Genomic DNA, 56877 nt, shown 5'->3' with positions numbered 1-56877 from the left:
GGGGCCGTGCCGCCGTGCCCCGGCGGGCCCGCGTACTGCGTCGGCACATACGCCTGGGCCGCGTCCGGACGCCGTCCCTCCGCCGCCTCCGCGAGCATCTGCTCGGCCTCGGTGACGTCGGGCCGGGTGGCCGGATCCTTGCGCAGCAGGGCGCTGATGACGGGCCCGAGCGGTCCGGCGTACCGGGGCTCGGAGGCCTCCTCCTCCACGACCGCCTGCATGGTGGTGAGCGGCGACGTACGGCGGAACGGCGATCTGCCCTCCACCGCCGTGTACAGCGTCGCGCCGAGCGCCCACAGGTCGGAGGCGGGGCCCGGGTCGTGGCCGCGGACGCGTTCGGGTGCCAGGTAGTCGACGGAGCCGACGACCTCCCCGGTCCGCGTGATGGTGGAGTCGCCCTCGATCTGCGCGATGCCGAAGTCGGTGAGCAGCACCCGGCCGTCGTCGGCGAGCAGTACGTTGCCGGGCTTGACGTCGCGGTGCAGGACACCGGCGGTGTGCGCGGCGCGCAGGGCGCGCAGCACCCACAGGCCGATCCGGGCGGCCTCCCGCGGCTCGACCCGTTCCTCCTCCTTGACCGCGTCGGCCAGTGAGCGGCCCTCGACCAGCTCCATCACGATCCAGGGCCGGCCGTCGTGTTCGAGTACGTCGTGCACGGTGACGACGGCCGAGTGGTTGATCCGCGCCGCCGCGCGCGCCTCCCCCCGGGTGCGTGCCAGCAGGATCGCCTGGTCGCTCTCGGAGACGTAGAGCGCGGCGGTCAACTCCTTGATGGCGACGGTCCGGTGCAGCACTTCGTCGTGTGCGCGCCACACCCGGCCCATGCCGCCGCTGCCGATGGCGTCCTCGAGCCGGTAACGGCCCGCGACGAGCCGGCCCTGCATCTGATTCACGTTGCCCCGCAATGGTCTTGTCCAGGGCCAGACTAGGGACCGGCCCGCGTCCGGGGAACGGGTGGGGTGGCGCGGAACCGCCTTTGTGACGGTTGTCGCTTTCCGCGGCAGACGACAACCACTCCGGACGAACAGCCGTCGCACCGACCGTTGCTGGCCGGCAGTCAGCCCGTGTACCGGTAGCTCGCCGCCGCCTGTTCGTACAGCCGCGTCACCTCGTCGCGTTCCGCCGCCGGGCCGCGGACCTGCACCACGTGGTAGCGCCCGTCGATCAGCATCGCGGCGTTGCGCACGTACAGCTCGCCGCTGTCGGCTCCGGTCCAGGTGAACTGGCCCTCGGCCATGGTCCGTCCGCCGACCTCGATGGTCTTCAGCCCGCTGGAGGTGGCCCAGCTGGAGGCGCGGTACGACTCCAGCTCGGGTTCGCTGTCGCGCTGGTAGACCATCGGGTCGTCACCGAACTCGGCCGCGCGGTCCCGGCCGGGTACGACGATGAGCTCGAAGTCGCCCTTGCCGTAGACGACCTGGCCGCTGCCGTTGCGGGGCGTGCGGGTCCAGCCCTCGGCGACCGCGACGCGGAAGCCCTCGGCGTCCTCGCGGAGGGTGAAGCCGTCGGCGACGTCGGGGCGGTTGGTCTGCGTCTCGGTGGAGCCGCTCCCCGTCCGGGAGGCACTGGGCCCGGACTCGGGGGACGTCTGCTCCGGCCGGGGCTCGCTGCTGACGTCCGGGGACCGCTCGGGCGGCGCCGGGCTCGCCTCTCCGGCGGCGCCCGTCCGGTCGGTGGGGCCGGTGCCGCCCGTGTCGCTCTTCGGCATGAAGAACAGGGCGTAGGCGACCGCTCCGGCCAGGGCGAGCAGTATCAGCAGGAGCAGTGTCCGGCCGAGGCTGCGCGGTGAACGGGCCGTCTCCTGTCTGCCCCGCTTGTGCCGCCCGTGGTGCGCGGGCAGCCCGGCACGCCGCCTGCGCACCAGCTCGCCCCGGCGGCGCACGATGGGCAGCCGGCCGGTCTCGGCGGGCGGGGCCGCGACGACGTGCAGGCCTGCCTCCGGTTCCGGTGCCGACCTGACCAGTGAGCGCAGCCAGCCGCTCAGTTCCTCGAAGTCGATGCGTTCGGTGGGGTCCTGACGCAGCAGCGACTCCACGACGGGCCGCAGCGGGCCGCACTCCTCGGCGAACGCCGGCGGCTCCGCGCACACGATCTGCACCAGCTCGGCCGTCGAGTCCTCCGGGTAGGGCGCGTGGCCCTGTACGGCGCGGAAGAGCAGCGCGCCCAGCGCCCAGAGGTCGGTGGCGGGTCCGATGGGCGCGGCCAGCTGCCAGTTCTCGTGCACGGGCCCGGCCTGTTCCGGCGCCCAGCGCTCGGTCACCGGCCCGACCACGGCCATCCGCGTGTGCCGCGCCCGTTCGGCGGCGAGTGCGGTGGCCGGGCCGCGCGGCGCGGGGGTGCGGGCGGCCGGGTCGTCCCAGTTCCCGGTGGTGGTCGCGGGGCCGGGGTCCTGCCGCGGGGCGGCGGGCAGGTCCCGTCCCGCCGCGGGGGCGGGAGGCGCGGAGGAGAGGGCCGCGGGGGCGTCGGGGGCGGAGGTGGCACGGTCGTCGGTGGTGCGGGGGGTGGCACCGTGCCAGGAGGCCGTCCGTACGCCGTAGGGGTCGGTGATCTGCCCGGGCGGGGCGGTGTCGTGACCGGTCGCTTCGGCGGCCCGTGCGTCGGCGGGGGGCGTACCGGGGCCGACGGCGTGCGGGGACTGGTCCTGACCGGGCGCGTAGGGGGGCCGCGCCCCGCCGGACCCGGCCCCGGTGCCGGTGCCCGTGCCACGGGGCGGCTGGACGGCGTCGGTGTCGTCGTCGGGGGCGGGACGGGCGCCGGGCAGGGCCGCGCGGCCGTTCTGCGCCTCCTGGACGCGGGCTGCGGCCCGCGCACCGGCACGGTAGGCGGCGATCGCCCCGGCACGCGCGGCGCGCACGTCCCCGGCGGCGGTGAGCGGCGTGGGGGCGAGCCCGGCGGCAGCGCCGCCCGGCCCCTGGGCGCCGGGTACCGGCAGCCCGCCGGCGGTCCGCGCCTCGATGGCGGACCGCCGGGCAGCCTCGGGATCGGCACCGCCGGGTCCGAGCATCCCGGTCCGCACACCCCCGGGGGCGGCGCGCCCGGCCCCGGGGCCACCGGGACCGCCAGGACCACCAGGAAGACCAAGACCGCCAGGATCGCCAGGACCACCAGAACCGCCGCGACCACCAGGACCGGAGATCCCGGTGCCCACACCCCCAGGACCCGGACCAGGAAGCCCGTCCTCCGCCCCAGATCCGCCGGGGCCGAGCGCCCTGGTCTTCGTGCCCGCGCCCCGGCCGAAGGTTCCGTCAGGGGCGACCGCCGCGCCCGGGCCGTCCTCGCCCTCGGGGGCGGGAACCGGGTCGTACCCGCACAGCGCCTCCTCCGCCGCCCCGACCGCCAGGCCGGTCAGCATCACGCGCCCGTCGTCGCAGACGAGCACCGTGCGCGCGGTGATGTTGCGGTGCACCCAGCCGTACGTGTGCAGCACCCGCAGCGCCAGGAGGACGTCGGAGGCCACCTCGGCCGCCCGGTACGGGGTGAGCGGCTGCTCGGCGAGCAGGGCGGCCAGCGGCCTGGCGGCCACCAGCTCGCTGACGATCCACAGCGAGCCGCCCTCGGCGAACACGTCGAAGACCTGGTCCAGTCGCGGATGGTCGGGGACGGCGGCCGCGGCCTGCGCGGCCTCGACGGCGCGCCGTACCACCGGGTCGGCCGGCCGCCGGGGGCCGCCGCCCGCGTCCGGCGACCGCCTGCCGGGGTGCCGGACACCGCTGTCCCGGGCCGTGAAGCCGTCGGGCAGGCCGTCCGCGTCGAGCACCTCGGCCTCGACGACCTCCGGCAACGGCACCTGCCGGACCAGGACTTCCTGGCCGCTGTACGTGTCGAAGGCCCGGGTCTCGGTGAGTTCGTACTCGTCGGACGGCGGAAGGGGCAGGCGGTAGCGGTCGGCGAGCACCCGTCCCGCATAGTCGTCCACGTCGCCACCCCCGGCAGCCCGTCGGTCAATTCCGTTCGCCCGGCGGGCCGTTCCGCCTGCGTACGGTCCGCAGGCACTCACGATACGTGCCGGAGGCAACCCCCAAAGAGTGGATGCCAGATATCGGGCCGCTCAAACCCGGGGCCCGACGGTTCAGGACTTGGGCCGGAAGGTCTCCGTCAGGGTCTGCCAGGTGTCCCGGCGCAGGTCACTGCCCCAGTCGGCGGCCTTCGCGGTGTACATGAGCGCGTAACCCTGGTGGTCGTTGACGACGAACCCCCGGTCCACGGTCCGGTACTTGGTGCCGCCGTCCGTGTAGGTGAACTCCCAGTCCGCCGCGTTCCAGCCGCGGTAGCCCACCTTCTCTATGCGGATCTTCTGGTACTGGGAGCGGACCATGTACCGCTCCTGGTTCTTCCAGTCCGCGACCGGGTCGCCCTTGGGCGTGGACGTCCAGGCGACGAGCAGCTTCTGTCCCTGGGGGCCGCCGAACCGGTCGCCCGCGGAGCCCGTGGACTGGTACTTCCAGCCCTCGGGCAGTCCGATGCCGTAGCCCTGTTCGCCCTGGTGGGTGGTGGCCGCGCCGTCGTCGTCACCGGACTTTCCGGCACCGCCCGACCCGGCCCCGGCGTCACCGGACGCACTCGCTCCGGAGCCGGGCGCGCTGCCCGGGTTCCCGTCCGCCGCCGTGTCCGACGCGGCTCCGTCGGTACCGGTACCGCTCTCCTCGTCCCGCTCGGTGCCGCCGCTCGCGGTGGCGGTGGCGGTGGCCTTGTCACCGCTTCCGCCCGCGGCCGCGTTCTCGTCGTCGCCGCCGAGCGTGAGGGCCAGCACGGTGCCGAGCACGGCGAGGGCCACGACGACGGCGATGATCACCAGCGTCCGGCGCGGCACCACGTCGGTGAGCGGAGCCCGGGGCACGGACCGGGGCGGCAGGTCCGGCGGCGGCACGACGGGCCAGCCGGAACTCCGGGCGCCCGCAGGCGTGTTCACCGCACCGGGCTGCTCGGAGCCCACTCCGGCACCGGCGGCACCGGCACCCCGTCCCGTCGCCGCCGACGGAGCGGCGGCCCCCGGACCACGCGAAGCGGTGGCGGCAGCCGCCCCGGCAGACCCGGCCACGGCGCTTCCCGAGGCGGCCGAGGGCCCGGCGGACCCGGTGGTCCCGGCGGCGTCCGTCGCGGCCCGGCCGGTGCCGGACGGCTTGGCGCGGGAGGCGGCCGCGGCGCCGGCCGCACCGGCCCCGACCGCGGCCTTGCGCACGGAGCGCAGCGCCCCGCGCAGCCGCTCCCCGGCTTCCTCGCCCCGCTTGCCCCCGGAGCCCGCCGAACCGCCCCGGCGGGTCCGCTCGTCCGGCTGGGCCGGCAGCGGTACGACCTTGGTGGCGTCGGCCGGTTCGGTCTCGTCCGCCCGGTCCGGAGCGTGGATGACCTTGTTGAGCATCGCGCGGGCACCCGCGTCGTCGAGCCGCTGGGCGGGGTCCTTGTTGAGCAGCCCGAAGATGACGTCCCGCAGCGGGCCGGCGTTCTTCGGCTCCTCCAGGTTCTCCGTCATCACCGCGGTCAGCGTCGCGATCGCGGAGCCCTTGTCGTAGGGCGGCGAGCCCTCCACCGCCGCGTACAGCAGTCCGCCGAGCGACCACAGGTCGGCGGCGGGTCCCGGCTTGTGGCCGCGGGCGCGCTCCGGGGAGATGTAGGAGGGGGCGCCGACGAGCATGCCGGTGGAGGTGATGGACGGGTCGCCCTCCACCTGGGCGATGCCGAAGTCGGTGAGGACGACCCGGCCGTCCTCGGCGATCAGGACGTTGGACGGCTTCACGTCGCGGTGCAGGATGCCCTCGCGGTGCGCGGAGCGCAGGACGTCGAGGACGGCGAGGCCGACCTCCGCCGCGCGCTTCGGCTTCAGCAGGCCGTCCTCACGGATGGCCTCGGCGAGCGACTTGCCCTCGACGAGTTCCATCACGATCCACGGCCGGTCGTCCTCCTCGACCACGTCGTAGACCGTCACGGCGCTGTTGTTGCGGATCCGCGCGATCGCCTTCGCCTCGCGCAGCGTGCGCGTGATCAGGCGCCGCTTCTCCTCCTCGTCGATGTTCCCCGGGAACCGCAGCTCCTTGACGGCGACCGTGCGTCCGAGGGTCTCGTCCTCGGCCCGCCACACCGTCCCCATGCCGCCGCGGCCGAGCACGTCTCCCAGCCGGTACCGCCCGGCGAGGAGACGTGCGCTCTTGTCCGTACGGGATGTCCCCGCCCGCTCCGCCTCCGACATGCGTCCCCTCATGCAACCCGCCCTGACAGAGCCTTCATTGTCCCTCACCCGACAAGTGCTCGACGCCCAGGGTGCCTCTGGAGCCGGCCGGGCGAGGGGGCGGGTGGAACGGTGGGGTGACCCTGAGTCACACCCGCCCCGGCAGCCCCTGCCACCTGCCCTAACGCGGCACGATGTCCGGTGCCCCCAGCCGGGCCGCGTCGGCCGTCAGGTCGTCCGGCTGGCGCTGCGACTCCCGCTCGGCCTCGACCCGCTTCTCGTAGTGCTGGATCTCCCGTTCGATCTGGTCCTTGTCCCAGCCGAGCACCGGCGCCATCAGTTCGGCGGCCTCGCGGGCGCTGCGGGTGCCCCGGTCGAAGGTCTCGATGGATATGCGGGTGCGCCGGGTGAGTACGTCGTCCAGGTGCCGCGCGCCCTCGTGCGAGGCGGCGTAGACGACCTCGGCGCGCAGGTAGTCGTCGGCGGCGTGCAGGGGTTCGCCGAGGGAGGGGTCGGCGGCGATGAGCTCCAGCACCTCCTCCGCCATGGCGCCGTACCGGTTCAGCAGGTGCTCCACGCGTACGACGTGCAGGCCGGTGCGCGCGGCGACCCGCGCCCGCGCGTTCCACAGGGCCCGGTACCCCTCGGCGCCGAGCAGCGGCGTCTCCTCGGTGACGCAGTCGGCGACCCGCAGGTCGAGTCCGTGCACCGCCTCGTCCACGGCGTCCTTGGCCATCACCCGGTACGTCGTGTACTTGCCGCCCGCGACGACGACGAGGCCCGGCACCGGGTGCGCGACGGTGTGCTCGCGGGACAGCTTGCTGGTGGCGTCGGACTCGCCGGCCAGCAGCGGGCGCAGACCGGCGTAGACGCCCTCGACGTCGTCGCGGGTGAGGGGCACGGACAGCACGGAGTTGACGTGTTCCAGCAGGTAGTCGATGTCCGCGCTGGAGGCGGCCGGGTGGGCCTTGTCCAGGTCCCAGTCGGTGTCCGTGGTGCCGATGATCCAGTGCCGGCCCCAGGGGATGACGAACAGCACGGACTTCTCGGTGCGCAGGATCAGACCGGTGCTGGAGTGGATGCGGTCCTTGGGCACGACCAGGTGGATGCCCTTGGAGGCGCGGACGTGGAACTGGCCGCGCTCGCCGACCATCGACTGGGTGTCGTCGGTCCACACCCCGGTCGCGTTCACGATCTGCTTGGCGCGGATCTCGTACTCCCCGCCCGCCTCGACGTCCCGGACGCGTGCGCCGACCACGCGCTCGCCCTCGCGCAGGAAGGCGGTCACCCGCGCGTGGTTGGCGACGGGGGCGCCGTAGGCCGCCGCCGTGCGCACCAGGGTGGCCACGAAGCGGGCGTCGTCCATCTGGGCGTCGTAGTACTGGAGCGCGCCGACCAGCGCGTCCTTCTTCAACGCGGGTGCCACCCGCAGGGCGTGACCGCGGCTCAGGTGGCGGTGCATCGGCAGGCCCCGGCCGTGGCCGCGGGCCATCGACATGGCGTCGTAGAGCGCGACGCCCGAGCCGGCGTACAGCCGTTCCCACCCCTTGTGCTGCAAGGGGTACAGGAAGGGCACCGGCTTCACCAGGTGCGGCGCGAGCCGTTCCAGCAGCAGGCCGCGCTCCTTCAGCGCCTCCCGTACGAGCGCGAAGTCGAGCATCTCCAGGTAGCGCAGGCCGCCGTGTATCAGCTTGCTGGACCGGCTGGAGGTGCCGGACGCCCAGTCGCGTGCCTCGACCAGGCCGGTGGACAGGCCGCGTGTCACCGCGTCGAGCGCGGTGCCCGCGCCGACCACACCCGCCCCCACCACCAGTACGTCAAGCTCGCGCTCGGCCATGGCCGCGAGCGACTCGGCGCGCTGCGCCGGCCCCAGGGTCGCTGTCCTCACTGCTGCCTCCCGCTGTCGGTCGCGTCGGCCGCACCCGTCGGGGCGAAGCCCGGTTCCTGGTACCCACCATGCCCAGATTCTGACCGACTCGCCCGACATCGACCGCCGCACGGCCCCCAGCCTGTGGACAACTTCCCCGCAGCTCGCCGCCGGGTCTCGACACTCACCGAAACTCGGCGGATCAATCCCGTAAATCGGTCATATTTACTCCTAGTCTGACGTTGTGCTCGCCCATTCTGTCCACCGGGCTTGCGCACCTGTCCCGCTTCGGTTACTGGGAAGGACGGCCCACGCCATGCCCGCAGATCTCGCCGTCATCGGACTCGGCCCGTACGGCCTGCCCCTGGCCCAGGCCGCCGTCGCCGCGGGCATCCCCACCCTCGGCTACCGCACCGGCCCCGAGGCCGACCCGCTCACCCCCGCCGAGGTGCGCCGGATGCTCGCCACCGGTTTCCGGGCCCCCACCGGACCGGCCGAGCTGGGCCGTGTCCGCACCGCCGTCATCTGCGCCCCGACCCGGCCCGGCGCGGACGGCCGCCTGGACCTCACCCAGGTCGAGGCGGCGGCCCGCACCCTCGCCGCCCACATGCGCCCGCACACCACGGTCATCCTGGAGTCGCCCGTGCAGCCCGGGACGACCGAGGGGTTCCTGCGCCCGGTCCTGGAGCAGGGCTCCGGGCTGCGGGCCGGCCGCGACTTCCACCTCGCCTACTCGCCCAGCCGCGTCGACCCCGGCAACCGCGACTTCACCCCGGCCAACACCCCGAAGGTCATCGGCGGTCTCACCCCCGCCTGCACCGAGTCCGCCGCCACCTTCTACGGCCGCCTCACCGACAAGGTGGTCCGCGCGCGCGGACCCCGTGAGGCGGAGACGGTCCAGCTCCTGGAGACCAACTTCCGGCACGTCAACATCGCCCTCGCCAACGAGATGGCCGTCCTCTGCGACGACCTCGGCGTCGACCTGTGGGACGTGCTGCGCTGCGCGGAGACCAAGCCGTTCGGCTTCCAGGCCTTCCGCCCCGGACCCGGCGTCGGCGGCCACTCCGTCCCCCAGGACCTGACCGGCCAGGCCCCCCACAGCCTGCGCATGGTGGAACTTGCCCAGCAGGTCAACTCCCAGATGCCCCGCTACGTCGTCCAGCGCGCCGCCGCCCTCCTCAACGAGCACGGCAAGTCCGCGCGCGGCGCCCGGGTCCTCCTCCTCGGCGTCACCTACAAGGCCGACCTCGCCGACCAGCAGGCCAGCCCGGCCGAGGAGATCGCCACCCGGCTGATGTCGATGGGCGCCGCGATCAGCTACCACGACCCGCACGTCCCGTCCTGGAACGTCGCCGGCCGCCCCGTCCCCCGCGCCGACTCCCTCTACGAGACCGCCGCCGACGCCGACCTGACGATCCTCCTCCAGCAGCACCGCACGTACGACCTCCAGGGCCTGTCGGTCAAGGCCCAGCTGCTCCTGGACACCCGCGGGGCCACGCCCACGGGGGCGGCGCACCGGTTGTGAGGAGGGGGCGCGCGGGGGCCTGGTCGCCGTGGAGGAGGGGGGGGGGGGGGGGGGGGGGGGGGGGGGGGGGGGGGGGGGGGGGGGGGGGGGGGGGGGGGGGGTGGGGGGGGGGTGGTTTGGTTTCCCCCCCCCCCCCCAGCCCCCCCCCCCCCCCCCCCCCCCCCCCCCCCCCCCCCCTGGACCGCCGTAAAGGGACGTGACCGACCCGGCATGGCCCCCTCACCCGCTCATCCGCCCCGTAGGCACCGCGCGCCCCCGCACCGCGCCACGCGCCCCCTCGTAAGCCCTGAGCACGCGAAAGAGGCCGGTCGCCCCGTCAAGGGCGACCGGCCTCCTCGGAGCCGTCGTACGACTGCCGCTACCGCCGGTGCTGCGAGTCCCCCACCGTCACCTCGACGCGCTGGAACTCCTTCAGCTCGCTGTAACCGGTCGTCGACATCGCCCGGCGCAGCGCACCGAAGAAGTTCATCGAGCCGTCGGGGTTGCGGGACGGACCGGTGAGGATCTCCTCGATGGTGCCGACCGTGCCGAGGTCGACCTTCTTGCCGCGGGGCAGCTCCTCGTTGACGGCCTCCATGCCCCAGTGGTTGCCCTTGCCCGGCGCGTCGGTCGCGCGGGCCAGCGGCGAGCCCATCATCACGGAGTCGGCGCCGCAGGCGATCGCCTTGGGCAGGTCGCCGGACCAGCCGACACCGCCGTCGGCGATGACGTGCACGTACCGGCCGCCGGACTCGTCCATGTAGTCGCGGCGGGCCGCCGCGACGTCCGCCACGGCCGTCGCCATGGGCACCTGGATGCCGAGCACGTTGCGCGTGGTGTGGGCGGCGCCGCCGCCGAAGCCGACGAGGACGCCCGCCGCGCCGGTGCGCATGAGGTGCAGGGCCGCGGTGTAGGTGGCGCAGCCGCCGACGATGACCGGGACGTCCAGCTCGTAGATGAACTGCTTCAGGTTCAGCGGCTCGTGCGAGCCGGAGACGTGCTCCGCCGAGACCGTGGTGCCGCGGATGACGAAGATGTCCACGCCGGCGTCCACGACGGCCTTGGAGAACTGGGCGGTGCGCTGCGGGGAGAGCGCGGCGGCGGTGACGACACCCGAGTCGCGCACCTCCTTGATGCGCTGCCCGATCAGCTCCTCCTTGATGGGAGCCGCGTAGATCTCCTGGAGGCGGCGGGTCGCGTTGTCCGTGTCCAGCTCGGCGATCTCGTCGAGCAGCGGCTGCGGGTCCTCGTACCGGGTCCACAGGCCCTCGAGGTTCAGCACGCCGAGGCCGCCGAGCTCGCCGATGCGGATGGCGGTGGCCGGGGAGACGACCGAGTCCATGGGAGCGGCCAGGAACGGCAGCTCGAAGCGGTAGGCGTCGATCTGCCAGGCGATCGAGACCTCCTTCGGGTCCCGCGTACGGCGGCTGGGGACGACGGCGATGTCGTCGAAGGCGTACGCCCGGCGGCCGCGCTTGCCGCGCCCGATCTCGATCTCAGTCACGTCTGTGGCCTTTCCCTGATGCGTTGCAGCGCCTTCCAGTATCCCCGACGGGCACGGCGAGGGCGGCCCCGGATGCTCCCGGGGCCGCCCTGGAAGGCCTTCTGCCTACTTGCTGCGGCTGTAGTTCGGTGCCTCGACCGTCATCTGGATGTCGTGCGGGTGGCTCTCCTTGAGACCCGCCGAGGTGATCCGCACGAAGCGGCCCTTCGACTCCATCTCCTCGATCGTCGCGGCCCCCACGTACCCCATGGTCTGGCGCAGGCCGCCGACGAGCTGGTGCAGCACGTTGGCCAGCGGGCCGCGGTAGGGCACCTGGCCCTCGATGCCCTCGGGCACGAGCTTGTCGTCGGACGCCACCTCGGCCTGGAAGTAGCGGTCCTTCGAGTACGACCTGCCCTGGCCGCGGGACTGCATGGCACCGAGCGAGCCCATGCCGCGGTAGGACTTGAACTGCTTGCCGTTGATGAACTGCAGCTCGCCGGGCGACTCCTCGCAGCCGGCGAGAAGGCTGCCCAGCATCACGGTGTCGGCACCGGCGGCCAGCGCCTTGCCGATGTCGCCGGAGTACTGGAGCCCGCCGTCGCCGATCAGGGGGACACCGGCGGCCCGGGCGGCCAGGGACGCCTCGTAGATCGCGGTGACCTGCGGGACGCCGATGCCGGCGACCACGCGGGTGGTGCAGATGGAGCCGGGGCCGACGCCCACCTTGATGCCGTCGACACCGGCGTCGATCAGGGCCTGGGCGCCGTCGCGGGTGGCGACGTTGCCGCCGACGACGTCGACGCCGACGCTCGACTTGATCTTCGACATCCAGCTGAGCGCGTTGCTGTTGTGGCCGTGCGAGGTGTCGACGACCAGGAAGTCCACTCCGGCCTCGGCGAGGGCCTGGGCGCGGTCGAGCGCCTCGGGGCTGGCGCCCACGGCGGCACCGACGAGCAGACGGCCCTCGGCGTCCTTCGCGGCATGGGGGTACTGCTCGGCCTTCACGAAGTCCTTGACCGTGATCAGGCCCTTGAGGACGCCGTCACCGTCGACCAGCGGAAGCTTCTCGATCTTGTGGCGGCGCAGCAGCTCCATGGCGTCCACGCCGGAGATGCCGACCTGGCCGGTGACCAGCGGCATCGGCGTCATGACCTCGCGCACCTGCCGGGAGCGGTCGGTCTCGAAGGCCATGTCGCGGTTGGTGACGATGCCCAGCAGCTTGCCCGCGCCGTCGGTGACCGGCACGCCGCTGATGCGGAACTTGGCGCACAGCGCGTCGGCCTCGGCGAGGGTGGCGTCCGGGTGGATGGTGATGGGGTTGGCCACCATGCCCGACTCGGAGCGCTTCACCAGGTCGACCTGGTTGGCCTGGTCCTCGATGGACAGGTTGCGGTGCAGGACACCGACGCCGCCCTGGCGGGCCATGGAGATGGCCATCCGGGACTCGGTCACCTTGTCCATCGCCGCGGAGAGCAGCGGGATGTTGACCCGCACGTTGCGGGAGATGCGGGACGAGGTGTCGACCGCGTTCGGGAGCACCGCGGATGCCCCCGGCAGCAGCAGCACGTCGTCGTAGGTCAGCCCGAGCGTCGCGAATTTCTCGGGCACTCCGTCGACGTTGGCAGTCATGACACCTTCCCCAAATGGCCTTGATCGGTGCGGATGTCCATGCTAACGGGAAGTGGACGTGGCTCATTCCACGATCATGGGCACCTGTGGTGTTCGTAGCTTCGTACGGAACCGTCACCCCGCCCGTTCACCGGCGCGAAACCGGGGCCACGGCCGGGTCTCCGCTACTGCTCCGCCAGTGCCCGCAGCCGGCTCAGCGCCCGGTGCTGCGCGACCCGGACGGCGCCGGGTGACATTCCCAACATCTGACCCGTCTCCTCTGCCGTGAGCCCCACCGCGATGCGCAGCAGGAGCAGCTCCCGCTGGTTCTCGGGCAGGTTGGCCAGCAGTTTCTTGGCCCAGGCGGCGTCGCTGTTGAGCAGCGCGCGCTCCTCCGGGCCCAGTGAGTCGTCCGGCCGCTCGGGCATCTCGTCGGAGGGGACGACCGTCGAGCCGGGGTGCCGCATCGCCGCGCGCTGGAGGTCGGCGACCTTGTGGGCGGCGATGGCGAAGACGAACGCCTCGAACGGGCGCCCGGTGTCCTTGTAGCGCGGCAGCGCGAGCAGCACCGCGACGCAGACCTCCTGGGCGAGGTCCTCGACGAAGTGCCGGGCGTCGCCGGGCAGCCGGGACAGACGCGTGCGGCAGTAGCGCAGCGCCAAGGGGTGAACATGGGCGAGCAGGTCGTGCGTGGCCTGCTCGTCCCCGTCGACGGCGCGGTGGACGAGCCCACCGACCGTCCCTTGATCAGGGGCCGCCTCGTCGTCACGCATCGGTCCATGGTGCCTTGCGGCCGTCCGATCCGTGGCTCCGCGCCCGTTGTTGTGCACCGAAGCGTTATGAGCAGGTGCGCCGGAACTCATCCCCTGCGCCCTCCCATCCCGCTCGACCGACTCGTCCCCGAGGAACTCCACACCTCAAGGATGCGTCATCGGCGGCGAAACGAGCAGCGGGCGCCCGGCGGGTCACCTTGTCACCCCCGCTCACCTCGCGATAAGCGGGAACCGCGGCATCCCCGACGGGCCCTTTCGGCCTCCACCGCACGGGGTGCCCTAGCGAACCAGGCCCCACCGGAAGCCGAGCGCCACCGCGTGTGCCCGGTCCGAGGCGCCGAGCTTCTTGAAGAGCCGCCGGGCGTGTGTCTTGACGGTGTCCTCGGAGAGGAAGAGCTCGCGGCCGATCTCCGCGTTGGACCGGCCGTGACTCATGCCCTCCAGAACCTGGATCTCACGCGCGGTGAGCGTGGGCGCTGCGCCCATCTCCGCCGAGCGCAGCCGGCGCGGGGCGAGCCGCCAGGTCGGGTCGGCGAGGGCCTGCGTGACCGTGGCGCGCAGCTCGGCGCGCGAGGCGTCCTTGTGCAGGTAGCCGCGGGCACCGGCGGCGACCGCGAGGGCCACGCCGTCCAGGTCCTCGGCGACGGTGAGCATGATGATGCGTGCGCCCGGGTCGGCGGACAGCAGCCGCCGGACGGTCTCGACGCCGCCCAGGCCGGGCATGCGCACGTCCATCAGGATCAGGTCCGAGCGGTCGGCACCCCAGCGGCGGAGGACTTCCTCGCCGTTGGCCGCCGTCGTCACGCGCTCGACGCCGGGCACGGTCGCGACCGCGCGGCGGAGCGCCTCTCGGGCAAGCGGGGAGTCGTCGCAGACGAGGACGGAAGTCATGGCCGTCCTCCGCAGCTGATGCGCGTCACGTTGAGCCTCCAGGCTGGTACGAAATCGTCACCTGTGCGGTCGACCGTCCCGGACGCCCGCCCGAGCACTTGTTCCTTCAACCGCCTCCGCACTCTCAACGACGGTCACTCGAAAGAGTTACGGGGCTGTGTGTCGTCTTCGGCACTCTACGTGAGGGGGCGACCACGCAGCAGACATGCGCGTGGGACCCGCCCCGTTTCATCACAACCCGTGCCCCATTTAGCCGCTTTTCTTCCACTTCGTTGGTGTCTGGGGCTAGATTCGCAATGAGTCATATTTTCATCTCCTTAGATCGTAGTTGTACGGTCGTGGACGCTGTATCCCCGGCATCTACCCATATCGGCTACAAGGGGTCACGCAATGGCAGATTTCTCCCGCCTTCCCGGACCGAACGCGGACCTGTGGGACTGGCAGCTTCTGGCTGCGTGCCGCGGGGTGGACAGCTCGCTCTTCTTCCATCCGGAGGGCGAGCGCGGCGCGGCACGGAGTGCTCGCGAGAACTCGGCCAAGGAGGTCTGCATGAGGTGCCCGGTGCGCGCCGAGTGCGCGGCGCACGCGCTGGCGGTACGTGAGCCGTACGGCGTGTGGGGCGGACTGACCGAGGACGAGCGCGAGGAACTCATGGGACGGGCCCGCCACCGTCTGATGGCGACGACGACGGCGTCGGTCGGCGGGGAGGCAGCCGCACATCACTGAAGGAACGTTTCTCTATTACGCCCCTCCGATACGGGCCCGCACGCGACACCCCGGCCGACACGGAAGCCGTACACGTAAGCCGTACACGTACTCCGGGCCGCCGCTCAGCGCGCCGCCGGCTGGCCCGACGCCGCCCGGGCGAGCTCGTCCAGCGTCGCCGTCACCGCCGGCACCTGGGCCAGGTCGGGCAGGGTGAGGGCGACGATCTCCCGCCGCACCGCCGGTTCCAGCGTCACCGTGCGTACGCCCCGGGGCCGTACGGACTCGACGGCGAGCTGGGGCAGGACGGCCACGCCCAGGCCGGCTCCGACCAGGCCGACGACCGCCGGGTAGTCGTCGGTCGCGAAGTCGATGCGGGGGGTGAAGCCGGCCGCCTCGCAGACCTCGACCAACTGCCCGCGGCACCGCGGACAGCCCGCGATCCACGGGTCCCTGGCCAGTTCCCCGATGGCCACGGAACCGTCGGACCCCGTCCGCGCGAGCCGGTGCCGTTCCGGCACCAGGGCCACGAGGCGGTCGGTCAGCAGCGGCCGTACGACGAGGTCGTCCCATTCCTCCGCGCCGGCCGCGCCCTCGTAGCGGAAGGCGAGCGCCACGTCGCAGTCGCCCTCGCGCAGCAGCTCGACCGACTTCGGCGGCTCGGCCTCCTCCAGGAAGACCCGGGTGCCGGGGTGCGCGGCGCGCAGCGCGGCCAGGGCGGTCGGTACGAGGGTGGAGCTGCCGCTGGGGAAGGAGACCAGCCGGACCCGCCCGGCGCGCAGCCCGGCGATCGCGGCGACCTCCTCCTCGGCCGCCGTGAGTCCGGCGAGGATCCCGGCGGCGTGCCGCACCAGCGCCTCACCGGCCTGGGTCAGCCGCATCTCGCGTCCGGTGCGTACGAGCAGGGGCGTGCCGACGGAGGCCTCCAGGGCCTTCATCTGCTGGCTGACGGCGGGCTGGGTGCAGCCCAGCTCACGCCCCGCGGCGGAGAAGGAACCGGTCGATGCCACGGCGCGCAGCACACGGAGATGACGAGCCTCGATCACACCTCCGAGGATAGGCGACGATAAGCGACCCTTTGATCGGGCGTCGAAAAACGCGTCGACGCTTTCATGACGCGTGTCCTACCGTTCCGCCATGAGCCGTTCCGCCGTGAAACTGCTGTCCGTCAACCTGGGCCGTGCGAAGACCGTGCCGTACACGGACCACCCCGAGGGCGTCACCGGCATCGACAAGCAGCCGGCCGACGGGGCCGTTCGGGTGGCGGCACCCGGGCCGAAGGGCGTCGGGGCGAGCGGGCTGGCCGGGGACACGGTGTGCGACACGCGTCATCACGGGGGCGACGACCAGGCGGTGTACGCCATGGCACGCGAGGACCTGGACGACTGGGAACGCGAGCTGGGCCGGCCGCTGCCGAACGGCGCGTTCGGCGAGAACCTCACCCTCGCGGGCATGGACGTGTCCGGAGCCCGGATCGGCGAGCGCTGGCGGCTCGGCCCCGACCTGGTGCTGGAGGTGACCTGCGGCCGTATCCCCTGCCGCACCTTCCAGGGGCATCTGGGTGAGGAGCGGTGGGTGAAGCGGTTCACGGAGAGGGGTGCGCCGGGCGCGTACCTGCGGGTGATCGAGCCCGGTTCGATACGGGCGGGCGACCCGGTGGAGATCGTGCACCGGCCCGGCCACGAGGTGACGGTGGCGTTGCAGTTCCGGGCGGTGACGACGGAGCGGGAGCTGCTGCCCCGGCTGCTCGCGGCGGGCGGGGCGCTGCACCCGGAGTCGCTGACGGCGGCGCGGAAGTACGCGGAGGCGCACGGCGCCTGACCGGACCTCCCCGGGCCCGCGCCGGGGCCGTCTTCACCAGCTCTTCACCGGTCGCGGGCCGTCTGGTGAACGAAGCGGACGTGTTCGGCCGGGCCCATAGCCTTGCGCCATGACAACGGCATTGATTACGGGATCGACGGCGGGCATCGGCGCCGCGTTCGCGCGACGGCTGGCGGCCGACGGACACGACCTGGTGCTGGTGGCCCGCGACACCGAGCGGCTGCGCGACCAGGCGACCGAACTGCACGACCGGCACGGCATCGAGGCGGAGGTCCTGACGGCCGACCTGGCGACGGACACCGGCATCGACGCGGTGGCCGCCCGGCTGGGCGAGCGCCGGCACCCCGTCGACCTGCTGATCAACAACGCCGGCTTCGGCAACAAGGGCCGGTTCCTCGAGGTCTCCATGGCCGACGAGCTGACCATGCTCAAGGTGCACTGCGAGGCGGTGCTGCGACTGACCTCGGCGGCGACGGAGGCGATGCGGGGGCGGGGCCGCGGCGGCGTGGTCAACGTGGCCTCGGTCGCGGCCTTCGTCCCGCGCGGCACGTACGGCGCCTCCAAGGCGTGGGTCGTGCAGTTCACCCAGGGCGTGGCGAAGGACCTGGCCGGCAGCGGGGTACGCCTGATGGCCCTGTGCCCCGGCTTCGTGCGCACGGAGTTCCACCAGCGGGCCGGCATGGGTACGGACAGCATCCCGAACTGGATGTGGCTGGACGCGGACAAGGTCGTCGCGGCGGCCCTGGCCGACCTGTCCCGCGGCAGGTCCCTGTCGATTCCCGACCCGCGCTACAAGGCCCTGATGGGGGCGGCGAAGCTGGTGCCGCGGGGGATGCTGGGCGGGATCAGCTCGCGGACGGGGCGGAAGTACGGGCCGCAGTGAGAGGGGACGAGCCACGCCCTTCGTCATCGGTCGGGCCACCGGCTCCGGAGCGGCTGTCGTAGGTGCCCGCGCGCCTGGCCGTGCAGCGGCGCGCGGGCCGCTGCATGACCGCCCTGGAGGACCAGCCGGGCGCCGGCGGCCCGACTCCCGCAGAACTCGCCGGCTACGCCACGGCCCTGGGTGAGTGGGCCACGGACTTGGCCGAGGTGATGGCCGTCACCGGGGCGGCGGATCGTGATGAAACGGAAACGCCGGGTCACCTCTGGGTGACGTCGGTGCAGTGGACGTCCTTGTCCGGCAGGTGGCCGGTGGTCAGGAAGCCGACGGTGGCCTTGTCGGCGCAGGCTGAGCCTGCTCCGTAGACGTAGTGCCCGCCGTTGTCGACGCCGACGAAGGCAGAGCCGTCGCCGAGGGACTTGTGCAGTCCGACGCCGCCTTCCCACGGCGTGGCATTGTCCCGGCGGTTCTGCAGGATCAGGGTGTTGCGCGGGCCGCCCTTCGCGATCTTGACAGTCGCCTCAGCCGGCTTGTCCCAGTAGGCGCATGCCCAGATGCTGGCGGGCATGCCCGCGGTGAGCGGCCACTTCTCGCGGTCGGCGGTGGTGCGGGCGGCGTAGCCGTCGACGTCGTGCGGCCATTCGGCGTCGCCGCAGGTGAGAGCCATGAACATGGTGGCCTGGTTGTCAGCGGGGATGCCCGGGGACGTCGGTGTGGCGGCGAACACCTCCTTGAGAACCTCGTTGTCGGCGGCCGTGGTGCTGCCGTGGGTCAGGTTGTCGGCGGCCTTCCAGAACTTGGCGAGCATGGGGAGGGTGTCGTTGTGCTGAAGCAGGGCGTAGGTCATGTTCCGCAGCAGCGCCCCGTCCAGCGGCACCGGTGCGCCGGGAATCGCTGCGGGCGTGCGGTCGAGCCGGTCGGCGAGGGCGAGGTAGGTCCGGGTCACCTCCGCGACGTCCGTGCCCAGCTTGAGGGTGTCGGCCTGCGCCGCGGCGACGCGGGCGGCATCGGGGAACCGGTCGGCCATGCCCTTGCCCCAGGTGTCCGCCACCTGATCGGCCCATACCTTGGTGGGGTCGACGTTGCCTTCCAGGACCATCCGGTCGGTGCGGTTCTGGAAGAGGGAGCGGTAGACGGCGCCGAGGTAGGTGCCGTAGGACTGGCCCCAGTAGGAGATCTTCTTCTCACCGAGCGCCTGGCGGATGCGGTCCATGTCGCGGGCGGTGTTGGCGGTGCTGTAGTACCGCAGGTTCTTGCCCACCGTGTCGGCGCACTGCTTGGCGGCGGCTTTGGCGAGGGCCACGTTCTTGGTGATCGAGCCGTCCGCGGCGGGATAGGGGAACAGCCCGGCCACGCTGGGGTCCTGCAGACCGCAACTCTGGGGGGTGCTGTGTGCGACGCCGCGCGGATCGAAACCGATCAGGTCGTAGCGGTCCAGCACGGACTTCGGCAGGGTGGACGCCATGGTTTCGGGCATGCCGAGACCGCCCAGGGCCGGCCCGCCGGGGTTCAGCAGCAGAACGCCATGTCGTTTCCCGGGCTTTGCGGTGGACAGCCGGGAGACCGCCAGGTCGATCTTCTCGCCGCCCGGGTTCTGGTGGTCGAGGGGCACCTTCAACGTTCCACACGCCAGGTGGGGGTCACGGGTCTGCCCCTCGGCCAGGGGCGGGCACTCGCCCCAGGTGATCTTGGCGTCACCCGCGGTCTCACCGACGCTCTCGCCGGAGGCCTTGGCCGGTTGCGAGTCCTTGGCCTCGGCATCACACGCGACCAGTGCGGCTCCTCCCAGCGTGGAGACCAGCAGAGCTGCGGCGATTCGGCGGCCTTTGGGGAAACCGTGCTGCGCGGAGCTGCGTGTCGTGGTCATGGTGTTGTCCTTGGCTACGGGGCTGGTCGGCCATGTCCGGCCGTTGTGTTGACGGTTCGAGTCAACAAGAGACCACCGGTCGCGCGCGTCACCCCGGAGAGGACAATGACACGTAGCTCGCTCGGGGGACCGGTCCTGGTCCGGCTCCGAGAGGGCGTCACCGAGCATGTGCGGCGTTGCCTCTCCCGGTCCGCGCGAGCGGGTCGTGCCGGCGCAGGTGGACCAGGGCGACGAGAGCACGCTCGTGCGGCGGGAGCTTGCAGCGGCGGTCACCCTCACGGGTGGCGATGAGCACAGCTGCCCACTCGACCAAGGCGTGAGGCAGGTCGAGTACGGCAGGACAGGGGACCAACGAGGCTCCTGTGCTGATGCGTCGAGAAGCCGAACACCTCTCTCAACGGCACAGCAGCCCCGTGCGTGCGGGACGACCGGGCCGGGATGAACGACCAGGGTCAGGACTGACGCCGTAGCTGTCCAGCGACAACTACGTCCAGGACATTTTCCTCCTTTCTGTAACGGTGCTGTCCACCCTGGGTGATCGGGCTCCTGGGCGCCGTAATCTGACCGACGGCAAACCTGGGGGGCAGGGGAGGATATGTCAATTCCGGACAATGGTGCCGACCGTATTGAAAATCGCACAATCGGCATCTACCGGCTGGTTTCCCGGCTTGGTGCGGGCGGCATGGGCGAGGTCTACCTGGCCCACTCCCCGTCGGGTCGCCGTGTAGCCGTCAAGGCGGTGCACCCGCAGCTGGCGGAGGACCCCCTGTTCCGGGCTCGGTTCCGTCAGGAAGTGGCGGCCGCCCGGAGAGTCAGCGGGGCCTTCACCGCCCCAGTGGTAGACGCCGATCCGGACGCCCAGCAACCCTGGATGGCCACGGTTTATGTTCCTGCCCCGACCCTTTCACGGCATATCCAGAACAACGGACCCATGCCCGTGGAAGAGCTGTGGCAACTCTTCGCCGGATTAGCCGAGGCTCTGCGCGACATCCACCGCGCCCAGATGATCCACCGGGACTTGAAACCCAGCAACGTACTCATTACCGATGACGGGCCACGGGTCATCGATTTCGGTATCGCCAAGGCCATCGGCCGCAGCGCCAGCGAAGTGCACACCAAGACTGGCCAAGTAATCGGCACGCCGCCGTTCATGGCTCCTGAGCAGTGGCAGGTCCCGCCGGCGATCAGTCCGGCCACCGATGTCTTCGCGCTCGGCTCGCTCCTGGTCTACGCGGCCACCGGGCGGGGGCCCTTCGACGCGGATCATCCCTATGTGACGGCCTACCAGATCGTCCATCACGATCCCGACCTGGGCACCCTGCCCGGCCCTCTGCGGACCGTCATCGAGCAGTGTCTGAACAAGAACCCGGCCCGTCGGCCCACCCCGGACGAGTTGCTCACCGTGGTGCACAGTCACCGCGCCACCACCACTACCGCGCAGGACCCGACGGAGCAGGGTGCGGTCGGCGTGCGGCACCCCGACCCGGAGGGTCCTGCGCATCAGGGTGCGGTCGGCGTGCGGCACCGGCGTCGCGGCAAACGCGGTTTCCCGCGTGCCCTCACGTCGGGACTCGCAGCCGTCAGCCTGCTGGCCGCGGGGGTTCCCATCGCGCTGAACTGGCTGCATGAGTCGTCGCAGCGGACAGCCGCCTCCGGCGCCGGATACAACGCCGCCACGGAAGGCGTCGTCAACGAGTCGACGACCAAGGGCGGCACGTTGCGGTTCGGCGCCACCCAGGAGGCCGACTCCTGGGACCCGCAGCGCTCCTACTACGGGTTCGTGTGGAACTTCGCCCGTTACTACACCCGCCAGTTGGTCACCTTCGCTCCTCAGCCGGGGCGCAAGGGCACCACCCTGGTGCCCGACCTCGCCGCCGGCCTGGGCAAGGTCTCGGACGGCGGCAGGACGTACACCTACGTACTTCGTGACGGCATCACGTGGGAGGACGGTTCGCCGGTCACTTCGCAGGACATCAAGTACGGCTTCGAGCGGAGCTGGGCCAGTGATGTCGTCTCCGGCGGCCCTGCCCACCTCCAGGCGGTCCTCGACCCGAAGAAGACCTACGAGGGGCCGTACAAGGACGAGGATCCGCAGAAGCTGGGCCTGGGTGCCATCGAGACCCCCGACAGCAAGACGATCGTCTTCCATCTGTCCGAGCCGAACGGCGACTTCGAGGAGATGCTGGCTCTGCCGGTGGCGTCCCCGGTCAAGAGGGAGCGTGACACCGGCAGCGTGTACGAACTGAGACCTTTCTCATCGGGTCCGTACAAGTTCGCGTCATACGACCCGCACCGCAAGCTGGTCCTGGTCCGCAACGAACACTGGAACGAGGAATCGGACCGGATCCGGCCGGCGCTTCCCGATCGTATCGAGGTCACCTTCGTCGCCGATGCGAACGACCTGGACAAGCGACTCCTCAGTGGTGAACTCGACCTCGATCTGAACGGGACGGGACTCAGCCAGGCCGCCATCTCCAAGGCGCAGGGAAACGCCGACCTCAGGAGTCACCTGGACAATCCGAGCACCGGATTCGTCAGGTATGCGGCCTTTCCTCAGTCGGTCCAGCCGATGAACAACATCCACTGCCGTAAAGCCGTCATCCTCGCCGCCGACAACAAGGCGCTTCAGACGGCCCGAGGCGGACCGGTCAACGGTGGCGACATCGCCCCCCACATGCTCCCTCCGTCCATTACAGGCTCCGACCCGACCTACGACCCTTATGGGGCGCTCGACAAAAACGGCAAGCCAGACCTCGAGCAAGCCAGGAAGGAACTCCAGGCGTGCGGCAAGCCGAACGGCTTCTCCACGACCATTGCCGTGCGCAAAAACGTACCAGTCGAGGTGGACACCGCTGTAGCCCTGCAGAAGCAGCTGAAGAAGGTCGGCATCAACACCACGATCGAAAAGATCGACGGCGCCGCGACCTTTGACGTGATTGAGTCACCCAAGGCGGTGAAGGACAGAGGATACGGCATCATCCTCATGGGTTTCGCAGCGGATTTCCCGACCGGTCAGGGTTTCCTTCGGCCTTTGGTCGACGGGCGATTCATCTTGAAGGAGGGCAACAACAACTACACCGAGCTCGACGATCCGGAGATCAACGCACTGTTCGACGACGCGATCGCCGAGCGAGATCCGGTCAAGGCGGGAAGCATCTACCGGCAGATCAACCGCAAAGTCTCCGAGCATGCTGTCTACCTGCCCTTCACTTACGAGAAGATCATGATGTGGCGCGGTCCCCGAGTGACCAACGCGTATACGACGGACGCCTATTACGGTCGCTACGACTACGTGTCGCTGGGCGTGAAGTAGAGAGCTTGCGGGACGACCGGGCCACTATGCCGCGGCGATCCTCCGGCGAACCGAGTCGAGCCATTTCCGCAGAGACGTCCCTCGTGGCGGCAGGAGGTCGAGCCCCCATGCCGTGGTCGCGGTGCGGAGTTCCTGTTCCGACGACACCCTTTCCAGAAGCTCACCGATTTCCTGAGCCGCCTGTACGCGGTCCTGCGGATCGGCTTCGCCGACGTACTCGCCGACGTACTCGTCGAGGGCCTCTTCGCAGGACGCGTAGAAGTCGTCACAACAGCCCGCTCAGCGGCAGTACGCGCTCGGCGAGCCGCCCCCGCAGCCTTCCCCCGGCGGTGTCGGCCTCCGTGAGCCAGTCGGCGGTGACCAGCAGCCCGGCGTGCTCGGCGACGTCCTCGGGTCGCAGCGCGCAGAACGAGGCGACCGTGTCCAGCGGGAGACCGTCGCCGTCCTCGCCGGCGCCTCCGAGGCGTCCGTCGGGATGGCTGTGGGCGGCGGTGTAGACGGCGAGGAGCCGGGTGGCGGCGCCCGCCTTCTTCTTACGGAGCTTCCGGTCGCCCACCACCTTCTGCGCCCACCCCGAGAGCCTCGCCCGGGTGACCTTGCCGAAGAGGAACGGGCGGGGCGCGGCAGGCAGCAGCGAGGGGACCGTGACCTGGGCGGGCTCCTCGGGCCGGGACGTCAGCGCGTCGTCGACGGAGACGTCCTGGGGCAGCCGCAGCCAGCCCACGTCGACCAGCTGCTGGAGCACCCGCTCGGCATCTCCCTGCAGCCAGCCGCTGAAGTCCTGCCCGGTGACGTTCCCGATGCCGGCGCGCGCGGCCCGCAGGGTGAGCATCAGCACCGCGAGCCGCGCCTCGGCCTCGGGGAGCGGGGAGCCGACCCGGACGTGCTCCAGCACACTGCGGGCGTGGACGGCCTGGCCCCGGGTCAGCAACCGCTCGACCACCGGCCCGTCCCCGTCCACCGGGACACCGAGGCGGTTGGCGTTCATCTCGCGGGTGGTCCGCGCGGCGGTCGCCGCCCGGTCCGCTTCTTCCCGCAGGGACGCGTCGTCGGTGACGACGGCCCACGCGGCGAAGGCACGGGCCTTGCGGTCGTGGAGTTCGGCGAGGACGGCGAGGTCAGGTTCGGGGCGCCGCTGGTACGCGCGGAAGGCGTCCCCGAGTTCGGTCAGCTCCAGCCGCAGCACGTCGGGCTGGAGGTCGTCGGGCACGATCCGCTGCGCGATCTTCGCCCATCGCCCCGCGCTCCGGGGCCCGGCCGGGACACCACCCGGCCGGGGACGCGGGGCACGCGGGGCAGGCCTGGCGTGCGGGACAGAGCCGTCCCGGGCACCGGCGGCACCGGGGCGGGCGGAGGCGGGGGCCGCCGACGGCGACCCACTGCCGGGAGCGTCGGAGAACAGCACCGGTCCACCGCCGGTCTCCGCCCCCCGGCCCGTCCGCGCCCTCTCCGTACGCCCCCTGCCGATGCCGTCCACGAACAGCTCGCCCCCGCCATCAGTGCCCGCGTTCACGCGATGCCGCCCTCTCCCTAGCCGAACCTGCGACCTCCCGCCCGCTGCGGGCGCAGCCACCTGACGTTACGTCGCCCGGGCACGAGGCCGGCCACGGACGGAGGTGGATCACACGTTCGGGTGACGGGTCTACTCCCGCGTACACCGACCGCGCGCGGCTGATACGAGGACGAGGGGCGGACGCGCTGCCGTGAACGCGCGGTGCCCGGCACCCCCGAAGGGGTACCGGGCACCGTCGGCTCGGTTCAGCTCAGCTCAGCGCTGCGCTCAGTGCGAGTGGCCGTGGCCGTGGCCCGCGGCGGCCGGCTCTTCCTCTTCCTTCTTCTCGACGACCAGGGTCTCGGTCGTCAGGAGGAGGGAGGCGATGGAGGCGGCGTTCTCCAGGGCGGAGCGGGTGACCTTCACCGGGTCGATGACGCCGGCCTTGACCAGGTCGCCGTACTCGCCGGTGGCGGCGTTGAAGCCCTGGCCCTTGTCGAGCTCGGCGACCTTGGAGGTGATGACGTAGCCCTCCAGGCCGGCGTTCTCGGCGATCCAGCGCAGCGGCTCGACGGCGGCGCGGCGGACGACCGCGACACCGGTGGCCTCGTCACCGGTCTTGCCGAGGTTGCCCTCGAGGACCTTGACGGCGTGGACCAGCGCGGAGCCACCACCGGAGACGATGCCCTCCTCGACCGCGGCGCGGGTCGCGGAGATGGCGTCCTCCAGACGGTGCTTGCGCTCCTTCAGCTCCACCTCGGTGGCGGCGCCGACCTTGATCACGCACACGCCGCCGGCCAGCTTCGCGAGGCGCTCCTGGAGCTTCTCGCGGTCCCAGTCGGAGTCCGTGTTCTCGATCTCGGCCTTGATCTGGTTGATGCGGCCCTCGACCTCGTCGCGCTTGCCGGCACCGTCGACGATCGTGGTGTCGTCCTTGGTGACGGTGATGCGACGGGCGGTGCCGAGCACCTCCAGGCCGACCTGGTCGAGCTTGAGGCCGACCTCCTCGGAGATGACCGTGGCGCCGGTGAGGACGGCCATGTCCTGCAGCATCGCCTTGCGGCGGTCGCCGAAGCCGGGGGCCTTGACGGCCACCGCGTTGAACGTGCCGCGGATCTTGTTGACGACGAGGGTGGAGAGCGCCTCGCCCTCCAGGTCCTCGGCGATGATCAGCAGCGGCTTCGAGGCACCCGCCTGGATGACCTTCTCCAGCAGCGGCAGCAGGTCCGCGATGGAGGAGATCTTGCCCTGGTTGATGAGGATGTAGGGGTCCTCCAGGACGGCTTCCATGCGCTCCTGGTCCGTCACGAAGTACGGCGACAGGTAGCCCTTGTCGAAGGCCATGCCCTCGGTGAAGTCCAGCTCCAGACCGAAGGTGTTGGACTCCTCGACGGTGATGACACCGTCCTTGCCGACCTTGTCCATCGCCTCGGCGATCAGCTCGCCGACCTGCTGGTCCTGGGCGGACAGCGCGGCCACGGCGGCGATGTCGGACTTCTCCTCGATCGGGCGCGCGGTGGCGAGGAGGTCCTCGGACACGGCGGCGACGGCCGCGTCGATGCCCTTCTTCAGCAGCGCCGGGGAGGCACCCGCGGCGACGTTCCGCAGGCCCTCGCGGACCAGCGCCTGGGCCAGGACGGTGGCGGTGGTGGTGCCGTCACCCGCGATGTCGTTGGTCTTGGTCGCCACCTCCTTCACCAGCTGGGCACCGAGGTTCTCGTACGGGTCCTCGATCTCGACCTCGCGGGCGATCGTGACACCGTCGTTGGTGATGGTCGGGGCGCCGAACTTCTTGTCGATGACGACGTTGCGGCCCTTGGGGCCGATCGTCACCTTCACCGTGTCGGCGAGCTTGTTGACGCCGCGCTCGAGGGCGCGACGGGCGTCCTCGTCGAACTTCAGGATCTTCGCCATGGGAGCGTGAGCCCTCTTCCGGAAATCTCGGGGTTATACGGCGCTGCGCCCCTGGCGCCCGGCTTTTTTATGGTCGCGGGAGCCAGGGGCGCAGCTGGAAAGCAAGGTGCTTCGGGTGAATTACTTCTCGACGATCGCGAGCACGTCGCGGGCCGAGAGGACGAGGTACTCCTCGCCGTTGTACTTCACCTCGGTGCCGCCGTACTTGCTGTAGAGCACGACGTCGCCGACGGTGACGTCGAGCGGAAGACGGTTGCCGTCCTCGAAGCGGCCCGGGCCGACGGCCAGGACGACGCCCTCCTGGGGCTTCTCCTTGGCCGTGTCCGGAATGACCAGGCCCGAAGCCGTGGTCTGCTCGGCGTCGAGCGGCTGGACCACAATGCGGTCCTCGAGCGGCTTGATGGCAACCTTGGAGCTGGTGGTCGTCACGATCCGACCTCCCCCTTCGGAGATCTCACGGGGTTAACTGTCTGAGGTGGCGACCAGGTGGATCCGTCGTCGCGGGTGCCGGACCTGCCCGTCGCGTCATTGGCACTCTCCAGTGGGGAGTGCCAGAGCCGAGACTATGACCGCGATTAGCACTCGGTCAAGCGGAGTGCCAATGTCGGCGGCGCGTCGGGAGGGATTCGGGGGATCTCGCACCGAACCGGGGCCGGTGTCAGAGGTAGTCCCCCAGGCGTCCCACCCGCAGACCCTGCTCCTCGATCTCCTCCAGCAAACGCCCGGTGCGCGCGCTCACGCCCACGCCCGTCGGGTGGTCCGGGGCGACGGACACGATGTCGCCCGGGTGGAGGCGGTGGTCGCCGCGGGCGTAGGTGAGGTCCCCGCCGGCGTTCAGGGTCGCCCGCCACAGGACGACGGCCGTGATGCCGCAGTCGGCGGCGGCGCGCAGGGTCGTGGTGTCGTACGTGCCGTAGGGCGGGCGGAAGAGATGCGGGCGGACGCCGAAGCGGGACTTGAGCTTGGTCTGCTGGCCGCAGATCTCGGCGCGCTGGCCGGCGTAGGGCAGGCCGCGCAGGGAACGGTGGTCGAGGGTGTGGTTCTGCAGGTTCGCGCCGACCGAGCGCAGCCGGGCGAAGTGGCCGTACGCCGGTCCGGCGACGGTGTCGGTGAGGAACAGGGTGACCGGGAGCCGTCGTTCGCGGACCAGGCCGGCGAAGTGCGGGTCGCGTTCGGCGCTGTCGTCGAAGGTGAGGAAGACGACCGGGTCGGTGGTGCGGACGTGGTCCACGACGGGCGGCAGGGCCTGTCCCCGTCCGTCACCTTGACCGGCACCGTGCCCGTTGCCCTGACCGGCACCTTGCCCACTGCCCTGACTGCTGCTCGGCCCGTTGCCCTGACTGCTGCCCCGGATCCCCGCCCGGGCCTGCTCCGCGACGGGCGGGGGTTCGGCGGGGCCCGCGAACTGTGCGCAGCCGGTGAGCAGTACGGCGGCCAGGGCGGCCCCGGTCGGCCGGAACCGCCCGCACCTCACAGGTAGTCCTCCAGCCGGGCCACCGCGTATCCCTCCGCCGTCACCTTGTCGAGGAACTCGCGGACCATGTCGCGCATGGTGCCGCCCCAGTCGTCCTCGCCCCGGAAGTGGGTGAGGACGATGTCGCCGGGGTGGATCTCGCGGTCCCACTCGCGGTAGTCCCAGTGGTCGGCGAAGACCTCCGCGTTCCAGATCGGGGCGTACTCGATGCCGCAGGCCTTGGCGGCGCGCAGGGTGTCGCGGTTGTAGTTGCCGTAGGGCGGACGGAAGAGGGTCGGGCGCTCGCCGTAGCGCGCCTCGATCACGTCCTGCATGCCGCAGATCTCGCGCTTCTGTCCGGCGTAGGACAGGCCGGGCAGGTAGGGGTGGTGGAGGGTGTGGTTGTTGAGGGTGACGCCGCGGTCCTGCATCCTCCCGAAGTAGCCGTAGTCCTCCTTCGCCAGGTAGTCGCTGATGAAGGCGGTGTACGGGATCTTCAGCTCGCTCATCATCCGCAGGAACGCCGGGTCCTTCTCGGCGCCGTCGTCGATGGTGAGGAAGACGATCTTCTCCTTGGTGGGGATCGAGGTGAAGACCGGCGGGAGGTTCTCCTGGCCGTCCACCTCGAAGCCCTCGCGCGCCTTGATCTCCGGCTTCTTCTCGGGGGGCGGGGGCGCCGTCAGCGGGACCTTCTCCAGCTTCCAGCGCTTGGCGGCGGCGACCCGGGCCGCCCGGGCCGCGCGCAGCTCGGACGCGTAGGCGTCGAGCGCGCGGGCCGGGGGTGCCTGCAGGGGCTCCCCGCCGGCGCCCTGCCCCTGGGAGGCGTCCTGCGCACAGCCGGAGGACGCGAGGGCGGCGAGGGCGAGGGCGGCGAGGCCGCCGCGCGTCCGGAACCCCGGAGAGGACGCCCGGAACACTCCGCACGCCCGGCTTTTGTCGGTTTGTACGACTGCTCGCATGGTGCCGGATCCTCGCAGCCCCCGGCCGTCGGACCCCGCCCGACACCGCGCCGGAGGCACACCGTCCACCGACTGGCCCACAATGTTCCGGTGAACGACCTCGACGCCCTCCTCGCCCTGCTCACCCCCGAGGGCCGCGCCCTCCTCGACGAGGTGCGCGACACCGACCCCGCGCGGGAACTGGCGGTCGCGACCCGGCTGCGGCGCACGCATCCGGCCGGGCTGGTGTCCGCGGCGCTCGGGCAGGCGCGGCTGCGGCAGCGGGCGGTGGCGAAGTTCGGTGCCGAGGACGCCGGGCGGATGTTCTTCACCCCCAACGGGGTCGAGCAGTCGACGCGGGCGAGCGTGGCCGCGTACCGGGCCGGGCGGATGGCGACGCTGGGCGTGACCTCCGTCGCCGACCTGTGCTGCGGGATCGGCGGTGACGCGATCGCGCTCGCCCGGGCCGGGATCCGGGTGCTGGCCGTGGACCGGGACCCGGCGACCGCGGCGGCGGCCCGCGCCAACGCCGAGGCACTGGGGCTGGGTGAGCTGATCGAGGTGCGCGAGGCGGATGTGACGGAGGTGGAGACGCGTGGGTACGACGCCGTGTTCGTCGACCCCGCGCGGCGCGGAGGGCGCGGGAGGATCTTCGACCCGGAGGCGTACTCGCCACCGCTGTCCTGGGCCGTGGAGGCGGCCCGTACGGCCTCCCGCGCCGCCGCGCTGAAGGTCGCGCCCGGCATTCCGCACGAGGCGGTGCCGGAGGACGCCGAGGCCGAGTGGATCTCCGACGGCGGGGACGTGAAGGAGGCGGTGCTGTGGTTCGGCGGCGCGCCGGGGGCGGTGGCGCCAGGGGTGGTGGCACCGGGGGCGGTGGCGCCAGGGACTGTGACGCTGGGGGCGGTGCGGGCCACGCTGCTGCCGGGGCCCCGCACCCTGCTCGGCGCCGGCCTGCCCGACCCGGAGGTCCGCCCTCCCGGCCGCTACCTGTACGAGCCGGACGGCGCCGTCATCCGCGCCCACCTCGTCGCCGAGGTCGCCGAGCAGGTCGGCGGCGGGCTGCTGGACGCGACCATCGCCTACGTCACCGCGGACGAGCTGCGGCCGACGCCGTACGCCACGGCGTACGAGATCACCGACCGGATGCCGTTCAACGTCAAGAAGCTGAAGGCGCTGCTGAGGGAGCGCGAGGTCGGCACGCTGACCGTGAAGAAGCGGGGCTCGGCGGTCGAGCCGGAGGAACTGCGGCGGAAGGTCAAGCCACAGGGCCCCAACGCGGCCACGGTGTTCATGACCCGGGTCGCGGGGGCACCGACGATGCTGATCGGGCACCCGGTGGGCAGGCCTGCCCGCTCGGCCCCGGTCCCCGGCCCGGCGGATCAGCGGCCCCCTGAGAGTGCTTGACTGTGGTTGCGGGCGAAACCGTCACCGCTCCGGGGCATGCGCCAGCCGTCAGACGAGCCCCTTCTCCAGCGCCTCACGCCTGACCTCGACGAGCCGTGGCTCTCGGTCGCCGAGCCGGGCGCGCCAGAAGTTCCATCCGGGGCACGCCTTCGTCTGGAGGACGAATTCCCCGGCTGCGGACAGGGATCCGAAGCTCTCGCCGGAGGCCACCTGGATCCGGCCGTCGTCGAGTACCCGGGCGTGGAACTCTTCGTTACGGCGCCGCCCCACGAGCTGGGCTCCCCTGGGCAGGAGACCCTTGGCGACGAGATCGGTGACCGCGACGTCGTACCGTGCCCGGGTCCGTGTGCGAGAGCGGTCGGGACGCTGTGCGGGGACGACCGAAGCGCCGAAGGAGGCCGCGGGGTTCCAGATGATCTCGCACAGCCGTCGGTAGAGGTCCTGTCGCGTGCGGATCGCCGCCTTGTCGAACTTGGGGAAGGCGCGAAGTGCGCGGTCGAGCTTGTGCTGCTTGACGAACCTGTTGAAGGGGGCGTTGCGCTCCCGGTGTTTGGGGTGCAGCGCGCCGGCGAGATGATTCTGCCGCTGGTAGTAGTCGAGCTTCTCCTCGTACGGAAGATCCTGGTAGCTGGCGTTGTCCGACTTCTGGAGCAGCAGCAGCGCGCCCAGGCGGTTGCGGTAGGAGTCGAACTCGGCGTGGGTCGGCGTCTCCGGCTGGTAGCGGTCGAAGTGGTTGGCCCAGATGTGCTCGATCTCGAAGGGCCGTCGGCTGTCGAGGTACCTGCTCATGTCGTCGCCCCGTGCGCAGGACGTCTCGACGTAGCCGGTGAGGCGGGCGAGGAGGTAGCGCACCTGGCGGCGGTTGTTGGACCGTAGGCCGTAGGTGTTCATGCCGGTGAAGTCGTAGTCCAGGGCGGCGACCTCGCGGGCGAGTACCTCCCGGAGCCTGTCGACGCCGATGCCGCCACGCAGGAGACCGACGAGCCTGACGGCCTCGCGGTCGAGGTCGGCGCCCGAGGCGGGCAGGTCGTTGACGAGGCGGCGTACGAAGACGAGGTCGAGGTAGTCGGCGATGAGCTTCGCCTTGGCCTTGAAAGCGGAGATGTCGTCGCCGGGACTGATCGCGGCCAGGATGGGGGCGGCCTGCATGGAGATGCCGTTGTAGGCGTTGAAGTAGACGCCGCTGAGCTCGGGAACGTAGTTGGTGGCTGCCGAAGCCAGTGTGAGGTACCTCCTGGCGTTCCCCGCCAGATCGTCGATGAGCCTGCGGTGATCCGACGAGCGCGTCAGTTCCAGGCGGGCCGCGTTGTCCTTGATCCAAGTGTGGAAGGGGCCGTTGATCTTCTCCACGTCCCCGGAGAGTTCGTCCGAGTCCTTGCCTGTACCGACCTCCGCGTACCGGCCGATCAGGTAGGTCTTGATGAACTCGCTGGGGGCGTTCACGTCGACACCGGCCAGCTCGGAGATCATCTGACGCCAGACGTTCGCGGCGCCGCCCGCGTGCTCGGTGTCGACCTCGGACAGCAGGAAGCTCTTCAGCAGGTCGATGGGGCCGAGTCGTACCCCTCGGTCGTTCATCGACTCGTACATCTCCCACCCCTGCTCCGAGGTGGCCGCCCGGATACCCACCATGCAGACGCCGTCCAGGAGCCAGTCGACGAAGTAGGGCAGTGCGTCGCCGCGCAGATCGTCCGGGAACTCCTCACGGAAGACGCGGGACGCGTCCCACAGCCTGCGCAGGGCACCGGAGGCGCCTTCGGGGAGGGCGTAGTCGTTGTCCTTGAAGACCTCGTCCAGGAACTGTCGGCGTTCCGGGATGTCGAGGGTGTGGACGGACTTCCCGAACTTACGGGTCTCGATGAGGCCGGCCAGCCTCGCCGCGTCGTGGTCGAGATCCTGGGCCCGCAGTAGTTCGCGGAGGTAGACCAGCATCAGGTGCAGCGTCGTGATGCGCTGCTGCCCGTCCACGAGGTAGGTGACGGACGCGTCTACGTGGTAGACGTACGGGCCCATGAAGTAGGGCTGGTATCGGGCGACGTGTTCCCGGTCGTGTTCGAGCTTCCAGTTCTCGACGAACTTCTTGCGCAGGTCTTCGATGAGGCGGCGCACGTCCGTACGTCCCCAGGTGAAGTCACGCTGGTAGCTGTCCAACTGGTAGCGATGGCCGGTGAACACCTCCTCGATCGTCATTGCCTTGCTCTGGATCAGGTTCTCCAGCAACGCGCCCCCCGGGCCTTCGTGATCGTTCCCTCCCACACCCAGCCTGCACCGGGCGGAATGTTGAGACTAGAGGAGGTGGTCGGCCTTGCCTGCCTTGATGTCCAGGATGAGCTGCGCGAGGGCCTCACGGGTGTCGGTGAGGGGGTGGTCCTCGCGGCCGGCTACGGCGATGTAGGCGTTGCCCTCAACGTCCGTCCCCAGGCGGAAACAGTTGGCGCCTTCACCGCAGAAGGGGTCTTCCCAAGTGATGTCCGGCACGGCGTCTCCTAGAGATCGTTGACGAGGGAGTGGATGAAATCGCTCGATGCGCCAGGGGCGAGGGCAACTGCCCCCGCAGCGCCCAAGTGCGCCTGGTACTTGCGCAGCTGCATCTCCGAGTCGATGAACTCCGGCCCATGCGTACTGTCCAACTCGACCGTGTCGAGCTGGGGAACGTCGGCCTGGAGATAGGTCACCGATTGGCCTGCGCCGGGAAAGGCACCGGCTCCGAATGTGATCACCCGCAGAGTGACGTTCTCCCGTTCGGAAGCGAGCAGCAGCTCTCCCAACTGCCTTCGTGCGACAGCCGGGCCGCCGAACTGCATGCGCAGTGCCGCCTCATGGACGATGACGTCGAGCTGCGGCGGGTCGGTGCGGTCGAGGATGCGCTGCCGATCGACGCGATGGGCGAGACGCACGTCTATGTCGGCCTTCGGCAGCGGAGGAATGACCGCTTCGAATACGGCGCGGGCGTGGTCCTCGGTCTGAAGCAGGCCGGGAAGATGAACGCTGAGGATGAAGCGCAGGCCCCGCGCATGCCACTCCAGCTCCGCGATGTCCAGCAGGCCTGCGGGGAGTTGGCCTCGGTAGCCCTTCCACCAGCCCTTGGTGCGGTCGCCGGCCATGGCGGCCAAGGCCTCGACGTAGCCCTGATCCGTGCAACCGTAATTGCTGGCGAGGGTCTGTACGCGGGCACCACTGACGGGGGCTCGTCCGGACTCCATGTTCGGAATGTTCGTGCGTGGGACGCCAAGCAATCCGGCCGCATGCTCCGTCGTCATACCGGCGGCCTGGCGCATCTTCCGCAACTCGGCACCAAGGCGCCGCTGACGCTCAGTCGGGGCACTTCTCGCTACCAAAGCCGGCTCCATTTCAGATGTTTGACGGGGTCAGTCTGCCCGGACACGGCCTGGAAGGTCCACCCGGCCATTTCACTCATGGAGTTACATGTACCTCCACGATGCGCTACTTTGAGTAGCGCATCAGCAACGCGAAGTTATGCAGCTGGAAGTGCATCGCGCGAGCCTGCCCGCGCCCTCCTGCCCTGGGAGGGGTGGGTTCGCGTCAGGGAGACAGGCCACCGGCTGCGCGCGCCCCGACCTTCATCTGCTCTCTTCCGTAAAGGGGATTCGCCATGTCTGCGACAGCATCCGTCACCCTGTGCCCCGTCTCGTCGGACGTGCTTCCGGCGACCAAGCCCACACCCGACAGCCTCGCCTACAGCCTCACCCTGCCCGCCGCCCCGGCCAGCGCGGCGATGGCCCGTGCGGCGACTCGCGCCGCCCTTCACCTGCACGGACTCGGGGACGTGACCGAGGCCGTGGTGCAGACGGTGAGCGAACTGGCCGCCTGCGCCGGCCGTTTCAGCGCCGCCGACGACATCTACGTGTCCCTACGGCACCGCGACGGAACGGTCCGGGTGATCGTCTACGACGGTCACCCCCGGCACGCCCATCCGCGTCTCTCCGCGGCGTGCGACGCCCGGCGCAAGGCGACTCTCCGTGTCCTCACCGCGGTCGTCCGCTCCTGCGGGGGCACCTGGGGGCTCGACGCGGCCCGGCAACCGGGCGGCGGCACGCGGATGTGGGCGGTCCTGCCGACCGCCGGGGCGCGGGCGTACGGGAAGAGGCGATGACCTCGCCGAGTTAGGCCGGCTCCGCCTCGTCCTCGATCACTTCGCCGCCGAGCGCCTCGGCGATCGCCTTGAACTCGTCCAGGGCAGCTTGCAGGTCCTGGACGATTTCCTGGGCGATGACCTCCGGTTCGAGGTCGCTGTCCGCGTCCTCCAGCGCCGGGTCCTTCATCCAGGTGATGTCCAGGTTCACCTTGTCGCGCTTGATCAGCTCGTCGTAGGTGAAGACCTGCCATGGGCCGTCCGGCGACTCGGAGGGCTTGCGGTTCTCAATGTCACCCACGCGGTATGAGGTAACGAAGTCCTGAAGGTGCGCGCTGGTCAGCGGACGCTGTTTCAGGGTGAAGTGCTGGCCGGTGCGGAAGTCATACACCCAGGTCTTCGTCGTGTGTGGCCTGCCGTCTGCTCGCGGCGGCTCCTTGTCGAAGAAGAGGACGTTCGCCTGTACTCCGCCCGCGTAGAAGATGCCCTTGGGCAGCCGCAGGATCGTGTGCAGGTTGAACTCCTGCAGAAGCCGACGTCGGATCGTCTCGCCTGCACCGCCCTCGAAGAGGATGTTGTCGGGGAGGACGACTGCGGCTCGGCCGTCGACCGCCGTCAGCGACATGATGTGCTGCAGGAAGTTGAGCTGCTTGTTGGACGTGGTCGCCGTGAAGTCGTCACGGTCGTACTCGACGTCCTCCTTCTCCACCGCTCCGTCCTGGCCGATCACGTTGATCGCGGACTTCCGGCCGAAGGGCGGGTTCGCGAGGACGAGGGTGGCGTGACGGCCGCTCGGCTTCTCGGCGAGGGCGTCTCCGACGGTGATGAGGCTGGGGCCGTCACTGGTGCCGATGCCGTGGAGCAGCAGGTTCATCGCGGCGAGGCGGGCGGTTCCGGTAACCAGTTCGTTGCCGCGGATGTGCTCGCCTCGTTGGAGCGCGGTGCGCTTCTCTCTGCTGAGGTCCTTCATGTGGTGCTTGCGCAGGTAGGAGTGGGCGGCGATGAGGAAGCCACCGGTGCCGCAAGCGGGATCGGCGATGATGTCGTCCGGGGTCGGCTGGGTGACCTCGACGATGACGTCGATCAGCGCGCGGGGCGTGAAGTACTGGCCTGCGCCGGTCTTCGTGTCGGAAGCACCCTTGTTGAGGAGGCCTTCGTAGGCGTCGCCCTTGAGGTCGGTGCCCTGGATCGTCCACTGCTCGCGGCCGATCAGCTCGACGACGAGCTTTTCGAGGAGGGCAGGCTTGGTGATGCGGTTCTGGGCTTCGGCAAAGATCGTGCCGATGGTGGTGCCGGGGCGGCGGCCGAGTTCGTCCAGGGCGTCTCGATAGTGACGCTCGAGCTCTACGCCACGCTTGGTGACCAGGGATTTCCAGTCGTACTCCGGCGGGATGACCTGGGTGATCTCGTCGTCTTCCCAGGCCTCCTCGGCCATCTCATCGACCATCTTGAGGAAGAGGAGATAGGAGAGCTGCTCGACGTACTCGATGGTGGACATGCCGTTGTCGCGGAGGACGTTGCAGTAGTTCCACAGCTTCGCGACGAGGGTGTTTGTCTGCGCGGCTGTCTTGGCCCGCACCTCGGCGGCCGGTTCAGTGGTGGTCTCTTCTACGGCCGTCACAGGGGGAGCTCCTGCTGGGTGGAGGTGCGAGGGGTTTCGGTGGGCTCGGGAGCCGAGGAGTCTTCGGCGGGTTTCCGGGTGGCCGGAACCTTACGCGTGCGCTTCGGCTTGGGCTGAGCGGCCCGCTCCACGCGGATGCGGTCGAGAACGACGGCGGCAGGCTCTTCGTCCCGATTCTGCGGGACCAGACGACCTGAGAAGGCTTTGCGGAGCACGGCGGAGCGCAAGTTGTGACAGCGTCGGACGGTCACACTCACGGGCCCTTCCAAGCGGGCAACCTGAGCCAGACGTTCCTGCGTCTCTTCGATGACCTTCTGTTGCACGTCGAGTGGTGGAACGGGCATCTCTACGCCAGAGATCGTGTCCTGGTCGATCTTGGGCATCGAGCCGGCGAGGCCTTTTGCACGTGCCTTGAAGTACTTGCGCGTTCGCTGACTTTGCAGCACGAGGGTCGCGAACTCCGGAAGGAGGCAGTCCGCCGTCCTTACCCTGATCAAGAGGTCAGGGTAAATTGCCCATTTTCTGGGCCCGCTGAAGAGTGCAGAAGTACCAACGAGGTCAGGCGTGTTCGAGCGCTGGATCAGGATGTCTCCGGGCTCCAGCCACAGGTCGCTGACCTTGGCAGACTCAGCGTCCGCCATTTTGGTGTGCTTGTTGTCGAAGTCGTTCAGCGTGACCGCTGTCAGGGTGAGGGTGCGGATCCCGTCTTCCCTGCCTGTGGCTCTGGCCGAGTGTCCATTCCGGAGTGGCTCTCGGAGCAGATCACCAAGGGGCGAGCTGGGATACTCGGCGCAGGCTGACAGCGCCTCTTGTGTGACTGCGGAACGGAGGGTCTGTAGCTTGACTCCGCTCTTAAGAGCCAATTCACTCGCTGCGGAAAGACGCGATAGGTGGACCTCTAGCGCCTCGACGATCCGGTGCTGCTCAGCAATCGGCGGAAGCATCAACGGTGCGTCTTTAAGGGCCCCCTGCGAAATGTTCCGCATGGAATCCTTCGTGCCCGATGCCTTAGCTTCGATATAAGCCCGAACTTCGGGGGATCGCAAGGCGTAGACGAGCCATCTCTTGTCCACGGCACGGTTCGGGACAAGGCGAAGACTTTTGTCCGAAAGCAGTAGACGAGGCCGGCAGTCACCGACCAGCACGGGCGCTCCGACATAGGCCTTCGTGTTGGCGCGGCTGACAAGAACGTCGCCCGGCGAGATTTCGTACGCCGGATTAACTGCGGCTCCCGCCGGAACCGCCTTGTTCTCAGCCTCGTCGAAGCGCCCGTAGGTCATCGCACTGACCTTGACGATGCCCCACTCTCCAGGCTCTGCGGGCCTCGGTTCACAGGTGAAGGACTTACCGGCCTCAATAGCGTCGAGGACGTCTCCAAGGCGAACCCGAACCCACCCGTCCGGAAGCCCAGCCCCTTCGGAAAATCCCGTGCCGCTCAACCCAGTTCCCGGTTCAGTTCGCCCAACAGTTCCTGCGCCTTGGTCCTGCCGCCGAACGTGGCCGTGAAGCCACCGCGGCCCCCGTGTGCCGTGAACGGCTCCACGTTCAGCTGGGGCGACTCGATCCCCACGTCGCTCGCTATCACGTCGCGTATCCGCTTCAGCCACCACAGCTGTTCCTCGGTGAACTCCACGCCCGCCTGCTTCTGACGCAGCAGCCAGCCCTGGAAGCGCTCCTCGACAACGTTACGGTACGGCTGAAGCTGATCATCCGCTCCGAGCTCGTAGCGGATCAGTGCCATCAGGTCGCCGAGGCCCGCCTCGCTGCCCGGGTGCGCGGCGGCGCGGCCCAGCTGTTCGTAGTGGCCCCACAGTATGGACGGCGTCCACGCGCGGGGCCCGCTTTTGATCTTGCCCTCCAGCTCGCGCAGTGCCGCCCGCCTCTCGGCGACCGAACGGTTGCCGCTGCCGGAGCCCAGGGCGACCTGGACGGCGGCGTGACGGTCCCGCTCGGCCTTGGACAGCACCTCGCGCCAGTCCTTCAACTCCTTACGGGCACGCTCGGCGCGGTCCACCTCGACCACGTCGGTGACGGTCACGGCCGTGGTCTCGTCGTACGTCAGATCCTGCTGGTGGCGGATCTCGACGATCAGCTTGCGCAACTCCGGGTTGCCGGTGAGCGGCGCGATGGCGTCGGTGACGAGCTTGCGTGCCGCCTGTTCACCGCCGGCCCTCAGTGCCGCGTCCTGGCGGTCGACGTCGACGGCGTCGGCGAGGCGGCGGGCCAGCGACGTCAGTGTGGTGCCCTCGCCCGCGGCCTCCCCGATGCGGCGGCGCTCGTCGTCGGAGAGCTGGCGGTCGACGCGGGCGAGGCGGCGGGCCAGGGTCTCGGCCTCGTCCGAGCTGAGGGCCAGCGTGCCCGTCTTGTCCAGGAGCTTCTTCAGGGAGACCTGCCGGTCACCGGCCGGGATCAGGGGCCGGGCGTCGACGAGGGGCGAGTCCGTGACACCGACCGCGTCCATCAGGACGAACCTGTCCTTGACGAGGTCCGGCGCGGCCTCCGGAGTGACCGCACGCAGTTCGTCCGGGTCGATGGAACGGGCGCCGCGGCCCTTCATCTGCTCGAACAGCACCGGGCTGCGCACCGAGCGGAGGAAGATCACGCACTCCAGCGCCTTCACGTCCGTGCCGGTGGCGATCATGTCGACCGTGACGGCGACCCGGAGGCCCGGGGAGTTACGGAGGGCGTTGATGAGCTCGTCGGGGTCCTCACCGTTCTGCCGGGACTTGTAGGTGATCTTCTTGGCGAACTCGTCGCCCCGCCCGAAGACCTCCTTGACCTGCTTGAGGACCTCCTCGGCGTGGTCCTCGCCCACGGCGAAGACCAGCGTCTTCGGCACCTCGACGCGGCCGGGGAACCAGCGGGGCCAGGTGTTCTTGTAGAGGGTGAGGACCTGGCGGATCTCGTCCTCGTTGATCACGGAGCGGCCGAGCTCCCGGGTGCCGTACTCGAAGTCGTCTTCCAGCTCCTCGTACCGCTGCGCGCGGGTCTTGCGGTCGCGGATACGGACGGTCGTGCCGGCCTCGATGGTGGCGCCGCCGTCGTCCCGCAGGTTCGTGCGGACGCGGGCGATGTCGAAGTCGACGTTGACGCCGTCGGCGACCGCCTGCTCGAAGGAGTACTCGGAGACCAGGTTGTTGTCGAAGAAACCGCGGGTCTGCGGGGTCGGGGTCGCGGTGAGGCCGACGAGGTGGGCGTCGAAGTACTCCAGGACGGCACGCCACAGGCCGTAGATCGAGCGGTGGCACTCGTCGACGACGATCACGTCGAACGACTCGATGGGCACGCCCGGCTGGTACTCGACCGACGCGGGGTGGTCCAGCGCGTAGTCCTTGTCGCGGTCCTCTCCGGCCTGCTGGTCCTGGGCGTCCGCCGTCGCGTCGTCGTCCGTGAGCGGCTCGCCCTTGAGGAGGCTGTACATCTTCTGGATCGTGCAGACGACCACCGCGGACGTCTGCTGGACCCCGGCGGAGCCAAGACGGTCCACGTTGTAGAGGTCGGTGAAGGTGCGGCCCTCGTCCGGTGTCTTGTAGCGGCGGAACTCGCCGAGCGCCTGGCGGCCCAAGTTGTTCCGGTCGACGAGGAACAGGACGCGCTTGGCGCCCGCGTGCCGCAGCAGCCGGTGCGTGGCGGTCACGGCGGTGAACGTCTTTCCGGCGCCGGTCGCCATCTGGATCAAGGCGCGCGGATGGTCCTGGGCGAGCGACGCCTCCAGCCTGTTGATCGCCTCGAACTGGGCGTCCCGCAGGCCGTGCCGCTCCAGCTCCGGCATCCGCTCACGCAGGGCCGCGCGGAACGTCACGTCCTCGGCTTCCGCGTTCTCGGCGCGGCGCATCCACTCGGCGATGGTCTCGGGCCGGTGGAAGGCGAACACCGCGCGGGAGCGGGCGTCCGGGTCGAGACGATTGACGAAGTAGGTCTCGGTGCCGGTGGTGGCGTACCGGAACGCGAACGGTTCGCCCCTGCGCCACACGCTGAGCGCGTAGTCCCGGTGCACGCCGCGCGCGTACCGTTCGTTCTGCGAGAGGGCGCTGCTGAGGGGCGTGCCCTCACGCTTGGCCTCGATGACGCCGACGATCCTCTGGTCGACGTACAGGACGTAGTCGGCACGGCCGGTAGCCAGCGTGAACTCCCGTACGGCGACTCCCCGTCCGGCCAGCGGGTTGAGCTGGTCGCGGTCCTGGACCACCCAGCCGGCGGCATCGAGGAGCGCGTCGATACGGACGCGGGCCTGCACCTCGTTGAGGGGCGCCGGACGCTGCGCCCGCTCGACGATCGCCTGCCGGGCGGACACGGCGACCTTGCGGGGCCGCTGCCGCTCCTTCTCGTAATCGGCCTGCTGGGCCTTGCGCAGCTCATCGATCTGCGACTGGAGCTGTTGCAACTGCTCGGCCAGCGCGACCTGCGACTGCTGCGCGGCGATCATCAGCGTCTGGGCTTCTTCCCGGGCCGCGCGCTCCACCTCCAGGCGGCTCTCCGTCTCGCCGAGCCGGATGCGCGACTCGGCGAGCGTCGCCCGGTGCCGGTCCAGTGCCTCCCTCAGCGCCCGCGCCTCGGCCGGATCGGCCAGACCCTGGGGCATGGCGGGTGGCACGAAGGCCCGCACGGTACGGGAGCCGGTCAACGCGCGGTCGAAGAAGACGCCCAGGTCCCAGCAGAGACGGACGTTGGCGAGGGCGGCGGTCGTGTCGAAGACGTGGGCGTGGACGGCCTGGTTACCGCTTCGACGAAGCGTGTCGAATGCCTCACGCACGGGGACGGTGAGCGCCCCGATGTTGGTCAGTGCGCGCAGACGGTCGATCTGATGCGTCCCGGTGACGCGGATACCCGTGCGCCGCACCAGCTCCTCGGCCAGCACCTCACCGAACTGGCGTGCGCTGACGGAGGCCGCGTTGGGGTTGGTGAAGACGTTCAGCTCGGCCTGCGAGCCGTAGAGCGCGAGCAGCGGCTCATGCCCGTACAGCATCCCGAAGTTCGGCGAGGCCTTCGCCAACTCGTGCAGACGGCGGAGCTGTTCGTCCATGCGCGCGTGTCCCCCCGGACTCGACGTGGTGGGCGCCGATGACGGCGAACGCCCAGCTTAATCACGTCGAGCCGGCGGAACTTGTGGTCATCGCGAAACGTCCGACGAGAACGTCGAGGACAGCGCGGCTGGGTCCGTACTGCGTATCCGGTGGGCAGGCCCTAACCGCACCGCTCCGCCCGGCGTGTCAGCAGTTCGCGTTCACGGTCGTTGCGGGCCAGGGAGGCGGCGCGCTCGAACTCCGTGCGGGCCTCGGCCGTACGGCCCAGGCGGAGGAGGAGGTCACCGCGGACGCTGGGGAGCAGGTGGTAGTCGCGCAGGGCGGGCTCGGCGGTGAGGGCGTCGACGAGGTCGAGTGCCGGGGCCGGGCCCTCGGCCATCGACACGGCCACCGCGCGGTTGAGTTCGACGACCGGGGACGGGGCGCGGGCCGCGAGCAGACCGTAGAGCGCGGCGATGCGGGGCCAGTCGGTCTCCTGGTACGTGTACGCCGTCGCGTGGCAGGCGGCGATCGCGGCCTGGAGGAGGTACGGGCCCGGGCCGCCGGGGCCGGTGGTGGTGTGGGCGTGGTCGAGGGCGGTGATGCCGCGGGCGATGAGCATGCGGTTCCAGCGGCGGCGGTTCTGGTCCTCGAGGAGGACCGGTGCGCCGTCGGGTCCGGTGCGGGCGGCGGTGCGGGACGCCTGGAACTCCAGCAGGGCGGTCAGGCCGTGGACCTCGGGTTCCTTGGGCATCAGCGCGGAGAGCACGCGGGCCAGGCGCAGGGCGTCCTCGCACAGGCCGGGGCGGAGCCAGTCGTCGCCGGCGGTGGCCGCGTAGCCCTCGTTGAAGATCAGGTAGATGACCTCCAGGACCGAGCCGAGGCGGGCGGCGCGGTCCGGGCCGCAGGGCACCTCGAAGGCGACGTTCTTGCGGGCCAGGGTGCGTTTGGCGCGCACGATGCGCTGCGCGACCGTCGGTTCCGGGACGAGGAAGGCGCGGGCGATCTCGGGCGTGGTGAGGCCGCCGAGCAGGCGGAGGGTGAGGGCGATGCGGGCCTCGGCGGACAGCACCGGGTGACAGGCGGTGAAGACCAGCCGCAGCAGGTCGTCGTCGATGTCCTCCGGGTCGGCGGGCTCCTCGGGCGGCGGCGTGGCGGTGGGCAGGTCGCGGCCGATCTCCGCCAGCTTGCGGGCGTAGTTCTCGCGGCGCCGGATCAGGTCGACGGCGCGGCGCCGGGCGGTGGCCATGAGCCAGGCGCCCGGATTGTCGGGCACGCCGTCCCGCGGCCACTGCTCCAGGGCCGCGACCATCGCGTCCTGCGTGAGTTCCTCGGCGATGCCGACGTCCCGGACCAGGCGGGCGACGCCGGCGATGACGCGCGGGGACTCCAGGCGGAAGACCGTCTCGATGGCCGCGGTGGGCTCGGTGGCCCCGGTGGGCGCGGTGGGCTGTGGTTCCACAGCCCACCATGCAACACCCCCGGGTCCGCGAGGCCAAACCGGGCCAGGGCCTCTGCCCTAGCCTTCCATCAGCTCCCGCACCTCGCAGGTCACCGTCCAGTGCTCCTCGTGCACCTTGAGGAAGCGCTTGGTCCACTCGACCGCCTCGGCCTTGTCCTTGGCCTGGAGGAGCGAGTAGCCGCCGATGACCTCCTTGGACTCGGTGAACGGCCCGTCGGTGACGGACAGCTGCCCGCCCTCGTAGTGGACGCGGGTGCCCTGGGCGGTCGGGGTCAGCCCGGCGGTGTCGAGCAGGACGCCGGCCTTCGTCATCTCCTCCATCAGCTTCTCCATCCGCTGCACCAGCTCGGGGCTGGGGCCGCCGGACAGGGCGTCGTTCTCCTCGATGCGGATCAGCGACAGGAAGCGCGGCATGGTGACTCCTCGGGTGGTTCGGGGGCCGGGTCCGTCCCGGCCTCTCACCCGTGCGTCGAACGGGCGGGGCGTGGATCGACAGGTGCCCCGGGAACTTCGCGGATTTTTCTTCGGGGCTTCTCTCAGCGGAGCGATTCCCACAGCTCACCGGCGTCCGGTTCCAGGGCCACCACCCGGTTGGCGTCCCAGGGGGCCGGCACGACGGGCATCGTCACCGTGCGTACGTCGTCGGCCGACAGGTCTCCGAGGCTGCGGCCGAGGCTCATCAGTTCGCCCAGCGAGTCCAGGCCGGTGTCGGTGGTGAGGCTGCCGGTGACCGCGTCGGCGACCTGGTACAGCCGCGCCGGGTCGGTGAGCAGGTCGGTGGCCGACATCTGCTCCAGCAGCGCCTTGACCAGCTTGTGCTGGAGCTCTATGCGGGCGAGGTCGCTGCCGCCCTCCAGCCCGTACCGGGTGCGGGCCAGACCGAGGGCCTCGGTGCCGTCGAGGTGGTGGGTGCCGGCGTCGAGGTGCACGTGACTCTTGTCGTCGTCGATGTCCACGTCCGTGGTGACCGTGACCCCGCCGAGCGCGTCGACCAGCTCGGCGAAACCGGAGAAGTCGATCTCGATGTAGTGGTCCATGCGGACGCCGGTCATCGACTCGACGGTCTTGACCGCGCAGACCGGCCCGCCCAGCGCGTAGGCGGTGTTGAACATCGCGCCGCCCGCCTCCCGGGACTCGCCGCCGGACGGCAGCGGGCAGGACGGGCGGGTGACGAGCGTGTCGCGGGGGATGCTGACGACGGTGGCGGCGGTCCGGCCCGCGTCGAGGTGGACGACCATCGCCGTGTCCGAGCGGGCGCCCTCGCTGTCACCGCCGCCGAGCTCCTGGTTCTCCTCGCCACTGCGCGAGTCCGAACCGAGGACCAGGATGTTCAGGGCGCCGGCGGGCACCGGGGCCGCGTCGGGCGAGGCGGAGGGGACGGTGACCGGCCTCGCGGGGCGGTCGTCGCCGAGCGCGCCGTCGATGTCGACGCTCCGGATGTTGCCGTTCAGGTGCCAGTAGGCCCACCCCGCCGCGGCGGCCCCGAGCAGCAGGGCACCGGCCAGGGCGAGGCCTGCCGCCTTCAGCCCCTTCGAGCGGCGGCCCGGCCCGCCCAGCCCGTCCCGCGCAGCCATGCGTCCGCCCCCGCCCGTGCCGGCCCCGTTCGCGTCCCCACCCGAATGCCCCATCGTGAGGAACATAAGTCCGAATTACTGGGAACGGACATACGTGGGTCGTCATTCTGCGGAAATTCTCAGACTCAGACTTCTCAGGCAGCGGAGGACGGCCGGACTTCGAGGAGAGCGGCGACCGGCCCCGCTCGGTTCGAATAGAGCGGCGACCGGCCCCGGTCAGACCGAGGGGAGCGGGAAACCGACCCCGGTCAGAGCGCCGCGGGCGCGCCCGTACTGCTGCGCACCTCCAGGCTGGTGGCCAGCTCCACCCGGGTCGCCGCCGCGGAGCCGTCGTCGCGTCCGAGGTCCAGGACCAGCCGGGCCGCCGCCTCGGCCATCTCCATGAGCGGCTGCCGTACAGTCGTCAACGGCGGCCCCACCCAGCGGGCCACCGGCAGGTCGTCGAACCCGACCACGCTCAGGTCCTGCGGGATGCGCAGACCCAGCTCCCGCGCGGCCTCGTACAGCCCGAGCGCCTGGAGGTCGTTGCCGGCGAAGACGGCGGTCGGGCGGTCGGGGCGGCGCAGCAGTTCCAGGCCCTGCCGGTAGCCGGCCTCGTGATGGAAGTCGCCGGTCATGATCAGGTCCGGGTCGACGGGCAGCCCCGCCGTCTCCAGGGCGGCCCGGTAGCCGTCGACGCGGGCGCGGCTGCACATCATCCGGACGGGGCCGCTGATCGCGCCGATGCGGGTGTGACCGAGGTCGATCAGGTGCCGGGTGGCGGCGAGCCCGCCCTGCCAGTTGGTGGCGCCGATGGACGGCACGTCGGCGCCCGGGTCGCCGGCCGGGTCCATCACCACGAACGGGATGGAGCGGCTGGTGAGCAGGGCCCGCTGGGACTCGTCGAGGCCGGACAGGACGAGGATCACTCCGTGCGGGCGGCGGGCGGCGACCTGGTCGGCCCAGGTCCGGCCGGGCGTGAGGCGCCCCGCGCTCTCGGAGAGGACGACGCTGAGCCCCGTGTCCCGGGCCACGTTCTCCACACCCCGGATGACCTCCATCGCCCAGGCGCTCTCCAGTTCGTGGAAGACCAGGTCGATCAGCGGCGAGCGGGTCGCCTCGGCCCGCCGGCGCCGGTAGCCGTGACCGCGCAGCAGCTCCTCCACGCGGGCCCGGGTCGCGGGGGCGACATCGGCACGGCCATTGAGGACCTTCGAAACAGTCGGCGCCGACACACCGGCCTCACGCGCGATCTCGGCGAGGGTCGCGGTCTGCGCGGACCGCCTTTGCGTCCGGGTTTCAGCGGGCTGCGGGGATGTCATGACGGCGATCGTAACCCTGGGGGCCCTCCTGACGTAGCCCCCGAGCAACCAAGGCCTCCGGAACATTCGCCATTCGCTTCGAAACGTTCGAAGCGCTCAGTCGCCGCACTACCGCCCGCACGCCACCCGCGCGACCTTCCGCTTCCATGCCGGTCCCTCGGCGTTCACCAGCCGTTCGGGCAGGCGGGTGGTCCGGTCCCGCGGGCTCGAATACGGTGGGCGGCGTCCAGCGCGGACGTACGCCGCACGGCACCACCGACCCGCACGGGACCGGTACGGCCGCCCCTCACGGGGCCGGCACCACCGACCCGCACGTGGCCGGTACGGCCGCCCCTCACGGGGCCGACGCGGAGCCCGGAGCGGGCGGGCGGCCGCACGGGACACGGGGCAGTCGCCGGTGGCCCAGGCCACCGCGCCGGGCGCACGGGGGGCGCGCTATGGACCGGAGCCTGCACCACGAGACGAGATCCACCGGAGCGGCACTGGCCGGCGCCGCCGTCTGCGCCGTGGCGGGTGGTGTCGTGCACGGGTTCGAGCTGCCGCCCGCGGGAGACACACGCCGGTTCTTCCTGGCGTTGCTCGCGCTCGTGGTGCTGTCGGTGTTCGTGGAACTGGTCGTGGACGTACGGCGTTTCCGCAAGGCCGTCCCCCTGGCCGACGACGTGGAGCCGCCGCCGGACGAGCGGCTGCGCGAGCGCCTCTTCCTCCCGGGCCTCTTCGCCTTCATCGTCGTGCCGACGACGGCGGCGGCCCTCGTGTGGGGGTGGTGGGTCGCGCTGTTCCCGCTGGCGTCCGCCGTCGAGTGGGGGCGCAGGCCGTGGTCATCACCGTCTGGGAGCGCCGGAACGGCCTGCTGCTGTGGCGGAAGCCCACGATGGGCACCGTGGGCCTCGCGACCTCCCCGCTCAGTCCGCGGCCACCGACTCGAACCGCCACCGGTGCACCGCCCGCGTGACCAGGCCGTTGTCCGGTTCGGGCAGCTCCGGCAGTTCGGCGTCGTAGGCGGCGTCCCACCAGGTGACGACGAGGACGCGGTCCTGCGGGGCGCGGAACGTCTCCCGGCGCAGCGGGGTGCCGTCGAGCGGCTGCGCCCGTGCCCAGGCCAGCAGTTCCTCGCCCCGGCCGGGCACGGCCCGCGCCTCCCACATCAGCGCGACGGTCACGAGTACAGGTTCTCCTTGCTGACCTCGTGCACGTGGTCGTGGTCGTGGCCGTGCGTGTGGCCCTGCCCCGGGACGTGCGGTTCCGTCACCGGCAGGGAGGAGTCGGCCGAGAGGTCCCAGTCGGAGGCGGCCCGGCCCCGGGCGACCATCTCCGCGCCGAGCGCGGCGACCATCGCACCGTTGTCCGTGCACAGCCCCGGCCGCGGCACGCGCAGCCGGATGCCGGCCGCCTCGCAGCGCTCCTGGGCCAGGGCCCGCAGCCGGGAGTTGGCGGCCACGCCGCCGCCGATCATCAGGTGGTCGACGCCCTGGTCCTTGCAGGCCCGCACCGCCTTGCGGGTCAGTACGTCCACGACCGCTTCCTGGAAGGAGGCCGACACGTCGCGCACCGGCACCTCCTCCCCCGCCGCCCGCTTGGCCTCGATCCAGCGGGCCACGGCCGTCTTCAGCCCGGAGAAGGAGAAGTCGTACGCCGCGTCGCGCGGGCCGGTCAGTCCCCGCGGGAACGCGATCGCGTTCGGGTCGCCCTCGCGCGCGTACCGGTCGATGACGGGGCCGCCGGGGAAGCCCAGGTTCAGCACGCGGGCGATCTTGTCGAAGGCCTCGCCGGCCGCGTCGTCGATGGTGGCGCCCATCGGGCGGACGTCGGAGGTGATGTCCGTCGACAGCAGCAGCGAGGAGTGCCCGCCGGAGACCAGCAGCGCCATCGTCGGCTCGGGCAGCGCGCCGTGCTCCAGCTGGTCGACGCAGATGTGCGAGGCGAGGTGGTTGACGCCGTACAGGGGCTTGCCGAGGGCGTAGGCGTACGCCTTCGCGGCCGAGACTCCGACCAGCAGGGCGCCGGCGAGGCCGGGGCCCGCGGTGACGGCGATGCCGTCGAGGTCGCGCGCGCTCACCCCCGCCTCTTTCAGGGCGCGGTCGATGGTCGGGACCATCGCCTCCAGATGGGCGCGGCTCGCCACCTCGGGGACGACACCGCCGAAGCGGGCGTGCTCGTCGACGCTGGACGCGACGGCGTCGGCCAGCAGGGTGGTGCCGCGCACGACACCGACGCCGGTCTCGTCGCAGGACGTCTCGATCCCCAGGACGAGGGGCTCGTCGCGTGAGTCAGCCATGGTTGTCGGTTCCTTGTACGGAGTCGGCGCCCGCGGCGGGGCCGCCACCGGGCGCTGTGGTCAGTCGCATCACCAGGGCATCCACGTTGCCCGGCTGGTAGTAGCCGCGCCGGAAACCGATCGCCTCGAAGCCGAAGCGCTCGTACAGCCGCTGCGCGCGGGTGTTGTCCACCCGGCACTCCAGCATCACCTCGGCGCACTCGAAAGCGGTCGCCGCCCGCAGCAGCTCGGACAGCAGCCGCCCGCCGAGTCCGGTGCCCCAGTGGTCGCGGGCGACGGCGATGGTCTGCACGTCGGACTGGTCGCCGGAGGCGGCGAGGCCCGCGTACCCGACGATCCGGGCGCCGCCCTCACCGATCGCGCCACCCTCACTGGCCGCGCCACTCTCGCCGGCCGCGCCGTCCGCTTCGGCCGTCCCCGGGACCTCGGCGACGACGTACCTCCGGGTCGCCCCGGGGCCGCGGGCGTGGGCCAGCTCGGACCAGAACATGCCCCGCGACCAGGCGTCCTCCGGGAACAGCTCCCGTTCCATCCGGAGCACGGGGTCGATGTCCCACCAGCGCATCTCGCGCAGCTCGGGCTGTACGGGTGGCGTCACGGGCTCGGTCGCTCCGGTCACTTGGGGGTGACCACCTTGTAGTTCTTGGGGACCTGGGCGTCGGGCCGGCGCAGGTACAGCGGCCGGGGCGCGGGCAGTTCCTCGCCCGCCGCGAGCTTCTCGGCGGCCAGGGACGCCAGGGCGGCGGCGGACACGTGCTCGGGCTCGTGCGCCTTCGGGAAGGTGTCCGGGTACAGCAGCGCGCCCGCGCCGACGGCCGGGAGTCCGGCGACCTGCTCCGCGATGTCGGCGGGGCGGTCGACCGCCGGGTCGGTGACGCGGGTGCGGGAGTCGGCGTACCGGGCCCAGTAGACCTCCTTGCGGCGGGCGTCGGTCGCCACCACGAAGGGGCCCTCCAGGTCGGCGGCGTAGGCGAGGCCGTCCAGCGTGCACACGCCGTGGACGGGCACGCCGAGCGCGAGTCCGAACGTGTCCGCGGTCATCAGGCCGACGCGCAGTCCCGTGTACGGGCCGGGGCCGGTGCCGGCGACGATGCCGGTGACGGCGTCGAGCCCGAGACCGGCCTCGGTGAGCACGCGGTCGACGGCGGGCAGCAGCAGCTCGCCGTGCCGGCGTGCGTCCACCTGGCTCGACGAGGCGATGACGTCCGTACCGTCGTGCAGCGCGACGGTCACGGCGGGCGTGGCGGTATCCAGAGCGAGCAAGAGCACGCAAACAGCCTACGGCGCCGCGGGGCCCGTGTCGGACGCCCACCGGCCGGCCCGGCGCCGCCCGCCCGTGTCGCCCTGCGCCGACCGGAGGCATCCCGCGTCGCCCACGGCGATCGCGCGATCACCGAGTGCTACCGTCGCCGGGGAACGGGTGCACGAGTACGACGACGAGGTGGTCGCCAGTGGTAAGCAGCAGCGCCGGTCTCGTCACCGGCCTCACGGCGGCGGCCCTCGTGACGATCGGCTTCCTCGGCCACCAGGCGTCGACCAGCGCCCCGCCCGACCCCGGCCGGGTCCGGGCCAGCGGCACGCCCGCCCCCGGCGCCTCCAAGGCACCCCGCGACCACCGGCGCCCCGACGCGCTGCCCGCGGGCTCCGGCAAGGGTGGACGGGTGGTGTACTCGGTGGACGACGACCGGGTGTGGCTGGTCGACCCGGGCGACCGGGTCCGGCGCACCTTCCGGGTCACGCCCAGCGGGGTGGACCCGGCACCGGGCACCTACGCGGTCACGTCCCGCTCCAAACGGGTCACCGGCTCCGACGGCATCCCGGTCGAGCACGTCGTGCGCTTCACCAGCGTCCGCGGCGTGGTCATCGGGTTCAGCGCGGCGGTGGACGGCTCCATGGCGAAGCCCGACCCGGCCCGGCGCACCGGCGGCATCCGGGAGACGCCCGCGGACGGCGACGCGATGTGGCGGTTCGCGACGGTCGGGCAGCGGGTCGTCGTCGTCCCCTGAGGCGCCGGGAGCCACATGGGCCGCCCAGGCCTGAACTCAGCTGCCACACACGCCACACGCCACACGCCACACGGCTCACCGGCCGCACAGCACGGGTCAGGCGGCCTCGCGGTGCTCCCGTACAGGACGGCGGCCCTCCGGCTCGGGCGCGCGCGGCGGTGTCGAGATCACCGTCGCGGCGGCACAGGACGCGAGCAGGTCGCGCATCGAAACCGCGGCGGACGCTGAAGCGGGCGACTGCGGCCACTGCCGGGCTTGCGACCGCGACTGCGACTGCGACTGCCACTGCGGCTGCGGCTCGGTCTCTGACATGGACGCCTCCTGAAGGTCGGGGGCGGGCGTAGTTAGGCATGCCTAACTACGAGCTGGATACCATGTGACCACGCGCAAGACCGGAACGCAATATTTTCCCGACACCTTGTCGGAACGCCTCCCGGTGGGAGGCCCGGGAGCCGGAGCCCGCGTTCAGACGGTGAGCACGCTCAGGTCGGCCGCGGCCCAGCGCTCACCGACGCCCATGAGCGTCACGTGCCGCACCTCGTCGGTGGTGTCGCCGACGGCCCGGTCGATCCGGAGCCGCAGCCGGTCGTCGGTCAGCTCCTCGACCTTGCCCTCGCCCCACTCCACCACGATCACCGAGTCGGACAGGGAGACGTCGAGGTCGAGGTCCTCCATCTCGTCCAGGCCGCCGGACAGGCGGTAGGCGTCGACGTGGACGAGCGGCGGCCCGTCGCCGAGGGAGGGGTGCACGCGGGCGATCACGAAGGTCGGGGAGGTGACGGCGCCGCGCACGCCGAGGCCCTCGCCGAGCCCCCGGGTCAGCGTCGTCTTGCCCGCGCCCAGCTCCCCGCTGAGCATCACCAGGTCACCGGCGCGCAGGACCTTGGCGAGCCTGCGGCCCAGTTCCCGCATCTGCTCCGGGGAGGTGACGGTGATCGCGACGCCCGAGGCGGACTCGGCGAGCTCGCCGGGCGCGGAGGGTTCGCCGGGCGCGGAGGGTTCGGGGAACTCGGAGAGCTCAGACGTCTCGGAGGGCTCAGCCGGGTCCCGCGGTGCTGCTGGTGCTTCCATAGCCGTCAACCGTAGCGGCTGGCGGCACCGCGCCCGCGCGGGCGAGCAGGTCGGCAAGGCGGTCGGTGACCAGCTCCGGATGTTCCAGCATCACCAGGTGCCCCGCGTCGGGCACGAGCACCAGCTCCGCGTCCGGCAGCAGGTCGGCGATCGCCTCGCTGTGCTCGCTCGGCGTGACCAGGTCCCGCACTCCGGCCAGGACGAGGACGGGCAGGCCGGCGAAGTGGGCGAGGGCCGCGGTCTTGTCGTGGTCGTTGAAGGCCGGGTAGTACTCGGCGACCACGTCGATCGGCGTGGACTCGATCATCCGCTCCGCGAACCGGGCCACGGCCGGGTCGACGTCCCGGGACGCGAACGAGTACCGCTTGATGATCCCGGCGAACAGGTCCGCCGTCGCCCGCCGCCCCTTCTCCACCAGCTCGGCCCGCTGCCCCAGCGCCTTCAGCACGCCCGGCAGCACCCGCCGGACCGCGTTGACACCGGCCACGGGCAGCCCGAAGTTGACCTCGCCGAGCCGCCCGGAGGACGTGCCCACGAGCGCGACGCCGACGACCCGTTCGGCGACCAGGTCGGGGAACGCGGCGGCCAGGGCCATCACGGTCATGCCGCCCATGGAGTGGCCGACCAGCACGATCGGCCCCTCGGGTGCGGCCGCGTCGATGACGGCCTTCAGGTCCCGGCCCAGGTCCTCGATGGTGACCGGCCGGCCGTCCCGCACCTGCGAGACGCCACGGCCGGACCGTCCGTGGCTGCGCTGGTCCCAGTGCACGGTGCGGACGACGCCCCTGAGGGCCTCCCGCTGGAAGTGCCAGGAGTCCTGGTTGAGGCAGTAGCCGTGGGCGAAGACGACGGTCACGGGGGCGGGCGCCTTACGGCCGAACAGCCGCCGGCGGCGCCGGGTGAGCGCGGACTCCGTCTCCGGATCGACGTCGTCGACCTCGTAGTACAGCTCGGTGCCGTCGTCGGCGTACGCCCTGCCCGGAGTGCCGCGCAGTCCGCCGTACGGGCCCGCCGAGTCGAGGGCGAGCCGGGCCTTCTGGCGTATCCCGCGGCCGACGGTGAGCCGTTCTATCGCCACGCCGGCCGCGGCACCCGCCGCGACCACGCCTATCGCGACACCGGCGATGCCGGTCGCCCGGCGCCAGCCGCCGGCGGCGGCCTCGGTGGCGGCCTCCGTGGCGGAGACGACGGCTGCGGTGACGACCTCCGCGTTGCTCTCGCTCACGTACCGCTCCTCTTCGCCGGGCCGTCGCGCGGTTCCCCGCCGGTTGCTGGTTGCCGCTGGTTATTGATTCCCGCTGGTTGCTGATTCCCCTGGACGCGTGCCGTGCACGTCACGCGTCGGACGGACGCGTCACTCGTTCACGTAGACGCGCGGAACGCGTGTTCCGATGCGGGTGACGATCTCGTACGCGATGGTGCCCGCCGCCTGCGCCCAGTCCTCGGCGGTGGGCTCGCCGCGGTCGCCGGGGCCGAACAGCACCGCCTCGGTGCCGGGCTCCGGCCGGTCCCCGCCCAGGTCGACGACGAACTGGTCCATCGCGATCCGCCCCGCCACGGTGCGCCACTTGCCGTCGACCAGGACGGGGCCGGTGGAGGAGGCGTGGCGCGGGACGCCGTCCGCGTAGCCGAGGGGGACGAGGCCGAGGGTGGTCTCGCCGGGGGTGGTGTAGTGGTGCCCGTAGCTGACGCCGTGGCCGCCGGGCACCTGCTTGACCAGGGCCAGCGAGGCGGCCAGCGTCATCACGGGGCGCAGTCCGAAGTCGGCGGGCGTGCCGATCTCGGGGCTGGGCGAGACGCCGTACATGGCGATGCCGGGCCGTACGAGGTCGAAGTGGGCCTCGGGGAGCGTGAGGGTGGCCGGCGAGTTGGCGATGTGCCGCACCTCCGGGCGTACGCCCTGCTGCTCCGCGTACGCCGTCATCTCCCGGAAGACGGTGAGCTGGGCAGCGATGGACGGGTGCCCGGGCTCGTCGGCGCAGGCGAAGTGCGACCAGAGCCCGGTGACACGGAGGAGCCCCTCGTCCTCGGCCCGCAGGGCCGCCGCCACCAGCTCGGCCCAGTCCTCGCCGGGCTGGCAGCCGCTCCGTCCGAGCCCGGTGTCGGCCTTGAGCTGCACCCGTGCGGGGAGCCCTGCCCGCCGTGCCGCCCCGACGACCTCCTCCAGGGCCCACATGCCGCTGACGGACACGTCGAGTCCGGCCTCGACGGCCTCCCGCCAGGGGCCGCCGGGTGTCCACAGCCAGCACATGATCCGCACGTCGTCCGGCAGTGCCGGGTCCGCGCGCAGCGCGAGGGCCTCCTGCGGCGTGGCGGTGCCCAGCCAGGTCGCGCCCGCGGCGACGGCCGCGCGGGCGCACGGAAGCGCGCCGTGTCCGTAGGCGTCGGCCTTGACGACGGCCATGAGAGCCGCCCCGGGGGCCCGTTCGCGCAGTGCGCGGACGTTGGCCCGCAGGGCGGCCAGGTCGATCTCGGCACGGGCCCGCGACACCGCGGCCCGCCGAGCAGCTGTCTCACTCATCGTGCCCCCAGTCTCTCAGAGCACCCGGACCCGGCTTCCCCCACGGAAGGCCGACCGCCCGCGACGTCGTTAGGGTGCCCGGCATGAGCATCATCGGGGTCGGGATCGACGTGGCCGAGATCGAACGGTTCGGGGCATCGCTGGAGCGCACGCCGGCCATGGCCCAGCGGCTCTTCCTGGAGAGCGAGTTGCTGCTGCCGAGCGGGGAGCGCCGGGGCATCGCCTCGCTCGCCGCCCGGTTCGCGGCGAAGGAGGCGCTGGCCAAGGCGCTCGGCGCGCCGGCGGGGCTGCACTGGACGGACGCCGAGGTGTACGTCGAGGACAGCGGGCAGCCGCGGCTGCGGGTGACGGGGACGGTGGCGGCGCGGGCGGCGGAGCTGGGGGTGGCGTCGTGGCACGTGTCGCTGAGCCATGACGCGGGGGTGGCGTCGGCGGTGGTGATCGCGGAAGGCTGACACCCATGAACGTCAGTGGTGCGGGTGTCAACGTCGGTGGTGCGGGTGCCGACGTCAGAGGTGCGGGTGCCGAGGACGTGGGCGCGGGTGCCGAGGACGTGGGCGCGGGGATCGGGATGGTTTCCGTGCCGTCGGGACGGGTGACCCTGTCGGACCGGCGGACGCGGCGCAGCTGGCCGGTGGAGGTGGCGGCGTTCCGGCTGGCGGCGTTCCCGGTCACGCGGGCCGAGTACGCGCGGGTCACCGGTAGGCGGCCCCCGGCCGCGCGGGACGAGCGGCTTCCCGTCGTGGAGGTCTCCTGGACGGACGCGGTCGAGTTCTGCAACTCCCTGTCGCGGCGCGAGGGGCTCCGCCCGGCCTACCGCATCGCCGCGGAGGACGGCGACGGTGGCGTTGGCGGTGCAGACGGCGATGGCGTTGGCGTTGGCGGAGTCGCCTGGGACACGTCCGCCGACGGGTACCGCCTGCCGACCGAGGCCGAGTGGGAACACGCCTGCCGCGCGGGCACCGACGGCCCGCGCTACGGCCCCCTGGACGGCATCGCCCGGTACCGCGGCAACTCCGAGGAGCGCGTCCACGAGGTGGGCGGCAGGCTGCCGAACGCGTGGGGTCTGTACGACACGCTCGGCAACGTCTGGGAGTGGTGCTGGGACCTCTACGACGCCGAGGTGTACGGCACCTACCGGGTGCTGCGCGGCGGCGGCTGGTTCGACGAGCACTGGAGCGTCCGGGCCTCCGTGCGGCGCCGCAGCCACCCGACGTTCCGGGTCGACGACGTGGGGTTCCGCGTCGCCCGTTCGGTGGGCGGGAGTCAGTCGCCGGCCGGCTGAACCCGGATGTGCATGCGCTCGCCCTGCGCTCCGTACAGGGCGAGCCACTCGACGGGCCGGTCCCCCGCGTTGGCGATGCCGTGCGGGACGCGGGTGTCGAACTCCGCCGTCTCGCCGGCCGCCAGGACCAGGTCGTGGTCGCCGAGGGCGAGGAGCAGGCGGCCGGAGAGGACGTAGATCCACTCGTGGCCCTCGTGGGAGCCCTGGTCCGGCCTCGGGGTCCATTCGGTCCGCGCGACCGCCGGGGCGGGAAGGATCTGCTTGTAGGCGTGCAGCCCGTCGTTCGGGTTGCGGGTGAGGGGGATCCAGGTCTGGCCGTGCCGGGTGAACGGGCGCGGATGGACCCGCGGGTCGCCGGTCCGGGAACCGACCAGCTCGTCCAGGGGCAGACGGTGCGCCCTGGCCAGGGGCAGCAGGTGCCGCAGCCCCGGCTCGCGCACGCCCGACTCCAGCCGGGACAGCGTGCTCGCGGAGATGCCGGTGGCGGCGCCGAGCCGGGCCAGTGTGAGACCGCGGGCCCGCCGGATGGCGCGCAGGCGTGCCCCCAGCGAGGTCATCACCTGTGCCGTCTCGTCGTCGTCGCCCATGGCACAACTGTCCCTCATGCCGCGGGGCGGTCCGTGACGTTCACGGCGTACGGGGAAGACTCGACGGCATGCGGACTGCGTACAGCGTGGAGACGGTCAGGAACGCCGAACGGGAGCTGATGGCACGGCTCCCGGAGGGGGCTTTGATGCAGCGGGCCGCGGCCGGGCTCGCCGCCGCCTGCGCGGAGGTGCTCGGGCGGGTGGCCGGACGGGTGTACGGCAGCCGGGTGGTGCTGCTGGTCGGGAGCGGGGACAACGGCGGCGACGCCCTGTACGCCGGGGCGCGGCTCGCCCGGCGCGGGGCGGGCGTGACGGCGGTGCCGCTCACGCCGGAGCGCGCGCACGGAGGAGGGCTGGCGGCGCTGCGCCGGGCGGGTGGCCGGGTCGCGGGGACCGCCTCCGCCGGGGAGCTGATCGAGCGGGCGGACCTGGTCGTCGACGGCATCGTCGGGATCGGCGGCAGGGGCGGGCTGCGTCCGGAGGCGGTGCCGCTCGCCGACGCGGCCGCGCGGGCCCGGGCCGCCGTACTCGCCGTCGACCTGCCGAGCGGCGTCGACGCGGACACCGGGCAGGTGCGGGGGGCCGCGGTCCGGGCCGACCTGACGGTGACGTTCGGGGCGCACAAGCCGGGGCTGCTGCTCGACCCGGCGCGGGAGTACGCCGGGTCGGTGCGGCTGGTGGACATCGGGCTGCCGCTGCCGAACGACGCCGCCGAGCTGGAGGCGTTGCAGCACGCGGACGTGGCGCGGCTGCTGCCGGTGCCGGGCGCGGAGAGCGACAAGTACCGGCGGGGGGTCGTCGGCATCGCCGCCGGGTCGGCCCGCTATCCGGGCGCCGCCGTGCTCGCCGTCGCCGGGGCGCTGCGGGGCGGGGCCGGGGCGGTGCGGTACGTCGGTCCGGCGGGGGACGCGGTGATCGCCCGCTACCCGGAGACGCTCGTGTCCGACCAGGGTCCGAAGCGGGCGGGGCGGGTGCAGGCGTGGGTCGTCGGACCGGGGGCCGGGGACGACGCCGGGACCGTGGCGGAGGTACTGGCGGCGGAGGTGCCGGTGCTGATCGACGCGGACGGGCTGCGGCTGGCGGATGCCGGGGCGGTACGGGCCCGTACGGCGCCGACGCTGATGACGCCGCACGCCGGGGAGGCGGCGGCGCTGCTCGGGGTGGCCCGGGAGGAGGTCGAGGGCGCGCGGCTGGCCTCGGCACGGGAGCTGGCGGGGCGGTACGGGGCGACGGTGCTGCTGAAGGGGTCGACGACGGTGGTGGCCGGGGCGGAGTCGAGCCCGGTGCGGGTCAACGCGACGGGCACGTCGTGGCTCGCCACGGCGGGGAGCGGGGACGTGCTGTCGGGCCTGGCGGGGTCCTTGCTGGCGGCGGGGCTCCCGGCGGTGGACGCGGGGAGCGTGGCGGCGTACGTCCACGGCCTCGCGGGGCGTTTCGCGGCGGACGGGGCACCGACGGGGGCGCACGACGTCGCCGGGGCGATTCCGGGGGCGTGGCGGGATGTGGCCCGGGCGCGGTGAACGGGCGCACCGTGGGGGGCGGGGTCGTTACGGTGGCCGCATGACCCCGGACCCCGCCTCGGCCCCCTCGGCCCCCACGGAACTCGCCTCCCTGCCCAGGGCCGAGTTCGCCTTCCCCGGCCCGCTGCGTGACCAGCTGGTCGCGGCGATCCTCGGCGGCTCGAAGACTTCGACGACCGGCCTCGTCGTCGACTACGAGCACGAGGGCGAACCGCTGCCCGAGGCCGGGAGCCGCGAAGTGGTCGTCGACTCCCACGACCGCCCGGTCGCCGTCATCGAGGTGACCGACGTACGCGTCGTCCCGCTGGGTCAGGTGGACCTCGCACACGCGGTGGACGAGGGCGAGGGATACACGAGCGTGGCCGAGTGGCGGGTGGGCCACGAACGGTTCTGGCACAGCGAGGAGATGCGCGCCGCCCTGAACGACCCGGACTTCACCGTGGACGACACGACCCCGGCGGTCCTGCAGCGCT

The 56877-nt window shown here is 71.7% G+C and carries 46 protein-coding genes and 2 pseudogenes (2 of these 48 only partly in view); 12 read left to right on the top strand and 36 right to left on the bottom strand.

Going from position 1 to position 56877, the window contains the following annotated elements; translation table 11 throughout:
* The 4 genes from ACZ7G3_RS01510 to ACZ7G3_RS01495 all read right to left on the bottom strand — a co-directional run.
* On the bottom strand, positions 1 to 884 hold the 5' portion of the coding sequence (locus ACZ7G3_RS01510) for a serine/threonine-protein kinase (RefSeq protein WP_470922775.1). The gene continues 919 nt to the left of window position 1, outside the view; 884 of the gene's 1803 nt are visible here — the first part of the coding sequence; the start codon lies at positions 882 to 884; the stop codon falls past the left edge of the window.
* Positions 885 to 1057: 173 nt separating this feature from the next.
* Entirely contained in the window at positions 1058 to 3916 is a 2859-nt protein-coding gene (locus ACZ7G3_RS01505) for a protein kinase (RefSeq protein ID WP_470922774.1), read from the bottom strand.
* Between the two features lie 153 nt (positions 3917 to 4069).
* Positions 4070 to 6184: a serine/threonine-protein kinase gene (locus ACZ7G3_RS01500; RefSeq protein ID WP_470922773.1), complete on the bottom strand. Its 2115-nt coding sequence runs from the start codon at positions 6182 to 6184 to the stop codon at positions 4070 to 4072.
* Between the two features lie 160 nt (positions 6185 to 6344).
* A complete protein-coding gene (locus tag ACZ7G3_RS01495) occupies positions 6345 to 8051 on the bottom strand; it encodes a glycerol-3-phosphate dehydrogenase/oxidase (protein WP_426597193.1) in 1707 nt (568 codons plus the stop codon).
* A gap of 295 nt (positions 8052 to 8346) precedes the next feature.
* Here ACZ7G3_RS01495 and ACZ7G3_RS01490 point away from each other — a divergent pair, with 295 nt between their 5' ends.
* Entirely contained in the window at positions 8347 to 9555 is a 1209-nt protein-coding gene (locus ACZ7G3_RS01490; RefSeq protein ID WP_470922772.1) for a nucleotide sugar dehydrogenase, read from the top strand.
* A gap of 358 nt (positions 9556 to 9913) precedes the next feature.
* Here ACZ7G3_RS01490 and ACZ7G3_RS01485 read toward each other — a convergent pair whose 3' ends face one another.
* From ACZ7G3_RS01485 to ACZ7G3_RS01470, 4 genes are all read right to left on the bottom strand, one after another.
* Positions 9914 to 11038, bottom strand: coding sequence for a GuaB3 family IMP dehydrogenase-related protein (locus tag ACZ7G3_RS01485; protein ID WP_395572072.1), 1125 nt, complete (start codon positions 11036 to 11038; stop codon positions 9914 to 9916).
* Positions 11039 to 11143: 105 nt separating this feature from the next.
* Positions 11144 to 12649, bottom strand: a complete 1506-nt coding sequence (gene guaB, locus ACZ7G3_RS01480) for an IMP dehydrogenase (protein ID WP_426597195.1) — start codon at positions 12647 to 12649, stop codon at positions 11144 to 11146.
* 164 nt (positions 12650 to 12813) lie between these two features.
* Positions 12814 to 13401, bottom strand: a complete 588-nt coding sequence (locus ACZ7G3_RS01475; RefSeq protein ID WP_382720506.1) for a sigma-70 family RNA polymerase sigma factor — start codon at positions 13399 to 13401, stop codon at positions 12814 to 12816.
* 279 nt (positions 13402 to 13680) lie between these two features.
* A complete protein-coding gene (locus ACZ7G3_RS01470; RefSeq protein WP_003948568.1) occupies positions 13681 to 14292 on the bottom strand; it encodes a response regulator transcription factor in 612 nt (203 codons plus the stop codon).
* A 390-nt stretch (positions 14293 to 14682) separates the two neighbouring features.
* Between ACZ7G3_RS01470 and ACZ7G3_RS01465 the strand changes: the two genes are divergently transcribed.
* Positions 14683 to 15018 (top strand): WhiB family transcriptional regulator, encoded by a 336-nt coding sequence (locus tag ACZ7G3_RS01465; RefSeq protein WP_470922771.1) that lies wholly within the window; start codon positions 14683 to 14685, stop codon positions 15016 to 15018.
* Positions 15019 to 15122: 104 nt separating this feature from the next.
* Here the strand turns inward: ACZ7G3_RS01465 and ACZ7G3_RS01460 are convergent, their stop codons facing one another.
* Positions 15123 to 16043: a LysR family transcriptional regulator gene (locus tag ACZ7G3_RS01460; protein WP_470922770.1), complete on the bottom strand. Its 921-nt coding sequence runs from the start codon at positions 16041 to 16043 to the stop codon at positions 15123 to 15125.
* Between the two features lie 91 nt (positions 16044 to 16134).
* On the opposite strand from ACZ7G3_RS01460, the gene ACZ7G3_RS01455 reads away from it, so the two are divergent.
* Both ACZ7G3_RS01455 and ACZ7G3_RS01450 read left to right on the top strand, forming a co-directional pair.
* On the top strand, positions 16135 to 16818 hold the full coding sequence (locus tag ACZ7G3_RS01455) for an MOSC domain-containing protein (protein WP_470922769.1): 684 nt from the start codon (positions 16135 to 16137) through the stop codon (positions 16816 to 16818).
* Between the two features lie 109 nt (positions 16819 to 16927).
* Positions 16928 to 17701: an SDR family NAD(P)-dependent oxidoreductase gene (locus tag ACZ7G3_RS01450; RefSeq protein WP_470922768.1), complete on the top strand. Its 774-nt coding sequence runs from the start codon at positions 16928 to 16930 to the stop codon at positions 17699 to 17701.
* Between the two features lie 256 nt (positions 17702 to 17957).
* Here the strand turns inward: ACZ7G3_RS01450 and ACZ7G3_RS01445 are convergent, their stop codons facing one another.
* Both ACZ7G3_RS01445 and ACZ7G3_RS01440 read right to left on the bottom strand, forming a co-directional pair.
* Positions 17958 to 19565 carry an alpha/beta hydrolase gene (locus ACZ7G3_RS01445; RefSeq protein WP_470922767.1) on the bottom strand — a complete coding sequence of 536 codons (1608 nt, stop codon included), beginning with the start codon at positions 19563 to 19565 and terminating at the stop codon, positions 17958 to 17960.
* Between the two features lie 178 nt (positions 19566 to 19743).
* Positions 19744 to 19917, bottom strand: a pseudogene (locus ACZ7G3_RS01440) (IS5/IS1182 family transposase); the annotation flags it as partial.
* A 243-nt stretch (positions 19918 to 20160) separates the two neighbouring features.
* Here ACZ7G3_RS01440 and ACZ7G3_RS01435 point away from each other — a divergent pair.
* Entirely contained in the window at positions 20161 to 22878 is a 2718-nt protein-coding gene (locus tag ACZ7G3_RS01435; RefSeq protein WP_470922766.1) for an ABC transporter substrate-binding protein, read from the top strand.
* Positions 22879 to 22902: 24 nt separating this feature from the next.
* On the opposite strand, the pseudogene ACZ7G3_RS01430 reads toward ACZ7G3_RS01435, so the two are convergent.
* From ACZ7G3_RS01430 to ACZ7G3_RS01405, 6 genes and pseudogenes are all read right to left on the bottom strand, one after another.
* Positions 22903 to 23112: pseudogene (locus ACZ7G3_RS01430) on the bottom strand (contact-dependent growth inhibition system immunity protein); the annotation flags it as partial.
* 31 nt (positions 23113 to 23143) lie between these two features.
* A complete protein-coding gene (locus tag ACZ7G3_RS01425; protein ID WP_470922765.1) occupies positions 23144 to 24391 on the bottom strand; it encodes a hypothetical protein in 1248 nt (415 codons plus the stop codon).
* A gap of 267 nt (positions 24392 to 24658) precedes the next feature.
* Positions 24659 to 26284 (bottom strand): chaperonin GroEL, encoded by a 1626-nt coding sequence (groL, locus tag ACZ7G3_RS01420; RefSeq protein WP_426523649.1) that lies wholly within the window; start codon positions 26282 to 26284, stop codon positions 24659 to 24661.
* A 120-nt stretch (positions 26285 to 26404) separates the two neighbouring features.
* Positions 26405 to 26713, bottom strand: coding sequence for a co-chaperone GroES (gene groES, locus ACZ7G3_RS01415; RefSeq protein WP_055418319.1), 309 nt, complete (start codon positions 26711 to 26713; stop codon positions 26405 to 26407).
* Between the two features lie 229 nt (positions 26714 to 26942).
* On the bottom strand, positions 26943 to 27758 hold the full coding sequence (locus ACZ7G3_RS01410; protein ID WP_470922764.1) for a polysaccharide deacetylase family protein: 816 nt from the start codon (positions 27756 to 27758) through the stop codon (positions 26943 to 26945).
* Positions 27755 to 28696, bottom strand: coding sequence for a polysaccharide deacetylase family protein (locus tag ACZ7G3_RS01405; protein WP_470922763.1), 942 nt, complete (start codon positions 28694 to 28696; stop codon positions 27755 to 27757). The genes ACZ7G3_RS01410 and ACZ7G3_RS01405 overlap by 4 nt, the downstream gene beginning before the upstream one ends.
* A gap of 90 nt (positions 28697 to 28786) precedes the next feature.
* Between ACZ7G3_RS01405 and ACZ7G3_RS01400 the strand changes: the two genes are divergently transcribed.
* Complete coding sequence (locus ACZ7G3_RS01400; protein ID WP_470922762.1) at positions 28787 to 30082, top strand: class I SAM-dependent methyltransferase; 1296 nt, start codon at positions 28787 to 28789, stop codon at positions 30080 to 30082.
* 48 nt (positions 30083 to 30130) lie between these two features.
* Here the strand turns inward: ACZ7G3_RS01400 and ACZ7G3_RS01395 are convergent, their stop codons facing one another.
* The 3 genes from ACZ7G3_RS01395 to ACZ7G3_RS01385 all read right to left on the bottom strand — a co-directional run bounded on the left by ACZ7G3_RS01395 (position 30131) and on the right by ACZ7G3_RS01385 (position 33360).
* Complete coding sequence (locus tag ACZ7G3_RS01395) at positions 30131 to 32272, bottom strand: GmrSD restriction endonuclease domain-containing protein (protein WP_470922761.1); 2142 nt, start codon at positions 32270 to 32272, stop codon at positions 30131 to 30133.
* Positions 32273 to 32368: 96 nt separating this feature from the next.
* Positions 32369 to 32560, bottom strand: coding sequence for a hypothetical protein (locus ACZ7G3_RS01390; RefSeq protein ID WP_470922760.1), 192 nt, complete (start codon positions 32558 to 32560; stop codon positions 32369 to 32371).
* An 8-nt stretch (positions 32561 to 32568) separates the two neighbouring features.
* Positions 32569 to 33360: a helix-turn-helix domain-containing protein gene (locus ACZ7G3_RS01385; RefSeq protein WP_470922759.1), complete on the bottom strand. Its 792-nt coding sequence runs from the start codon at positions 33358 to 33360 to the stop codon at positions 32569 to 32571.
* A gap of 335 nt (positions 33361 to 33695) precedes the next feature.
* Between ACZ7G3_RS01385 and ACZ7G3_RS01380 the strand changes: the two genes are divergently transcribed.
* Positions 33696 to 34196, top strand: coding sequence for an ATP-binding protein (locus ACZ7G3_RS01380; RefSeq protein WP_426523643.1), 501 nt, complete (start codon positions 33696 to 33698; stop codon positions 34194 to 34196).
* A 10-nt stretch (positions 34197 to 34206) separates the two neighbouring features.
* On the opposite strand, the gene ACZ7G3_RS01375 is transcribed toward ACZ7G3_RS01380, so the two are convergent.
* From ACZ7G3_RS01375 to tsaB, 11 genes are all read right to left on the bottom strand, one after another.
* A complete protein-coding gene (locus ACZ7G3_RS01375; RefSeq protein ID WP_470922758.1) occupies positions 34207 to 35796 on the bottom strand; it encodes a type I restriction-modification system subunit M in 1590 nt (529 codons plus the stop codon).
* Positions 35793 to 37235, bottom strand: a complete 1443-nt coding sequence (locus ACZ7G3_RS01370; protein WP_470922757.1) for a restriction endonuclease subunit S — start codon at positions 37233 to 37235, stop codon at positions 35793 to 35795. Before ACZ7G3_RS01370 ends, ACZ7G3_RS01375 begins: the two co-directional genes overlap by 4 nt.
* The gene (locus ACZ7G3_RS01365; protein ID WP_470922756.1) at positions 37232 to 40819 is read right to left on the bottom strand and encodes a type I restriction endonuclease subunit R; all 3588 of its coding nucleotides are present in this window, start codon (positions 40817 to 40819) and stop codon (positions 37232 to 37234) included. Before ACZ7G3_RS01365 ends, ACZ7G3_RS01370 begins: the two co-directional genes overlap by 4 nt.
* A gap of 161 nt (positions 40820 to 40980) precedes the next feature.
* Positions 40981 to 42261 (bottom strand): RNA polymerase sigma factor, encoded by a 1281-nt coding sequence (locus ACZ7G3_RS01360; RefSeq protein ID WP_470922755.1) that lies wholly within the window; start codon positions 42259 to 42261, stop codon positions 40981 to 40983.
* A gap of 57 nt (positions 42262 to 42318) precedes the next feature.
* Complete coding sequence (locus ACZ7G3_RS01355; RefSeq protein ID WP_470922754.1) at positions 42319 to 42675, bottom strand: YciI family protein; 357 nt, start codon at positions 42673 to 42675, stop codon at positions 42319 to 42321.
* A 122-nt stretch (positions 42676 to 42797) separates the two neighbouring features.
* Positions 42798 to 43835: an LCP family protein gene (locus ACZ7G3_RS01350; RefSeq protein ID WP_470922753.1), complete on the bottom strand. Its 1038-nt coding sequence runs from the start codon at positions 43833 to 43835 to the stop codon at positions 42798 to 42800.
* A 248-nt stretch (positions 43836 to 44083) separates the two neighbouring features.
* Positions 44084 to 45136: a LacI family DNA-binding transcriptional regulator gene (locus ACZ7G3_RS01345; protein WP_470922752.1), complete on the bottom strand. Its 1053-nt coding sequence runs from the start codon at positions 45134 to 45136 to the stop codon at positions 44084 to 44086.
* 905 nt (positions 45137 to 46041) lie between these two features.
* Positions 46042 to 46299 carry a hypothetical protein gene (locus ACZ7G3_RS01340; protein WP_470922751.1) on the bottom strand — a complete coding sequence of 86 codons (258 nt, stop codon included), beginning with the start codon at positions 46297 to 46299 and terminating at the stop codon, positions 46042 to 46044.
* Positions 46296 to 47414, bottom strand: a complete 1119-nt coding sequence (gene tsaD, locus ACZ7G3_RS01335) for a tRNA (adenosine(37)-N6)-threonylcarbamoyltransferase complex transferase subunit TsaD (protein ID WP_470922750.1) — start codon at positions 47412 to 47414, stop codon at positions 46296 to 46298. The genes ACZ7G3_RS01340 and tsaD overlap by 4 nt, the downstream gene beginning before the upstream one ends.
* Positions 47407 to 47979 carry a ribosomal protein S18-alanine N-acetyltransferase gene (gene rimI / locus ACZ7G3_RS01330; RefSeq protein WP_470923180.1) on the bottom strand — a complete coding sequence of 191 codons (573 nt, stop codon included), beginning with the start codon at positions 47977 to 47979 and terminating at the stop codon, positions 47407 to 47409. The genes tsaD and rimI overlap by 8 nt, the downstream gene beginning before the upstream one ends.
* Before the next feature lie 50 nt (positions 47980 to 48029).
* Positions 48030 to 48683: a tRNA (adenosine(37)-N6)-threonylcarbamoyltransferase complex dimerization subunit type 1 TsaB gene (tsaB, locus tag ACZ7G3_RS01325; RefSeq protein ID WP_426597215.1), complete on the bottom strand. Its 654-nt coding sequence runs from the start codon at positions 48681 to 48683 to the stop codon at positions 48030 to 48032.
* A 182-nt stretch (positions 48684 to 48865) separates the two neighbouring features.
* On the opposite strand from tsaB, the gene ACZ7G3_RS01320 reads away from it, so the two are divergent.
* Positions 48866 to 49420, top strand: a complete 555-nt coding sequence (locus ACZ7G3_RS01320) for a hypothetical protein (RefSeq protein WP_470922749.1) — start codon at positions 48866 to 48868, stop codon at positions 49418 to 49420.
* 96 nt (positions 49421 to 49516) lie between these two features.
* Here ACZ7G3_RS01320 and ACZ7G3_RS01315 read toward each other — a convergent pair whose 3' ends face one another.
* From ACZ7G3_RS01315 to alr, 4 genes are all read right to left on the bottom strand, one after another.
* Positions 49517 to 49732, bottom strand: coding sequence for a hypothetical protein (locus tag ACZ7G3_RS01315; RefSeq protein ID WP_470922748.1), 216 nt, complete (start codon positions 49730 to 49732; stop codon positions 49517 to 49519).
* A gap of 153 nt (positions 49733 to 49885) precedes the next feature.
* On the bottom strand, positions 49886 to 50491 hold the full coding sequence (gene tsaE / locus ACZ7G3_RS01310; protein ID WP_426597218.1) for a tRNA (adenosine(37)-N6)-threonylcarbamoyltransferase complex ATPase subunit type 1 TsaE: 606 nt from the start codon (positions 50489 to 50491) through the stop codon (positions 49886 to 49888).
* A complete protein-coding gene (locus ACZ7G3_RS01305) occupies positions 50457 to 51716 on the bottom strand; it encodes an alpha/beta fold hydrolase (RefSeq protein ID WP_470922747.1) in 1260 nt (419 codons plus the stop codon). Before ACZ7G3_RS01305 ends, tsaE begins: the two co-directional genes overlap by 35 nt.
* A gap of 129 nt (positions 51717 to 51845) precedes the next feature.
* Positions 51846 to 53012 (bottom strand): alanine racemase, encoded by a 1167-nt coding sequence (alr, locus tag ACZ7G3_RS01300; protein ID WP_470922746.1) that lies wholly within the window; start codon positions 53010 to 53012, stop codon positions 51846 to 51848.
* Between the two features lie 83 nt (positions 53013 to 53095).
* Here alr and ACZ7G3_RS01295 point away from each other — a divergent pair, with 83 nt between their 5' ends.
* Both ACZ7G3_RS01295 and ACZ7G3_RS01290 read left to right on the top strand, forming a co-directional pair.
* Positions 53096 to 53467, top strand: a complete 372-nt coding sequence (locus ACZ7G3_RS01295) for a holo-ACP synthase (RefSeq protein WP_426558201.1) — start codon at positions 53096 to 53098, stop codon at positions 53465 to 53467.
* A 116-nt stretch (positions 53468 to 53583) separates the two neighbouring features.
* Positions 53584 to 54297 (top strand): formylglycine-generating enzyme family protein, encoded by a 714-nt coding sequence (locus ACZ7G3_RS01290; protein WP_470923179.1) that lies wholly within the window; start codon positions 53584 to 53586, stop codon positions 54295 to 54297.
* Here ACZ7G3_RS01290 and ACZ7G3_RS01285 read toward each other — a convergent pair.
* On the bottom strand, positions 54279 to 54884 hold the full coding sequence (locus ACZ7G3_RS01285; RefSeq protein ID WP_470922745.1) for a helix-turn-helix domain-containing protein: 606 nt from the start codon (positions 54882 to 54884) through the stop codon (positions 54279 to 54281). The genes ACZ7G3_RS01290 and ACZ7G3_RS01285 overlap by 19 nt on opposite strands.
* A 68-nt stretch (positions 54885 to 54952) precedes the next feature.
* On the opposite strand from ACZ7G3_RS01285, the gene ACZ7G3_RS01280 reads away from it, so the two are divergent.
* The gene (locus ACZ7G3_RS01280; RefSeq protein ID WP_470922744.1) at positions 54953 to 56404 is read left to right on the top strand and encodes an NAD(P)H-hydrate dehydratase; all 1452 of its coding nucleotides are present in this window, start codon (positions 54953 to 54955) and stop codon (positions 56402 to 56404) included.
* Positions 56405 to 56444: 40 nt separating this feature from the next.
* Positions 56445 to 56877 carry the 5' portion of an ASCH domain-containing protein gene (locus ACZ7G3_RS01275; protein WP_470922743.1) on the top strand. The gene runs 38 nt beyond the window's last position, so 433 of the gene's 471 nt are visible here — the first part of the coding sequence; it begins with the start codon at positions 56445 to 56447; its stop codon lies beyond the right edge, outside the window.

The organism is Streptomyces sp. NPDC037271 (assembly GCF_055603605.1).
The sequence above is the reverse complement of the archived record's forward strand: the minus strand, read 5'-3'. Positions and strand labels throughout refer to the sequence as shown.

What these genes read in the sequence shown, in the direction of transcription:
- ACZ7G3_RS01500 (WP_470922773.1), bottom strand. Translation starts at nt 6,184, where the DNA reads ATGTCGGAGGCGGAGCGGGCGGGGACATCCCGTACGGACAAGAGCGCA.
- ACZ7G3_RS01490 (WP_470922772.1), top strand. Translation starts at nt 8,347, where the DNA reads ATGCCCGCAGATCTCGCCGTCATCGGACTCGGCCCGTACGGCCTGCCC.
- guaB (WP_426597195.1), bottom strand. Translation starts at nt 12,649, where the DNA reads ATGACTGCCAACGTCGACGGAGTGCCCGAGAAATTCGCGACGCTCGGG.
- ACZ7G3_RS01475 (WP_382720506.1), bottom strand. Translation starts at nt 13,401, where the DNA reads ATGCGTGACGACGAGGCGGCCCCTGATCAAGGGACGGTCGGTGGGCTC.
- ACZ7G3_RS01470 (WP_003948568.1), bottom strand. Translation starts at nt 14,292, where the DNA reads ATGACTTCCGTCCTCGTCTGCGACGACTCCCCGCTTGCCCGAGAGGCG.
- ACZ7G3_RS01465 (WP_470922771.1), top strand. Translation starts at nt 14,683, where the DNA reads ATGGCAGATTTCTCCCGCCTTCCCGGACCGAACGCGGACCTGTGGGAC.
- ACZ7G3_RS01455 (WP_470922769.1), top strand. Translation starts at nt 16,135, where the DNA reads ATGAGCCGTTCCGCCGTGAAACTGCTGTCCGTCAACCTGGGCCGTGCG.
- ACZ7G3_RS01450 (WP_470922768.1), top strand. Translation starts at nt 16,928, where the DNA reads ATGACAACGGCATTGATTACGGGATCGACGGCGGGCATCGGCGCCGCG.
- ACZ7G3_RS01445 (WP_470922767.1), bottom strand. Translation starts at nt 19,565, where the DNA reads ATGACCACGACACGCAGCTCCGCGCAGCACGGTTTCCCCAAAGGCCGC.
- ACZ7G3_RS01435 (WP_470922766.1), top strand. Translation starts at nt 20,161, where the DNA reads ATGTCAATTCCGGACAATGGTGCCGACCGTATTGAAAATCGCACAATC.
- groL (WP_426523649.1), bottom strand. Translation starts at nt 26,284, where the DNA reads ATGGCGAAGATCCTGAAGTTCGACGAGGACGCCCGTCGCGCCCTCGAG.
- ACZ7G3_RS01405 (WP_470922763.1), bottom strand. Translation starts at nt 28,696, where the DNA reads ATGCGAGCAGTCGTACAAACCGACAAAAGCCGGGCGTGCGGAGTGTTC.
- ACZ7G3_RS01395 (WP_470922761.1), bottom strand. Translation starts at nt 32,272, where the DNA reads ATGACGATCGAGGAGGTGTTCACCGGCCATCGCTACCAGTTGGACAGC.
- ACZ7G3_RS01385 (WP_470922759.1), bottom strand. Translation starts at nt 33,360, where the DNA reads ATGCGCCAGGCCGCCGGTATGACGACGGAGCATGCGGCCGGATTGCTT.
- ACZ7G3_RS01380 (WP_426523643.1), top strand. Translation starts at nt 33,696, where the DNA reads ATGTCTGCGACAGCATCCGTCACCCTGTGCCCCGTCTCGTCGGACGTG.
- ACZ7G3_RS01365 (WP_470922756.1), bottom strand. Translation starts at nt 40,819, where the DNA reads ATGGACGAACAGCTCCGCCGTCTGCACGAGTTGGCGAAGGCCTCGCCG.
- ACZ7G3_RS01355 (WP_470922754.1), bottom strand. Translation starts at nt 42,675, where the DNA reads ATGCCGCGCTTCCTGTCGCTGATCCGCATCGAGGAGAACGACGCCCTG.
- ACZ7G3_RS01350 (WP_470922753.1), bottom strand. Translation starts at nt 43,835, where the DNA reads ATGGCTGCGCGGGACGGGCTGGGCGGGCCGGGCCGCCGCTCGAAGGGG.
- ACZ7G3_RS01345 (WP_470922752.1), bottom strand. Translation starts at nt 45,136, where the DNA reads ATGACATCCCCGCAGCCCGCTGAAACCCGGACGCAAAGGCGGTCCGCG.
- tsaD (WP_470922750.1), bottom strand. Translation starts at nt 47,414, where the DNA reads ATGGCTGACTCACGCGACGAGCCCCTCGTCCTGGGGATCGAGACGTCC.
- rimI (WP_470923180.1), bottom strand. Translation starts at nt 47,979, where the DNA reads ATGCGCTGGTGGGACATCGACCCCGTGCTCCGGATGGAACGGGAGCTG.
- ACZ7G3_RS01315 (WP_470922748.1), bottom strand. Translation starts at nt 49,732, where the DNA reads ATGTCAGAGACCGAGCCGCAGCCGCAGTGGCAGTCGCAGTCGCAGTCG.
- tsaE (WP_426597218.1), bottom strand. Translation starts at nt 50,491, where the DNA reads ATGGAAGCACCAGCAGCACCGCGGGACCCGGCTGAGCCCTCCGAGACG.
- alr (WP_470922746.1), bottom strand. Translation starts at nt 53,012, where the DNA reads ATGAGTGAGACAGCTGCTCGGCGGGCCGCGGTGTCGCGGGCCCGTGCC.
- ACZ7G3_RS01295 (WP_426558201.1), top strand. Translation starts at nt 53,096, where the DNA reads ATGAGCATCATCGGGGTCGGGATCGACGTGGCCGAGATCGAACGGTTC.
- ACZ7G3_RS01290 (WP_470923179.1), top strand. Translation starts at nt 53,584, where the DNA reads ATGGTTTCCGTGCCGTCGGGACGGGTGACCCTGTCGGACCGGCGGACG.
- ACZ7G3_RS01285 (WP_470922745.1), bottom strand. Translation starts at nt 54,884, where the DNA reads ATGGGCGACGACGACGAGACGGCACAGGTGATGACCTCGCTGGGGGCA.
- ACZ7G3_RS01280 (WP_470922744.1), top strand. Translation starts at nt 54,953, where the DNA reads ATGCGGACTGCGTACAGCGTGGAGACGGTCAGGAACGCCGAACGGGAG.